The organism is Schleiferilactobacillus harbinensis, from assembly GCF_008694105.1.
GTDB lineage: Bacteria > Bacillota > Bacilli > Lactobacillales > Lactobacillaceae > Schleiferilactobacillus > Schleiferilactobacillus harbinensis.
The window spans coordinates 288,358-346,028 of sequence record NZ_CP041364.1 but is presented as its reverse complement, the minus strand read 5'-3'; the positions used below and the strand labels follow the sequence as shown (position 1 = coordinate 346,028).

Sequence of the window (57,671 nt, the reverse complement as noted above, 5' to 3'; positions counted from 1 at the left end):
GTTCCAAGTGGAACATCTCATTACAGTATTGCCGACCAATGGGTGCCAATCCGGTATCACCACCGGTAACCGCTTCGTCGAACTTCCGCCGGACGTGCGCCCAGCAATAAACATTGGTCAGATCCGGCAACCGGGGATACACAGCATAGCCATCGGTCTGCAGGTATTTCGTATATCCCTTAAGGAAGCGCTCAGCTTCGCCGTACCCGCGGGTGTCGCCGTGGTCATACAGGATAATTTGATGCTCCGCAAACTTGCCTGAGGTGTAAACCCAGTAATAGGTCTTGGCCTTCTTGATGGCGAGCACCCGGTAGGGCGTCTCATCGGCGTGAATGATATCCTGGGCCAGCAGTTCTTGATGCATCAAATTGTAGAGCGGCCGCAGATATTCTTCGGCTGCCTTGATAGGCCAACCAGACAGGGCTTGCCGGGTAAAATCTGCGCCACGATTATGCCAGAGCTTTTCTTGCCGGTAATCCGGCACTTTATAGATAAATTTGGTCAAGATTGATTCGGTCACGACCGCATTTGAAGCCATACTGTGGGAGATCACGGGCTTCGGTACGTCTGCTTTCTTGGTGATTACCTTACCGTGGTCTTGTAAACACTGCTCGTTAGTGCAGACGTAAGTGTGCTGGTAAACAGTGGTGGCCAACAACTTAACGGGGACAAAGTCGACCTCTTTACGTACGGCTGTCCGCCCAATATCGGCCATCATCTTCCCACATCCTGGGCAAATCTGATCTTCAGTGTCTAAAGTATAGTCGCGAGTGTTTTGTGGTAATTGACTCAGGTCCATCGATTTTCGGTGAACCACTTTCTTAGGGCGTTTCTTGACTGGCTCGTCTTCGCCACTCGCCTTGGCGACCGCTGCTTGTTCTTCCTGGGTGAGCACGTGTTCGTTGAAGAGGTTGGTTTGCCCATCTGGCAAATTTTGGCTGGATTCGCGGCGACGACCATAGAGAACACGTTTCAATACGGCCAGCTGCTCCTGCATCTGTTGGTTTTCGTGGAGTAAATTTTGGACGATAGTCCGTAATTGCTCGGGGGTGGCATCTGCGAGTGCAATGCTATTTTTTGGGTCGACCAATGTGTGGCCCTCCTGAATTATTGATTATTGGATTATATCATTTATAGATCATAAAAAGGAAGAGGTAATACCAAATTTCATTTGGCATCCTCTTCCACATTTAATTGGTATATCCGACCCTGCGGTCATGAATGGTACGCCTCTCAATAATACTTAGACCAGTGATCAATCGTTTTAACTGGTAATGGCTTAGTCGTTGTACGTCGGACCGGTTGCGGGGCCATTGCAGGTGGCCGTTCTCGAACCGCTTGTAATAGAGGACGAAGCCGCTGCGATCCCAGTAAAGGGCCTTGAACCGGTCCCGCTGACTGCCGCAAAATAGGAATAGTGAGTGGTCGTACGGGACTTCGTTCTCACCATAGAGTTCCCGCAGTGAGGCAGCTAAACCGTCAATTCCTTTGCGGAGGTCAGTCTTGCCACAGATGATGTAGATGTTAAGTTCTTGGATATTGGGGAACATTACCAGTCAACTCCTGTAAGACGATGTGCCGAGTGCTCCGATCAGCACCATTATAAAAAATCACTTCGGCATCTTTGAGCTTGATTCGAGCAGCTATCTGGGGCTTCCCACCAGTGCTGGGTGTCCGATCTGTCATTTGAACCGGCACAATATCTTTAATTTGAACCATAAAAAGCCTCCTTGTGCACTTGATGACTCAAGCATACAAGGAGGCTACGGCGCGAACCATATACCCGTTTAACGACCGCTTACAAATTAATATTACGTAGACAAACAAAAAAACCGCCAATGGCGGTTTTTTCAGTCTGAATTCAATTATTCACCCATAACATTGCGGACAACATCGGCGATTTGATCAACGTATTGGCTGACCTTTTCTTCAGTCGGCGCTTCCGCCATGATCCGTAAAAGACTTTCTGTTCCGGAGGGCCGTACCAGCACCCGGCCATCGCCGGCCATTTCTTTCTCTACCGTATCAATGGTCGCCATGATTTCCGGGTGTTCCCGCCATTTGTTCTTGGCACTGGCCTGGACTTTAATATTCACAAGCTTTTGCGGATAGGTCTTTACCGGGGCAGCAAGTTCAGACAACGGTTTACCAGTCTGTTTCATCACATTCAGCAATTGCAGGGCCGTCAGCATACCGTCACCAGTATTATGGAAATCAAAAATAATAATGTGGCCGGACTGTTCGCCGCCCAGGTTGTAACCCCCCTCGCGCATCTTTTCCACGACGTGGCGGTCGCCCACTGGGGTCTGCTCAGAATGCATACCGGCCTTGTCCAGGGCCTTGTAGAGCCCAATATTGCTCATGACCGTCGTGACCACGGTATCCTTCTTCAAGCGGCCGCGCTGATCATAGTAGTTGCCCAAAATATACATGATCTTATCGCCATCAACGATATTGCCTTTTTCATCCACGGCAATCGCCCGATCGCCATCGCCATCAAAGGCGACCCCCATCTTAGCGTGCCGTTCGACGACGGTCTTGGCTAATAACTCAGGGTGGGTGGAGCCGACGTGATCGTTAATGTTCAAGCCATTGGGCTTCGTGGCGATCGTTGTGAAATCGACATCCACATCCGCGAACAACCGGCTGATCAGGGCCGACGTGGACCCATTGGCCCCGTCAAATACAGCGGGAATGCCATCCAACGCTTCCGAAACGGATTGTTCTAAGAATTGCAGATATTTCAATGCACCCTCTGGATAATCGGCAACAGTACCCAAACCCTTTGCTTCAGGCCGAGGTAAGGTATCTTCCGGTGCGTCCAGCAAGGCTTCAATCTCCTCTTCCGTTTCGTCAGATAATTTATACCCGTCCGGGCCAAAGAACTTGATGCCATTATCCGCCACCGGGTTGTGGGAGGCAGAAATCATGATCCCCGCGTTAGCATTCTGTACTCGGGTCAAATAGGCCACCGCCGGAGTCGTGATTACGTCCAGGTTAAGTACTTCAATCCCCACTGACAGCAAACCAGCGATCAGTGCATGTTCCAGCATTTCCCCGGAGATTCGAGTATCCCGGGCCACTAAAACCCGGGCGTGCGGCGCACCCTCAGCATCCTTTTCAGTCGCGTGCTGGGTCAGCACATAGCCGCCTGCCCGGCCTAGTTTAAATGCCAGCTCCGGACTTAATTCCCGGTTAGCGATTCCCCGAACCCCATCTGTCCCAAAGTACTTCGTTGTCATAGCCAAAACTCCAATCCTAATTGTTATTGGACCGGTAACCGGTCACTCATTACTACTGCTGCTACTGCTGCTATCACTACTACTGCTACTGCTGGTACTGCTGCGGCTGCTGCTGGCGGTCGGCGTACTGTCGCTTTCATTTTCACTTTCACTCTCAGATCGGTCCGTGGCCGCTTTAATGGTCGCTTTCACCGAACTGGGATCGGCGCCATCCAGATCATTATCTTTCAACGGAATGGACACCTGTTGGTTATAACTGCCTGCCGAGGTGATGCTGCTGACATCAATGGGCACAGTCAGCTCTTTGATTTTATTCAGCACATCGCTGGGGGCGGTGATTTTCACAGTTTTCACGCTGGTCGTCACCGAATACGCCAGATTGCTCTGGCCTTTTTCAGTGGACAAGCTCAGCGGCACCGTCTTACTGGGCAGATGAATGCCCAAGGTGACGTGAATGGTCTGGGGATCCAAAACAGCATTCACAATATTACCGTTGCTATCCAAGGCTTGCAAGAGGACCTCTTGGTTCGAGGTGGTCTTCGTATCCCGCGACAGCGGCACATTGGCGACGACTCGAGCAATCTTGCGAATTTCGTCTGTTGCTCCGGTGACTTCCACTGTATTTTGACTCAGCTTGGGCTGATCTGTGATATAGCCGTCGGCAATCGCGTTTTTATTATAAGTGACCTGAATCGGGAACTTCTGCGTCCGCCGAGTTTGGATATTCACCGTGATTTCTTTCGGCGAAATCTCATAGGTCAGCTCCTTGTTCAAGCCGGAGGCCTTCAGTTTAACGACGTGTTTGCCCACCTTGAGCTTGCTCAGATCGGCCACGATCTCAAAATTCTGGGTATTGACGGTCATCGATACCAAGGAGGACGGGCCCTCCAGCGTCACGGATACCTTGGCCGGATAGCCGGTTACATAATATTTGTCAGTATCAGCATTCAGCTGCAGGGGCACTTTCAAGGTCTTCTTGGTCGTCGCGGCGATCGCTTGGCGTTCTGCCGTATTCCGGTTGGTGACCAAGCTGTTGTAGTTGACATACGTGAATAACAGCAGGGCAAAAGCCAGAGAAATGATCCGATAGAACCACTTGCTATTGGTGATTTTAGTCCACATGGTGGTCACCTCCATTACCATTACCGGTGAAGAAGTGGACGATGCGATCACGAATCCGATCCCATTGATTCGGTTCTTTATCAGCGACGATAAATTGGGAACGCAGATACTTGAGATACTCGGCCTGACTCATGTCCCGCATCAACTGGCTGTTTTTTGTTAAAGTGACACCGCCGGTTTCTTCCGAGACGACAATAGTCAAAGCATCAGTCACTTCACTGATTCCCACCGCCGCACGGTGCCGCGTCCCTAACTCTTTAGGGATCGTGTTGCTTTCAGAAAGCGGCAAATAGGCCGCCGCTACGGCAATACGGTTGTCGCGAATGATCACGGCCCCATCATGCAGCGGCGTATTGGGGATAAAAATATTGATCAATAAGCCGCTGGAAATGTCCGCATCCAAAGGAATCCCGGTTTCAATATAATCCTCCAACCCGGTTTTCATTTGAATTGAAATCAGCGCACCAATGCGCCGCTTAGCCATATACTGAATGGCTTTGTCCAATTCATTGATCATCCGCTCGGCGATCCGGTTCTGGTCCTGACTAGCCCGCTGCAATATCGAGCCACGGCCCAAGTGCTCCAAGCCGCGACGAATTTCGGGCTGGAAGACGATCACCAGTGCAATGACCCCCCAGGTCAGAATTTGATCCATCAAGAAAGAAATCGTCGTGAGATGCAGCAGCATGCTGGCTAGTTTGACCACGACAATAACCGCGATCCCTTTCACGAGCTGGACCGCTTTAGTCCCGCGAATGAGCATGATCAATTTGTAGATCACGTACCAGACCACTAAGATATCGATCAGATTGGCCAACGACTGCCAGCTGATCAGGTTGCTAAATGACAATTGCATCAGTTCACTCCCACTCGTTTACTCCATTTTCCACGCACATGCGCTAACTCAAACATTATAGCATAGGGCGCCGCTGGTTCCCTGGAGAATTCTGGCACAGACCGCGGCGGCATTGTATGATGGTTGTAAAGAAAAATTTGGAGGCAGGGAGAAAATGTCAGAACGTGCATGGCGCTGGGGTATCCGGCTATTTTTCTGGGTGTACATCGGGTTGACCGCATGGCTGATCCAAGACGCCTTCAGCTTCTTGGCCTTTAACACCCTCCTAGCCTATATTCCCATTGAAATCGGCTTCTGGTTGCAGTACCACCGGTTTCGCTGGCCTATTGTCTTTTGGCTGACAGCCCTAGTTTGGCTGCTGTTTTATCCCAACGCGCCGTATATCTTAACCGATTTTTTCCATTTGTCTCTATTGCGTCCCTATGGCTTCTCCGGACTGATCCGCAATTCATTACCGCTCTGGACCCATTTTCTCCTGTTGGTGGGTATCGGGCTGATCAGCGCCGGCGTCGCCCAAATCGGTAGTGAACGCATCCTGCAGCGGATGCTGGCCTATTGGCCCAACCGCCGGCACAATTGGCTCCCAGTCGTCCGGCTGGCCTTCTACATCCTGGTGGGCATCGGTATCTACATCGGCCGCTTCCTCCGCCTGCACACCTTTTACCTCCTCACCCCCGACCTCATCTGGCGCCCCATCATGCAAATGTGGTCCTGGCACATGGCCGGTTTCGTCGGCTTGATGGTGATCCTGCAGTACATCATCTGGGCCCTAATGGTCTACAGCAGACAAACGAAACGGTCTGACTAGGCACAAAAGCAGCCCCTGAAATCCGAGATACAGATTTCAGGGGCTGCTTTTGTATTCAAGTAATCTTCAGTCTATCAGTCTGCGTGTATCTAGTGCCAACGCGGAGCAACCGGAGGCGGAATGGGCTCAGTGGTGCAACCACACGGCGGCTTGCCGCCGATGTGGTTAGGCGACTTTGAGACCGCGTTTTTTGCGGGCTCAAAGCGCCGTCACCACTAGCTACGCCTTCGGCTTCGCACTTGCTGCGCTCCGCCAGCCCAATTCCGCCGGAGGTTGTGCAGCATTGGCACGGCAATCAAAGCCCCACCTAACTCATGACCGGTGCATCTTAAACTCCAAGAACAAGTCGTTATACATTCCCACGGTCTTCAACCCCAAGTCATCATAAACCTGCAGCTTGCCAATCGTCTTCGGCTCCGGATAAAACTGCTTGTCATTCCGAATTGCCTTCGGCAGCATCGCCTTCGCCTTGTCGTTCGGCGTCGCATAACCAACATACTCCGCATTCTGCTTGGCATTCTTCGGCTCCAGCATAAAATTCAAGAACGCGTAGATCGCCTTAAAATGCTTCGCCGTCTTCGGAATCACCAAGTTGTCAAACCACAGATTACTGCCTTCAGTCGGTACGACATAGTGCAGATGGCTGTTATTCGCCAGCATTTCACTGGCTTCCCCGGACCACGTAACGGCCAAGGGCGCTTCGTTTTGGATCATGTACATCTTGATTTCATCGGCCACGATGGCCTTCACGTTGGGCGCCAGATCATCCAGACTGTCCTTCGCCCGAGTCACCTGCGCAACGGACTTAGTATTCATCGAATCGCCGTTTTTCACCAGCGCCAGACCTAAAATATCTCGGGCACTGTCCACCAGCATGATACTGTGCCGCCACTTGGGATTCCATAAATCAGACCAATGCTGCATTTCATCAGCCTGCACATAACGGTCATTGTAAATGATGCCCAAGGTGCCCCAGAAATACGGAATCGAATAGCGATTGCCCGGATCAAAACTCTTATTCAAAAAGTCCTTGCCAATGTTGTTCATGCCCTTGATCTTGCTGCGATCCAAGGGCAGCAGGAGGTGCTCCTTCTTCATTTTCTCGATCGTATAATCACTGGGTACGGCCAAATCGTAACTGGTCCCGCCCTGCTGAATCTTCGTCAGCATCGCTTCGTTGCTGTCGAAGGTCTCGTAATTCACCTTATAGCCGGTTTCTTTCGAAAACTTCGTGAGCAGCGCCGGGTCGATATAGTCGCCCCAGTTGAACAGATTCAGCGTTTTGGCATTCGCGTCACCCTGGGCGTGTTCCAGCCGGTTGACCCCCAATGTTAAGAGCAGACACGCCGCCACGATAGCAATGAAGAAACTCATTAATTTTTTCATTTCGCCGCGCCTCCTGCCTTTTCTTTATTCCGCCGCTGACGATTCGTCTGATGCAGCTGAATGAAGAAGTACACCAGCACCAAGACCAGGGCGAATAGGAACATCAGCGCTGACAGGGCGTTGATCTCGAGTGAGATCCCCTGCCGCGCCCGGGAATATATTTCTACAGACAGGGTGGCAAAGCCGTTCCCTGTGACAAAGAAGGTCACGGCAAAGTCGTCCAGCGAATAGGTAAAGGCCATGAAATAGCCGGCCACGATTCCCGGAGTGATGAAGGGCAAAATGACCCGATTCAGCACCTGCGGCCCACTGGCCCCAAGATCATAGGCGGCATCGATCAAGGCATGGTCCATTTCCTGGATACGGGGCAAGACCATCAAGACCACAATGGGAATCGAAAAGGCAATGTGACTGGCCAATACGGAACCAAAGCCTAAACTAATCCCCAGCATGGTGAAGAGAATCAGGAATGACGCCCCGATAATGACATCTGGCGAGACCATCAGAATGTTATTCAGCGACAGCAGCAGATTTCGATTAGCCTGGCGTTTGGTTGCCGCGATACCCAAGGCGCCCATGGTCCCGACGATCGTCGCAATCAAGGACGACAGCAGCGCCAGCAGCAGTGTTTGCAGCACGATTTGAATCAACCGCGTGTCCGCAAACAGTGTCTGGTAGTTAGCCCAAGTGAACTGCTTGAACGTATTCATGGTCGAGCCGGTGCTGAATGAAAAGTAAATCAGGTAGGCAATCGGCAGATACAGGACCAGGAAGACAAAGACCAGATAGAGCCGGCCCAGCTTATTTTTCTTTTGCACCGGTACCAATCCCCTTTCGCTTATGCCGCCGTTCTGCGGTCAAAGCCATGCTCAGGAACATCATCACGATCAAGATGACCCCAATCGTGGACCCCATGCCCCAGTTCATGGTGGTCAAGAAATGCTCTTCGATCGCCGTGCCCAGGGTGATCACCCGATTCCCGCCAATCAAGCGGGTCAACATGAACAAGGAGAGCGACGGAATGAAAACCGCCTGCACGCCGGCCACGACCCCCTTACGGGTCAGGGGCAGCAGCACCCGGGTCAGCGTTTGCCAATTGGTCGCGCCCAGATCCCGGCTGGCATTAAGCAGCGCTGGATCGATCTCGGCGATCGCGTTATAGATCGGCAGGATCATGAACGGGATTTCAATATATGTCGCCACAAAAATGAAACTGAAATCGGTGAACAGGATCTGCTTGGGCCCGATGCCGATGAAGCCCAGAAACTGGTTCACCGACCCGTTTTGGCCAAAAATCCCGATGAAGGCGTAAGCTTTCAACAGCAAGTTGATCCAGGTCGGCAAAATGATCAGCAGCAGCCACAAGTCCTTGTGCTTCAACTGATTTAAGAAAAGTGCCGCCGGATAACTGATCAATACCGTCGCCACGGTGATGATCAGCGCATACCAGAATGAATTCAGGGTCATCCGCAGATAGGTGCCGGACGTGAAATAGGTGGCGTAATTTCCCAGCGTGAACTGATGATCCAAGTTGAAGAACGATTGATAAATGATCAACGCCACCGGCGCAATCACGAACAGGATGATCCATAGCATATAAGGAATGTAATAAAGGCGTTTAGCCGTATTGCTCACCCGGTTCACTCCCCTTCGTAAGTTTCCAGCCGCGCATCGAAGTCGGCTTCCTTTTCATTGAACCGCATGACATGGATATCTTCCGGTTCAAAGAACAACCCAATGTCCTTATCTTCCTCCACGGGGTTGGTGGAGTGAATCAGCCACTCGTTGTGGTCCGCATCATAAGCCACGACTTCGAAGTGATCACCGCGGAATAATTGGGAATCCACCTGGACCACCAATTTGCCTTTGTCGGGGGTCGTCACATCCAAATCCTCGGGCCGCAAGACAATTTCCACCGGCTCATTGGGCCGCATGCCGGCATCGGCACACTCAAAGCGCTTGCCGACAAATTCGACTTCGTAATCCTTGATCATCGTGCCTTTCACAATGTTGGATTCCCCGATGAAATCAGCGACAAAGTGGTTGATCGGCTCATCGTAAATATCCACGGGGGTCCCGCTTTGCAAAATTTCTCCGGCATCCATGACAAAAATCTCATCACTCATTGCCAGGGCTTCTTCCTGATCATGGGTCACAAAAACAAACGTGATGCCCAATCGCTGCTGCAGTTCCCGCAGTTCATACTGCATGTCTTGGCGGAGTTTCTTATCCAGCGCCGACAACGGTTCGTCCAGCAGCAGCAATTCAGGTTCGTTAATGATTGCCCGGGCAATTGCCACCCGCTGCTGCTGACCGCCGGAGAGCTCATTGATCTCCCGATTCGCCAGTTCCTGCAGCCGAACCATTTTCAAAGTATCCATCACCCGCGTCTCGATCTCCGCCTTGGCGACGTGGCGAATGGACAAGCCAAAGGCCACGTTGTCAAAGACGTTCAAGTGCGGAAACAATGCATAGTTTTGGAAAATCGTGTTCACGCGGCGTTTGTTGGCTGGCACATCGTTTTGCGGTTTGCCCTGAAACAAGACCTCCCCGCTGGTGACCGTGTTAAAGCCGGCAATCGTCCGGAGAATGGTCGTTTTACCCGATCCGGACGGGCCCAGCAGAGAATAGAACTTCCCCTGGTCCAGAGTAAAATTGATATTCTTCAGCGCCTGAAAGTCGCCGAAGAATTTATTAACATTGTGAAATTCGATAATTGGTGTCGCCATGATGGCATTTACTCCTCCCCCTGCATCAATTTGTTATAAATAGGAATCTGTCGCTGTGATCAGTACCTGGCAGGGGCCGGTACAGCGCAACTGATGGGGCGCATCCGCCCGAAAGTACATGGCTTCGCCCGCTTGGGCTTGATACTCCTGCTCGCCTAAGCGCAGAATGATCGTTCCGCGCAGACAATAGATAAAGGTTTCTGCCGGTGATGGCGGAAACGACTTAAACGCGCCAGCACTGCTGAAAGTCAAGAGCACCGGTTCCATCTGCTTTTCATTGGAATCCGGGACCAGCCAGTGCAGCGTGTAGTGCTCGTCCGCATCCTCGTACACCGTTTGTTCTGCAGGCTTGTACACGACCTTAGTCGGCTCCGCGGCCACGGCGAAGAAATGTTCCGGGGTGGTGCCTAACACCTCTAAGATGGCAAAAAAGGTATCCAATGACGGCGATGACTGATTGTTCTCCAGCTGTGAAATAAACCCCTTACTTAAATCCGTTCGTTCACCCAATTCTTCTTGGGTCAAGTTTTTCTGGACGCGCAGATTCCGAATACGGGAACCAATATCCATGGTGGGACCTACTTTCCTTTGTCACAGTTACGTAACACTAAACCAAAAGTTTAGTACACGGACCATTATACGGAACAGCAGTCTCAGTGCAAGCAAAAACCACAAAAAGTTCGAAACTGGCGTTAAATTCCGTTATAATGATAATGATTATTATCTACGAGAAAAAGGAGGCCCTGGCATGGCGACATACCAAGCCCTGCAATTCACTGGTGATTCCGCAAAGCCGCTGATTTGGGTGAACAAAGCGCTACCGGCAGCCCGGACGCTGCCGCCGGATCAAGTCTTGGTGGCGGTGCAATATAGCCGGATCAATCATAAAGACCGACTGGCTCTGAATCCGAAAAACCGAATAATTGCCGGTAATGACTATCCCTTAGTGGGCGGTATTGACTTGGCCGGGGTGATCACTGCCTCCAATCAGCCGGTGTGGCCCGTCGGTACGGCCGTTATTGCCACCGGTTTTGACCTGGGAACGGCCCGGGACGGCGGGTTCGCCGAATATGCCCAAGTACCGATCCAGTATTTGACCCAGCTGCCCACCGGATTGTCTGCCCAAGAAGCAATGGCTTTGGGAACGGCGGGCTTAACGGCTGCCGCGGCGTTGACTGAACTCTTTCGCGTCACGGCCTTGACCGACAAAACCGCCCCCATTCTGATTACCGGCGGCCATAGTGCGGTGGGCCAAATTGCTGCTGGAATCCTCCAGCGGCGGCGCTACACCAATGTCACGATCAGTTCGGCGCATGATTGGCCGGCCCCGGCCCAAGCTTTGGCCCACGCCAAATACGCCGCCGCCCTGGATACCGTAGGCGGCGACGCATTAAGTGTCATTTTGCCCCAAATCGCTCCCGGCGGAACGGTGGTGGCCGTGGGCAATCTGGGGCAGGCCCAGCTCACCACGTCGATCTATCCGTTTATTCTGCGCGGCATCCGGCTTCAAGGCATTAATTCCGTTCATCTGCTGCCGGCGGACCGGGCAGAACTTTGGCAGCTGCTGGCAACCAATTTACGGCCGACACCTTTCCCAGATTTTCCGACAATTTCCTTTGACCAGCTGCCGGCTGCTCTGCTTGCCGCCAATCAGCCTTCACCCGTCATCGCGGTTGCTTAGTGCCAGATTCTCGGCAAAATTGATTTGCTGGCGCAGTTGCGTTGCCTCTTCCGGGGTGATCCGGCCAGCTTCGAATAACTCTTGAACTGCACTCCGTTCAGCCGCTAAAGCGGTTTGGCGGAGTGTTTTAATTTGATCGGCTAATTGATTATTACGCGGCGCAGAAAGACTCTTCAACTGGGCGATTCGGCCCCGATAGGCAGTGATCACCTCATAAATACTTTGGGGTGAAATCGCCGTCTCGGCAAAGTCAGGTTCCTTGGTCACCCGAGAAATACCCTTGATCGCGCCCTTGGCTAATTCGCGTTCCACAAATAATTGTTCATTAAAAAACGGATGCGCACTGTTGCGATTATTGCTGGCACTGATCCGAGTCCGTACCTGTTGATAGCGCAGCTGAATTAACCGGCCCGCACTGCGCCAGATCCGATAATTATTGGTCAGCATGGCCGCATAATCAGCTTCCCGTTGATGCAGTAATGCGACGTTGCGCTGATATGTCGTCGCTTGAATTAAATTTTGCCGCCATAAGTGGTCTAACGCCTGCCGCTCCTGCTGTACGCCGATGATCCGCAAGCGCAGACTCTCACCGAGCAGCGGTGATACTTTATCACCGTTGGGCTGCCGCAATTGTTTCAATCGGCGCTCATAGTCGTTGATGATCGCCAATACTGCCCGCTGGTTATCCTGCCGTCGTTCACTTTCCAGTGCCGTAATCGCCACCCGATACGTGTAACTTTGGGCTTGGGCAAAACCGATCGTCTGACCACTGGCCGCCGCAGCATCAGCCTCTTCATCTGCCGTGTTCACAGAACTCCCCCGAGACCGGAACAAGCCGCTGCCAGGGGAAAGGATCGGCAATAAAATGGCGGCCATGACCAGACTCAAAATGACGACACCAGCCGCAATAAACAGCAGCAGGGCCCGTTCCGGAAAGGGCTTGCCCCCAGCCACCGTCATCGGCAAAGAAAAGACGGCGGCCATGGAAATGGCGCCGCGCACGCCGGATAAACCGCTGAGAATGGCCGTCCGCCAACTGGGCCGAGCGTTCTTAGCCGCCCGCCACGAATGGAGCAAAGCCGCCCCATACGTCCATAGGGCGCGAATGGCCACCAGCATCAGCCACATGGCAATGACGATTCCCACCGCATTCAATGTATTGATGCCCGGATCGGTGACCGCCTCGCCGAAAGCAACCGGCAATTCGATCCCCAAGATCAGGAAAACCATCCCGTTCAGCAAATACACCACCAACTGCCAGGTCCGCTGCGTCACGATACGCAATTCCGGCTGGGCGGAAAAGTTGACTGCCCGCTGGGAGGCAAAAATACCCGCCACCACGACCGCGATAACGCCGGACGCATGGAAGCCCTCCTCCGCCGTCAGGTACACGACAAAGGGGATCAGCAGCGATACGATCGTGTGCAGCAAAACGTCAGAAATCCCGTGATCCAGCAAGATTGTCTGCCCCGCCCGGAATAGGAATGCCAGCAGCAGCCCGACGATCGCCCCCACAATACTGATGTAGAAGAAGTCCAACACCGCTGCTTGGGGATGGAACACCCCGCTGACCGTGGCGTTGACCCCATACTTAAAACCAATCAGACCGCTGGCATCATTGATTAGACTTTCTCCAGCCACCAGATGCAGAATATAATCCGGCAGTTTGGCCCGCCGCGCGATGGATTCTACGGCAATCGGGTCCGTCGGCGACATGATTGCCGCGAAAGCCAAGGCTGTCGCCAACGGAATCGTGGGCAGCAGCCAGTGAAAAAACAAGCCGCCGACAAAGGTCGCGACAAAAACCAGCAGAATGGCGTTGGCAATGATCGGTCCTTTAAGTTCCCACAATTGGCGCTTGGGGAAGCTCACCCCGTCGTTGTAAAGCAGCGGCGCGATGAACAGCAGGGTGAACCAATCCGACTCCAGTGGTATCTTCACCGCAAAAAAGAGGGCCAGTACCAGGCCAACGGCGATCTGAATCAAGCTGATGGGTACATCCACTAAGTAGTGACTGATGATGTTCGACAACACCACCAGCCCCACCAAGAGGATAACCCCTTCGATCAGGGCGATCTGCATGCTGGTACCGCTCCTTTCGTCCTTTGCTTAAACTACTTCTGCTCTGGCGCTTCGCCGATGATCCGGACTTCCGGCTCTAAACGGACACCGAACTTAGTCCAGACTGTCTGCTCAATCAAAGCAATCAGGGCCAAATAGTCGGAGGCCGTGGCCTGACCAATGTTCACGATGAAGCCGGCATGTTTGTTAGATACTTGTGCCCCGCCAATCTGTTTGCCCTGCAGTCCGGCTTTGATAATCAGCGGGCCAGTGAAATGCCCCACCGGCCGCTTGAAGACACTGCCGCAAGATGGATACTCCAGCGGTTGTTTCGCTGCCCGCTGGGCATTGAAGTGATCCATCCGGGCCCGGATGGCGTCCTTATCCCCGCGCTGCAAATGGAAGCGCGCAGTCAAGACAATCCCATCATTCTCTTGGATCAAACTATGCCGGTAAGAAAAGTGCAGCGCTTCGCCGGCCGCGCGGTGCTGATGGCCGCTGCGGTCCAAGTAAGTCACCGCCGCGGCGACTTCATCGATTTGGCCGCCATAAGCACCAGCGTTCATAAAAATTGCCCCGCCGACACTGCCAGGAATACCGGCAGCAAACTCCAGACCGCTCAGCCCGGCCCGCCATGCGGCTTCGGCCACATCAATGATTCGGGCACCGGCCTCGGCGACGATGTCCGTTTCTTCAATCCGAATCTGCGCCATTTGCGTTAAAATTAAGACCAACCCCCGAATGCCGCCATCGCGCACGATCAGATTGGAGGCATTACCAATAATGGTGAGCGGGATCCCGTGATTTTCGGCCAGCTGCACCAGCTGCATCGTTTCTTCGTGGGTACGGGGAAATATCAGCCAATCGGCGCGGCCGCCGGTCTTGGTGAATGTGTACTTGGATAAAGGCTCATCCCGTAAAGGGGTAAAGCCGGCCTGGGTCAAAACATCAGTAAAATCAACATCAACTAACATGGGCGACCACCTATCTGCATAGACTGAACAGTGATACCTCTACTGCATCGGGCACAACTGTATACAGCAATAGTTTAGCACATCCGGCCAGCGGGCTTGGGGGCTTACGTTTCGGACTGGCATCATGTATTCTATTTGATGAGGTGGAAAAAATGAAATTAATCTCCTGGAACGTGAACGGGCTCCGCGCCGTCCTGAAGAAGGGCTTCTTAGCCACCTTCACAGCGCTGGATGCCGATATTTTTTGCATTCAAGAAACGAAAATGCACGAGGGTCAGGCCGAAGTGAACACACCGGGGTATTATCAATACTTCAATTACGCCGAACGCAAGGGTTACTCCGGTACGGCAGTGTTTACAAAATATAAGCCGTTAGCTGTTACCTATGGGATCGCCCCCTATTTCGATGACGATGAGGGCCGGGTGATCACCCTGGAATTTCCAAAATTTTTCTTGGTCACCTGCTACACCCCGAACTCTGGCGGTGAGTTGAAGCGATTAGACTATCGGACTGGGTGGGATGAGGCCTTCCGGGCGTATGTCAGTCACTTGGATGAAACCAAACCCGTCATTTTCTGCGGCGACTTGAACGTGGCCCATGAGGAAATCGATCTCAAGAACCCGACGAACAACCATCACAACGCCGGCTTCACTGATCAAGAACGCGCCGGGTTCAGCGTACTGCTCAAAGACCGGTTCTTGGACTCTTTCCGCCACTTCCACCCCACCAAGGTGATGTATTCCTGGTGGAGCTACCGTTTCGCGGCCCGCAGCCGCAACGCCGGCTGGCGGATCGATTATTTCTGCTACTCTCAACGACTGCAGCCGGAAATTACCGACGCGCAAATCCTGACCACGATTTTGGGCAGCGACCATTGTCCAGTGGAGCTGGACACCACGGATGCCCTGAAACCCGTCGAGACTGAAGAAAAGGCAGGTGCCCCGCAAGCGTGAATTTCACAGCCATGGACTTCGAAACAGCCAATGCGCGGCCCGATTCCGCGCTTTCTTTAGCGCTGGTCGTGGTGCGCGACAGCCAGATCGTCGATTCTTTTTATACCCTGATCAAGCCCCAAAGCAAGCTGGATTGGCGCAACACTAAGATCCACGGCATCCACACCGCCGACGTGGCCGATGCCCCGACCTTCGCGGAAGTGTGGCCGCACATCGACCATTTTTTTGCCCCGGATAAACTGGTAGCCGCGCACAACGCCGGGTTCGACAGCCGCGTACTGCGGGAGACCTTGGCCAGTTACGGAATCACACCGCCGCGGTACCTGCTCATCGATACAGTGCGCACGTCGCGCCGGTTTTATCCAGAGATGCCCAATCACAAATTAAACACCGTCGCCGCCGGCCTCGGCTTCGATTTGCGCCAGCACCACAACGCGTTGGCAGATAGCATTGCCTGCGCACAGATTCTGCTGCAGGAAGAGTATGCCTTTGGCGATGATGCGTTGAAGAAATTTGTGAAGATGGTCTGAGTAGTTCGTTGAACGCCGTGCCAATGCGTAAAAATGGAGTTTCGTCCTAGCTTGTGTCAATCAAAAATCCCCGTAAGATTGCAATTGCAGTCCACGGGGATTTTTGACATACTGCCAACTATTTAATTATCCTTGCGGCTATGCCACGCCACGTCTTCATACCGCTCATACTCATTACCCTGAGCAGAAATCTGAATCCGGCGAGCGTCGTCGCTTTGACCGGTGCGTTCAATTTGAATCCGCACATAGTCTAGCGGCAGCAGGTCTGTGATGAACGCCGACCACTCAACGACGCTGACGCCGTCGCCGTCAAAGTATTCATCCAGACCCAAATCTTCGGCGCCGCCATTTTCCAGCCGATACACATCCATGTGGTACAGCGGCAGACGGCCTTCCTGATACTCGCGAATGAGGGTAAACGTCGGGCTCTTCACCGGGCGCGAAATGCCAAGGCCCCGGGCAATGCCTTTGGTCAGCGTCGTTTTACCGGCGCCAAGATCACCGTCCAGCAGAATCACGTCGCCAGGTCCGGCAATTTCTCCCAGCGATTTGCCTAATTGAATTGTTTCCTGTGCCCCATTGGTGATAATTTCCCGCATCAACGTGCCCTCACTTTCATGTCCTTCTTAGTCTTGATCCAGTGTTTGGGCGGCCGTGATAATGGCCAGCTTATACACATCTTCTTCATTAGAGCCCCGGGACAAATCGGAGACCGGTTTGTTCAACCCTTGGAGGATCGGGCCGATGGCTTCGAAATGACCGAAGCGTTGGGCAATCTTATAACCAATGTTGCCAGATTGCAAATCTGGGAAGATAAAGACTGTCGCTTTACCAGCAACGGTAGAACCAGGCGCTTTTTGTTCGCCAACAGAGGGTACGAAGGCCGCATCGAATTGCAGCTCGCCGTCCAAATCCAGATCCGGCGCTAATTCATGGGCAATCTGAGTGGCTTCGGCGACTTTATCGACCTGCGGGGCCTTAGCAGAACCCTTGGTGGAAAAGCTGAGCATGGCCACGTGGGGCTCGATATCGAACAGTTTGGCTGTTTGGGCTGACGCCACCGCAATTTCGGCCAGCTCTTGGGCATTGGGATCAATATTAATGGCGCAATCGGCAAAGATATAGCGTTCGGCATCCCGCCCGCGCTGCATGATGAACGCACCGCTAGTCCGCGAAACGCCCGGCTTCGTTTTAATGATCTGCAGTGCTGGCCGCACCGTCTCGCCGGTGGAGTGCACTGCTCCGGAGACCATCCCGTCAGCTAAGCCGGTGTATACCAGCATCGTACCGAAGTAATTCGGGTCCCGCAGCATTGTTTCGGCCTGTTCCTTGGTATTCTTGCCCTTGCGGCGGTCCACAAAACTGGTCACCAAGGAATCGAAATCCGCGTAGTCGTTAGGATCTAGAATCTGGATATTGCCCAGCGTAAATCCAGCCTTCTCGGCGGCTGCTCGGATCGCCGCCGGTTCACCGAGCAGGATCGGCGTCACTGAGCGCTCCGCGTTCAAGCGAGCCGCCGCGCCAATGATCCGGGGTTCAGTTCCTTCGGGGAATACGATGCGAATGTCTTTGCCTTGAATTTTCTGTTGTAAACTTGCGAATAAATCCATCAATAGTTGACCTCCAACACCGGCAGTGCCGGCGACTTAGTTATGCCCTCAATGATACCTTGAAATCGCTCTCTTGCCTAGTATATTAGTCGTCAATATCCGGTTTTTCCGGTAATTGCCAATTGATTGGGCTCTCGCCCAGTTCTTTCAAGTCGGCATTGGCCCGGGAGAATGGATGGGAACCGAAAAACCCCCGGCTGGCCGATAATGGACTGGGATGGGCTGAGCTGATGATCCGATTGCGCTCTTGATCGATCAGCGGAATCTTCTTTTTCGCCGCGTTGCCCCACAGAATAAAGACTACCCCGCCCCGAGCAGACAGCGCCTTAATAGCGGCATCCGTCAGCGGTTCCCAGCCCTTGCCGGCGTGGGAAAAAGCGGCCCCGGCACGCACCGTCAGGACCGAGTTGAGCAACAGCACGCCCTGTTTGGCCCAGCTCTTCAAATAGCCATGATGGACCGGCGGATAACCCAGATCATCTTGCAGTTCTTTATAGATGTTTTGCAAAGACGGCGGGATCTGCACCCCGGGCAGGACGGAGAAGCTCAAACCGTGGGCCTGATGGGGATTATGATACGGATCCTGACCGAGAATCACCACTTTCACCTGACTGAACGGCGTCCACTCAAAAGCCTGAAAAATATGGTGCATCTCTGGATAGATCGTATGGTGGCTGTATTCTTCTTTCAAAAACTCATGTAACCGGCCATAATACGGGGCCGCAAACTGTTTGGCCAATACTTCCTGCCAATCGTTGTGGATCAAGACTTTCACTGACCTTCACCTCTATTGCAAACTATAGCAAAAAGCGCCGCCCGGGGAAAGACGCGGGTTGGTGCGAATGTGCTAAACTATGGATTGAGAACGTTTTAAGCTAAGCCTCAAAGAAAGGAATATCGCCATGCTCAAAATGATTGCCTCCGACATGGACGGCACGCTGTTGAATGACAAAATGACTGTTTCTCCCGGCAACATTGCGGCTATTGAAGAAGCCACCAAGGCTGGCGCCGAGTTTGTCGTAGCCACGGGCCGCGGGCTCACCGAAGCACAGCCCTTGGTGGCCGATCTCACGGTGAAACCAGCCTTCATTACCTTGAATGGCGCCCGCGTATTCAGTGAAACCGGTGAACTGCTAGTGGATTTGCCCATTCCTCAAGGGCTGGTGACTAAACTGCGCAGGGACATCGAGGCAGAGGGTTATTACTATGAATTAGTGACCAACCGCGGCATTTTTTCTGAGAGCAAAGTGCGGCGGATTCAAAATGTCGCCGATGTCTTGACCCGGCTGAATCCGGATACGTCCTTCAAAATCGCCGTTGTGCTGGCGAGTGCCCGGCTGGAGCTGATGAATATCCACTATGTCGACTCCTTCGACAGCCTGCTGGTGGATCCGACCGTGGAGGTACTCAAGATGCTGGTCTTTGACAGCCGCGGCCAAGCCGCATTCGCCCCGATTCGGGAGGCGTACGACGCCAACGCCGGACTGGTGATTACGTCATCGTCGCCAAACAATATCGAAATCAATAGTGTCGAAGCCCAAAAGGGACTGGCTCTGGCCCGCCTGGCGAAACTGCGCGGCTACGCCATGACCGACGTGATGGCCATCGGCGATAACTTGAATGATGAATCGATGATCGCCAGCGCCGGTATGGGGGTCGCCATGGGCAACGCGGTCCCGGCCATTAAAAAAATTGCTCAGTACGTGACAGCCACTAATATTCAAGACGGGGTTGCCCAGGCCATTCGGTGGGGATTGGCTGCCAAGCCGGCCGCCCAGGCCAAGGCCCGCGTCTGATGCGCTTCTATGTCCCCGCCGAGCATAATGCCCTGGTCCGGGTAACGGATGAGAAAAACACCCCCCACTATCTCATTCAATCCCTCCGGTCGTTTGAATTGAACGGCGTGCGGGTCCTGTCCTTGAGCGCGGAGACGCTGGGCGAAGCTCGCCAGTCTTCATTGGGGTTATTGCCGAATTACACGCTGACCAGCCATGAAGAGACTGTCGGCCAGATCAACCGGATCGTCGGGATCTGGCGGGAAGTCATCTTTGTCAGCGGTCTAAACTGGCTGCTGGTCGGCGACCTGACCCAGAATCGCTACACCGGCTTCCACGGCAACCGGAAAGTGATGGTCGTGGATACCCTATCCACCGTCACTGACGCCGACTACTATGTCGTCGACGTTTTCCACCCGGATAACGAAGTTCCTGCCCTGCTCGTCGCTGCGGTGCTCAACCGCTGGCGCAAAGTCCGCCTGCGCTCCGGCGTCCGCAACCTCTTGCGGCCAAAGAAACGCGGCTATGTCCTCGGGGACGACTTCACCCCGTACCACCATCACCGGCGGAAATAAAAGAGACTGAGACTAGAACCCTTTCAAGCGTACCGAGTATTAATGCTCTGCATTGACACTCGGTACGCTTGAAATATGGTCAGTCTCAGTCTCTTTTTCAACTTAAATATCCAGCACCATATGGTGATACTGATGATCCCCAATCGTCTGGTCGCCAATACTGCGATACCCGTTCTTCGTATACAGCCGCTCTGCTCCCGGATTGGTCAGATCCACATTCAGCGAAATCCGGTGCAGCCCGGTTGTCCGCAGCACATGCGCCGGCAGAGCCTGCAGCAGCGACGTCGCGATTCCATGATGCTGCGCCGCTGGCGCCACGGCTAGCGAATCCAAGTACCATTCGCCCGGCCGAGCCTCCTTATCGGTAAATAACCGATAATCTGCCGGTAAGCCGACCTTGGGCCACAGTGCCTGCAGTGCATCATCCACGTGAGCTTCATCGCTTTCCGGATACCCGACGGCGACGCCGACCACTTGATCATCGTCATCTGTCGCCACCAGGGTGCGCCGGTAGCTATACCGATAATTTTCTGTCTGGTAGGCAATGGCCAATTCTTTGAATAAGATATCCTGGGGAATTTTCGCCATTGTTTTTAATTCCATTTCTTCAAAAATCTGATTAACGATGGGCAGCACTGCTGGCCCGTCGCTTTTTTTAGCCATCCGAATCACATTGATCACTCCTATGTTTTCCAGTTTAATCGATTTAGCACGCCTTGCCAACGGCGGACGGTGCAAAAACCGCTTGATACCAGCGTCTCTTTGGTGGTCAAAACCGCTCAAATGCGGTAAAATCCTTAATGATTCGTTATGTTTCTGCACCAACATTCGCGGAACGATAAGCACTTGTTATCTGTTGATCCAGCACCAAGCATACTCAGCGAAGGGGAGAACACTTTTGCAAGTAACTTTTAAGGACGTGACGCTGTCTTATGACGGCAAGCGCGACATTTTGAAGCATCTGAACTTTGTCATCCAGGAGGGATCCCTAGTCTGTCTGCTAGGCCCCTCCGGCGGCGGCAAGTCCACGACGCTGATGCTGATTTCGGGGCTGCTCGCTCCGACTCACGGCCAGATTTATTTTGGCGATACTGACGTTACCAAGGAAGACGCCTTAGGCCGCAAGGTCGGGATGGTCTTTCAGAACTACGCCCTCTATCCCCATTTGACGGTTCAAAAGAATATCGAATTCCCGCTCAAGATGGCGGGCCTGTCCCGGGCTGACCGGGCCAAGAAGGCCCACGAACTCGCCGCCCTGGTCCACGTGGACGACCAACTGGACAAGAAGCCCGGCGAGCTGTCCGGCGGCCAGCAGCAGCGGGTCGCGATTGCCCGGGCCTTAGCCAAGGAGCCGAGCATCCTCCTGCTGGATGAACCTTTATCCAACCTGGATGCCCGCTTACGGATCGAGATGCGGGAAGAAATCCGCCGGATCCAACGAGAAACCGGCGTCACCACCGTCTTCGTTACCCACGATCAGGATGAAGCGATGCACATTTCCGACCAAATCATGGTCCTCCATGACGGCCATATTCAACAATTCAGCACGCCCAAAACACTGTACGCCAGTCCGGATAATCTGTTTGTCGCCCAATTTATTGGCGAACCAGTAATCAATTCTGTTCCGGCCAGTGCCCTGAGCCATGATTTAGCCGGCGTTGTTTCAGACGATATCTTAAGCCGCGCGCAAACGGCCGGCATTCGGCCGGAGGCTTTGACGCTGCCCCAGCGGGCCCTTGATCCGCTGACCACACTGCACGGCAAGGTTATCGAATTTGACCAATTTGGCCGGGAATCCACAGCCAAGCTGGATTATAACGATCTGCAATTGATCAGTACCGAAATGGGGCAATTGCCGCACAATACTCAGGAACTTGATTTCACTCTGGAAAAGAAAGGTTTCTTCCTCTTCGACGCGGACGGCAAACGCATCTTTGGCGGTGATGATCATGCTGAATGAAAAACCTACCGTTAAATCCACCATCAAGGGCTGGCTGTATTTGCTGCCGATGCTGGTCATTACGATCACGTTCAACATTTACCCGATCATCAAGTCGTTCTTGATGAGTTTCTACACGAAATACGATTTCTATAATGATATTGTTTCGGCTTATGGCTTCAGTAATTTCACTTACTTGTGGAACGATCCGGATTTCCATCTGGCCGTCCGCAACACCTTGGTCTTCGTCATTGGGGTGGTGCCGCTGAACATTATCATTTCCCTGGCCATTGCCCTGCTCTTGAACAAGATCAAATTCTTGGCTGGCGCGTTTCGGACGATCTACTTCCTGCCTTTTGTCACCAGTACCGTGGCTATCGCTCAAGTTTGGAACTGGATCTACCATTCCGATTACGGTCTGTTGAACTATCTGCTGGGCTTGGTCGGCGTCAGTCCGATCAACTGGCTGAATGATCCAAAATGGGCCATGCCGGCGCTGATCATTATGTCAATTTGGAAAGGTCTCGGGTTCAATATCGTCCTTTTCCTGGTGGGCCTGAACAACATCAACACCCGCTATTACCAGGCGGCTGAAATTGATGGGGCAAATGCTTGGCGCCAATTCACCAACGTTACGCTCCCACTGTTATCCCCGATCACCTTCCTGGTGACGGTCAACGGTGTCATCGGCTCCTTCAAAGTCTTCGATGAGATCTTCGCCTTGTTCCAAGGATCATCCGGTCCGTCGAAGTCGGCCTTGACCATCGTGTACTATTTATACGAGAAGTTTTACACCGAATGGAAGTACGGCATCGCCGCCGCCAGCGGCGTGGTCCTCTTCTTCCTAATCCTATTCGTCACCTTGATTCAGCTGTGGTATAGCCGCAAGCACGTCCACTATTAGGAGGGGAGAAAATCATGAAAAAAGCTGCATCAGTTTTACGCTACGTCATCTTGACATTAGGTGCCCTCATCATGATCCTGCCCTTCTTCTGGATGCTGTCAACTTCTCTGAAGACCCAGCCGGAAACGGTGCAAATTCCGCCGGTCTGGATCCCGAAGCAGCTGCAATGGGGCAACTACGTGGAAGCGTTTAAGGCCGCCCCCTTTGCCCGCTACTTCGTGAATTCAGTGATCGTGACCACCGTTACGACAGTGGGCCAATTGTTCACCAGCATTTTGGCCGCCTTTGCTTTTAGCAAGCTGCACTTCTGGGGCCGCAATCTCGTGTTCATGATCTTTCTGGGGACGATGATGATCCCCGGCGAAATGCTGATCATCCCGAACTTTGTCACCCTGTCGAACATGCACCTGGTCAACACTTACGGCGCTTTGATCCTGCCGTGGCTGGCTAGTTTCTTCACCGTCTTTACCCTGCGCCAAACGTTCAATTCGGTGCCGGATCAGACATACTACGCCGCTAAAATCGATGGTGCCTCGGATTGGCGCTTCCTCTGGCATATTCTGGTACCGATGTCCAAATCCACGATCACCGCGGTCACGGTGCTGCAGGTCATCGGCTCCTGGAACGCCTTCATGTGGCCGCTGATCGTCACCAATGATGAAAACATGCGCACCCTGCCCGTGGGGTTGCAAGCCTTCACCACGGATGCTGGGACAAATTATGCCCTGTTGATGGCGGCGTCTACATTTGTTATCATTCCAATGGTCATTGTTTACATTTTCCTGCAAAAATACATTATTGCAGGGATTTCGAATTCAGGATTGAAAGGATAGGTTTAAACTGATGAAAAAGCATACTTGGTTGAAAGTCATGGCCTCGACTGTCACCGTAGTATTAGCCGCCCTGGTCATGGCCGGGTGTGGAAACAGCAATTCCAGTTCATCCAGCAGCAAGGGAAGCAGCACCACTGATAATAAAAAAGTGGAGATCACCTTCTGGCATGGGATGAACGGCCCCTATCAAAAGGCAATCAACAGCATCATCGCCGACTTCAACAAGTCGCAATCGAAATATGTCGTGAAAGGTACCGCCCAAGGGAACTATACGGCGCTGCAGCAAAAGATTATGGCTGCCGCCAAGTCCCGCAACCTGCCGACTATTTCGCAGACCACTTACACCACCGTACCGGATTACAGCAAGAGCAATTTGATCGAACCCTTGGATAACTACATGCTGCAGGGCAGCGATAAGCTGAGCAGCAGCGACTTGAAGGATATTTACCCCGCCTTCTTGAAGAGTTCCAAGTACGAAGGCAAGTATTATTCGATCCCCTTCTCCAAGTCGACTCGGATCCTGTATTACAACCAAGCCATCCTGGACAAGTACGGCATTGCCAAGCCCAAGACTTGGGATGACATCGTCGCGGCTGGCAATAAGCTGAAGGCAGACGGCATCTACGGGATGGGCTTTGACCGGTCCTGGGACATGGAATTCGAGGGCTTAGCCCGCCAAGCCGGCAATCCGCTGATTGCCCCAGGTACACTGAAAGTTAACCTGAACACTGCGGATACGCTGGAAGCTGCCAACTTGATCCAGAACATGGTGAAGAACAAGATCGCCAAGACCGCCGGTGCAGATAACTACTTCACCCAAGGCTTCATCCAAGGCAAGGCCGCCTTCTACGCTGGCTCCTCTGCTGGGGTCACCCAGATGGTCGCTCAGGCGCCTAAGACCCTCAAGTGGGGTACAATGCCGCTGCCCAGTTACAAGGGCAAGAAGGCCACTGAAATCGCCGGGAACGATATCGTCATGTTCAAGAGTGCCAGCGCCGATCAGAAGAAAGGTGCTTGGCAGTTCATGAAGTTCCTGCTTTCTTCTAAGGAAACGGCAAAATGGGCCATGGCCACCGGCTATGTGCCGCTGCGCAAATCCGCAATGGATGACACCGACTTCAAACAGTATTTGAAGGACAAGCCTTACAACCAAGCCGCTGTTGATTCCTTGGATGATGGCTTCCAGTCCACTGCCTTCTTAGGCTTTTCTGAATATCGGAACGATTTGCTGGAAGCAGTCGATCAGATGATCACGAAGAATGCCGACCCGAAGGCAACGCTGACTAAGTTGCAAGCCACCACCGAAAACATCATCAAGACCAACAAGCAATAATCTGCTGCGCGCAGAAGAATTGAATAATGACCGCGGGCTGGGTAACGATTGCGTTGCCTGGCCCTTTTTAATCAGAAAGGATCCTGGCATTGACTACGTTACGGTTTTTAAACGGTTTAGACACCATCGGCGGAAATATTGTCGAAATCGCCCAGGGGGATTCCCGGGTAATCATGGATTTCGGCGTCACCACCATTGATCCGCAGTTATCCATTGACAATATGATTGCCCAGCATCAGCTGCCCCACCTGCCCGAGTTGTTCCATCCTGAGCTGCCGGACAAGTTTCAGCACGAGGCCATCTTTATTTCCCACCTGCACATCGATCACATGGAGGCTTTGCAGTATCTGCAACGGGACATCCCCATCTATCTGAGTCCCGACGCTTATCAGCTTTATCAAGTCTTGATTGCTCAGCACATGGAAGCACCCGTCGCTAATTTGCATATCTTGCCCTACGAACAGCCCTTAACAGTGGGCAGTTTACAGGTCACCGGCTTTGCCAGTGATCACGATACGGTCGGAGCGATGGCGCTGCTGGTGGATGATGGCCGCCAATGCTTTGCCCATAGCGGGGACGTCCGTTTGAATGGACCCCACGCCGACCGCGTGCTAAACTGGTCTAGAGTGCTGAAAACTCGGCGGGTCAAAGTATTCATGCTGGAAGGGACAACATTCAGCTTTTCTGCCCCGGTTCCTGTAGAAGATGCAGACCAGCCGGCGACACCCTTAACTGAAGCAACGCTTGCCGCTAAATTTCAAGATTTGCTGCACGATCAGCCGGCGACCCAATTTATTTTGAATGTTTATCCCCGCAACGTGGAACGGTTGCTGGCCCTAGACAAAATTGCGCGCCAGGCTGATCGGCCAATCATTTGGGAACCGGAATTTGCTGCCGTCTTGCATGCCTTTGCCCCGGACACGCCGCTCACGACGTTTGGTCCGGACACCATGGCAGCAATTCAAGCGAATCCCGGTCGGTTTGTTTTGCAAAACAGTTATGCCCATCTGGCCCGACTGACTGCCCTCCCCCGACCGGCTGTTTATCTGCACTCCAACGGCGAGCCGCTGGGTGATTACGATCCCCGTTTTGCGCAGTTGAAGGACTTCCTGGCAGCCGCTGATATTCCCTTCACTTTTTTATCAGCCACCGGTCATGCTCAGCGGGCAGATTTGATCACCCTGGCCGAGCGCGTTCACGCCATGTATGTGGTTCCCTGGCACACCTTTAAGCCCCAAGCAATGGCGGATGCGTTAGCCCCAACGTATAGTGACGTCTTACTCCCTGAACGGGATTTGTACTACGAATTTTAAATTTATCGAAAACACGGAAGAAGGAATTTTGCATGGCAACAAACGATACATTGCCTGAAAAATTGAAACAAGAATTATTACGGACAAAAGAGTCCACGAAAAATCTGGCGGTTGATATTGGTATTTCCTACGCCAGCCTCCAATCCTACTTGACCGGCCGGACTCAACCGGGCGCTAAGAACCGCAGCATTTTGGAAGCTTATTTTGAAAAAGTTGCCGAGGAATTAGCCGCCCAACCGGCCCCCAGTGAAGAAAAGGCAGCGGCCCCCGCGGCCAAGGCGCCCACCGTGGAAGAACCCGCGCCGGTGCTGACAGACTATTCCATCTACATGGATGAATCTTTTGATCCTGAACAACAGGGCCGCGGCAACAATCTGATCGTCGTCAGCGGTATTCTGGTGCCCCAATTGGAAGAAGCGAGCTCTTTGAAGAAATTCCAAGATGCCCTTTATCCGTTTGGCTGGGACAAAGGCGACGAAGTAAAAGCCCATTTCAAGACGAACGAAAATATCGTTAAAATCTTGCAGATGAGCCACGATAAATACATCGATTACGCCGGTTTGAAGACCGAAAAGGTTCCGGTCCTGCTAACCCGGAACAATGCTAACGAACGTTTCTCCCAAACCTTCCCGTATATCCGGCTGCTGAGCGAATTGATTGGCCACACTTTGGCCGGCAAACATCTGCCGCAACTGAACCTGACCATCACCATGGATTACTCGCCAATCATTGACGAGAATCAATTGCGGATGGTCCGGGAAAGCTTGCAAAAGCACTTACTGCTGAAATACCAGCAACGGTCCAGCATCTACATTACCAGTGCGGACTCCAAGGATCGGCTGGGCTTGCAGCTGGCTGATTTCTTAGCCAACTACCTCAATCGGGTCGCTACGAAGTCCATTGATCCGGTGATCGACTTGATCCCGTTCAACCACGATAATTCCGAGATGGCCCAACAATTCGTGTACTTCTATGGCTTGCAGGATCAGCGGATCAACTACAGCGCCCTGCCGAGCACTGCGACGGACGAACAGCCAACGGCCGTTGCGGCAACAACGACCACGGCCGCTCCGGCCGCCGCTGTCTCCACTAGCAGCCCGTCCACCCAAGCCGCTTCTGCCGCACCGCAATCGGCTCCGACACCGCAAGTACAGATTCAGGCGCCCGCAGCGCAGATGCCTGCTTCGACCGCAGACACCAATAGCAACCATGGTAATGGTAATAATACTGCCGGCAGCACTGCCCCGCAGCCAACACCTAGCCGTAAGCAGCCGGTTATCCACAAGCTGGACGCCCACTTGAGCCGGCCGGTACCCACTTCGACCCAATACTTCACCAATAATCAGCATGGGACAACAGCGAATAACCGAGAAACAACATCTGCTGCACCGGCAACTGAAGCGAAGGCCGAAGCTAAGTCAACGGATGACAGCGCCCATGCCCCTCGGGTGCGCGTCGCTGAAATGGAGAAGGTCAATGACTTTGTTCACGACCTTCTGCCGTTAAATCTTGCCGTCCTAGCCAACACAACCAGTGCCCAACAGGATGAATACCGGGACACAGTAAAGGGAATCACCACGATCATCTTCAGTGTTCTGCCCAGCAAGATGAAGGGCCAGCTGATCACCGGCAAACCCCGCAAGACCTTGAAAAATATTACTGATCTGCTCGAAGCGGTGCACAATGCCGAGAAGAGTATTCCAACATTGAAGATCAAGGACAAGCATGGTCAACTGACCGCTGCCCGGACAATGCTGGAGAAGACGTTACAGTGGGCCGACAAGAACAATATCACCCCGGCGGCCATCGACTAATTCGAACCGCACAGAAAAAGCCAAACCTCTCAGCAACGAGGTTTGGCTTTTTTACCGTCCATGCAACCATGCTGTTTAATCATAACGCTGGCTCAGGGCACGCTGGACATCCCGGGCCTGTTCCTTGCGTTTCAGGGTCTCACGTTTGTCATACTCGTGCTTCCCCTTGCCCACGCCAATCAAAATCTTGGCGTAGCCGTGTTTCAGGTAAGCTTTCAAGGGCACAATGGCGATCCCTTTTTCCTGGACGACGCCCGCCAGTTTGGCAATCTCACGCTTCTTTAACAACAGCTTGCGATTGCGTAACGGGTCGACATTGAACTGATTTCCCTGCTTATAGGGCGAAATATGCACGTTTTCCAACCATACTTCACCGTTGCGGACCCGGGCATATCCGTCCCGCAGGTTCATTTTACCCTCACGGACGGACTTGATCTCTGTCCCGGTCAAAGCAATGCCCGCCTCGTAGGTTTCCAGAATCTCGTAATTGTGACCGGCCTTTTTGTTTTGGGCGAGCTGGTTGGCCGGGTTTTTTTGCTCTTTACGTTTGGCCATGCCGACGCACCTTTCTTTCTGTTACTTATGGTTCTGATTGCGACGATGATTATTACTATTGTTGCTGCGCACGACCCGCGGCCGGTTGAAGCCGTCGTCGCTCTTGCCGCTGTTGTTATTATTGGTGTTCCGATTGCCGCGGTTGTTGTTATTGTTGCCGCGGAAATTCGGCTTGCCGCCAGTGGTCTTGCGAGGACCGCTGTAGTTGCCGGAATTGCCGTATTGCGCCATCCGCTTCTGCCGCTGATCCGCACGCTGCTGATCCTCTGGGCTCAGGACTAATTCAAAGGTCAACTGGCGCAGCGTCACATTAGCTGTGACCAATTTAACTTTGACGTCTTGGCCGATCCGGTACATTTTATGGGTCGATCGGCCAATCAAGGCTAACTGCTTCTCATCGAATGAGTAGAAGTCGTCGCCAATCGTCGAAATGTGGACCAGACCCTCAACGGTGTTCGGCAGCGCAATGAACATTCCGAAGCTGGTGACCGAAGCGACGACGGCATCGAATTCTTGATCGACTTGGTCCGCCATATATTCGGTCTTCAGCAGATCATCCACGTCCCGCTCCGTGTCAACTGCTTTGCGCTCTTGGGTCGAACATTGCAACGCAACATCTGGCAGGATCTCGTGGAACTTATCCTTTTCCTTCTGGGTCGTGCCATTAGCCGCGTACTCATGGATCATCCGGTGCACGAACAAGTCCGGATACCGGCGAATGGGCGAGGTGAAGTGGGTATAATACTCGGCCGCCAAACCAAAGTGGCCCAGCAGTTCATCGGAATAATGGGCCTGTTTCAAGCTGCGCAGCATCATGATATTGACCACTGCCTCTTGCGGCGTACCTTCCACCTGGGCCAGCAGATCCTGCAAGGCCTTGGGCTTTACGTTCTCTGTGCCGCCTTTAGGATGAATCCCAAAAGCCGACACAAATTCGTAGAAGGATTGGATCCGATCTTCATCAGGCGTTTCGTGCACCCGGTACAAGAACGGCACATGCTTCTTGTAATAGGCCTCTGCGACGGTCTCATTGGCCGCCAGCATGAAGCTTTCGATCATTCGCTCTGCCGTCCCCCGCTCACGCAAGACGATATCCACTGGCTTAGAGTTTTCATCCACAATGATTTTTGCTTCAGTGTCTTCAAAGTCGATAGCCCCGCGGCGATGACGCATGGCAAAGAGAATCTTATGCAATTCGCCCATGGTGTCGAACATGTCGTCCAGCTTGGCGTATTGTTCCCGCAGTGCTGAATCGCGATCTTCGATGATTTTGTTCACGTTGTTGTATGTCATTCGGGCGGCTGACTTCATCACACTGGGATAAATATCATACTTCACGACGTGACCTTCACCATCAATTTCCATGTCGCAGGTCAAGGTCAGGCGCTCTACTCCGGGATTCAAGGAACAAATGCCGTTGGATAGGCGGAACGGCAGCATCGGGATCACCCGATCGGCCAAATAGGTACTGGTCCCGCGATCATAGGCTTCCTTATCCAAAGGCGATCCCTCAGTGACATAGTGGGACACATCGGCGATAGAGACGCCTAAATGATAATGGCCGTTATCCATTTTCCAAACCGCCACGGCATCGTCGAAGTCCTTCGAATCATCACCGTCGATGGTGACCATCGGCTGATCCGTAATATCCCGCCGGCCGATTTTTTCTTCCGGCTGCACGGTATCGGGAATACTATTGGCCTGATCCAGGACTTCCTGGGGGAATTCATCATGCAATCCATGATCGTAAACGATGGACAGAATGTCGACCCCGGGCTCGTTCTTATTCCCAATGGTCTTCAAAACGACCCCTTCCATCTGGGTCGGTGTCTTCGCTGTGGGATACTTAGTGATCTCCACTAAGACCATATCACCCATTTGGGGATGGATACCTTCATTAGACAGGAAAATCACATATTGGGCCAATTTCTTTTCGTGACTGGATGCATAACCGATCTGGCCCGTCTTCTTAGCTTCTGCGTCGGAATACTGGACAAACTCACCGACTAGACGAGTGATTTTGCGTTCGACGACACCGGAAATATAGCCTTCCGGGCCCTTTTTCTTCCAAGGATTGCCCGGACCGACCATCGTGACAACGACCGTATCGCCGTCAATGGCCGTATCAGTCTTGCCTTTGGGGATAAAGATATCCGGTTGTTCATCATCATAAGAGACAAAGCCGAAACCCTTCTCGTGGCCATGGAAAACACCCGTAACGACTTCGTCGATCGGGGTCAGCTGATAACGGTCGTTACCCTGAGGTGTGATGCGCTTGTCGTTTTCCAGTTCGGTCAGGACCTTCACAATATTTTTGAAGGCTGCCGCGCCGCCTAAGTGCATGATCTTGGCTAATGTCTCGACCGTATATTGGGTCTCTGGATGACTGCCAAAGATGTCGTAGACATTCGCAATTAATTCATCGTGTTCATTCATTAAACTGTTTACCGTCCTTCTTACTTGGTGGCACCCCACCAGAATTCATTTGTGCAAAGAAAAATGAGGCCGAAAAATGTGCGTTCACGACAACAAGGGGCAAAAGCCGTACCTTGGCTTTGCCCCTTGTTGCGTTAAGCAGAAATTGCTGGCTTGTGTTCCGCGACTAGGAAAAGCATGCGAGTCTGTCATCGCCGACAACGTTGTGTTCCAGCCTCTGTATCCATTAGATTATTTTGATCCGAGGTAGACCAGAATCAACGCAAATACGAAGAATAGAAAGCCTAAAACGGCCGTCACTTTCTCCATAAATGCTTCAAAGCCCCGCTTCTTTTGTTGACCAAAAAGCTCGCCGCCGCCACCAGAAAGGGCGTTCAGCGCATCCTGCTGTTTGGTCGGCTGCATCATGACCGCGATCACGATGGCAATGGAATCAATAATGAGTAACGTCATAACGAGATTATACACGTATAGAACCTGCTTTCACTCCGGATTGCTAAATTTACTTGTTTATCGTACCACACTACGCGGGCCGCCGTCTAGCATGAGCGATTCGGCTAGCACCCCCGGCGGGCCAAAATAGGGTATGATGGGGACAACTTAGAATAGAAGGAGCGGACGAATAATGACCAGTACAATGCTCGCCATTTTATTAACGACATTTCTCACGGTGATGACCCTATTCTTTGCGTGGCTGGCGGTCCGGGTCAGATTGCAGACCCTGGCCACGATTCGCCGCCGGATTCTTGCCTTAAAGGACAAATTACGCCGTCCGGGTGATCATTTTGAGCTCAGCGGCCCGGTGGTCAGTCATCGGTTCTGGAAAGATTATGTGCTCCGTGATGGCCGCGGAATCTTGCGCCGGGTGGGTAAAATTGTTACCTTTTTGCTGCTGATTCATATTGCTGGGATTTTTTTGCCATTGCGGCTGGTGATGCTGGTTCTTTTTCTGCCCTTTGCTGACGCGGTATATTTCTATATTCAGCTCCACCGGTACGACGATCTGGTCGCTAACTGGGATAGCCAAGTGCAGCAGCATTACATCGCCGCCGATCCCAGCGACAATCACTAGTGCCGTTGCTGAACCAGCGCTGTGAGCTCTTCTTTGACTTTTGCGCGCATGCTGGCGTCCACTGCCACTAACAGCGTATCCCCGGCATGAATCAAGGTATCGCCGCTGGGGACCAATTCCTGTTCCCCTCGCCGAATTGCCACCAGCAAAGTGCCTTTCGGCCAACGGAAATCACGCACCGAGATGTCTTCCAACCGCGAACCAACCGTCACCGGAATTTCAATATGCGCCCGTTTGCCCGTTGGTCCCCGCGTGCCAGCGGGCAATTTGAGCCGGTCGCGCAAACTGGCATAGATTGGTGCCCCGTGCAGCACGTCCACTACCAGATAAGCCACGAGGGATACCACAGCCAAGGGCATCAGGTGCACGAGTGATCCCACCATTTCAGTGATCAATAGAATAGCCGTAAACGGCGCCTTGCCAATACCGGCGAAATAGCCAGCCATGGCAAAAATGACAAAATTAATGAAGTATTGCCGCGGCAGCCAGCCGAGCATGATCATCACGGTGGCGTAAATACCGCCCAATACGGCGCCTAGACTAAGAATCGGCAGAAAAATCCCGCCGGGCAGACCGGACCCATAGGCGACCATGGACAATGCAAAGCGGACCGCGAATAAGACCAGCAACAATCCGAGAGTGGGCACCACTTGCCCCATGTGCAGGATAATGGCGTTTCCCCCGCCTAACCACAGCGGTTGCCAAAAGCCAACTAGAATGGTGACTGCAAACGGTACGAGACCGTCCAGCCAGCGCGGCAGCGGGACAAATCGCCGGTACCAGCCGGGCATGGCCAGCAATGTCTTCTGATAAACCACGCCCAGCAGCCCCAGCAAGACGCCTAATCCCAGCAAATGGCCGTATTCATTCAACGGCAGACTATTGGCATAGGTGAGGTGCAGGACCGGCGTCAAGCCGAAGACCACACTGGCGACAAAATTAGCCGCCACGGCGCTGGCCAGCGATGCCAGCCAAACCAGCAGGGAAAAGTTGTGGTATATTTCCTCCAGCACAAATAACGTACCGGCAATGGGCGCATTAAACGCGGCGGATAATCCGCCAGCTGCCCCGCAGGCAATGGCAATGCGGCGCGCGGTACCGGCCTGACCGGTAGTTTCCGCGAAACCCTGGCCGACAGCGGCGCCAAGCTGAATTGAGGGCCCTTCCCGACCCAGAAATAGACCCGGACCGATACTTAAGACGCCGCCGATAAATTTGCGCCAGAGGATCGACCACCAGTGCAGCTGCAAGGCGTCATCCAGTTGGGCCTCAACTTGAGGAATACCCGAGCCGCTGATCTGCGGCTGCTGCTTAACCAAGATGCCGGCCCCTAACGGCAGCAGGACACTGCCGCCGATGATCACCAGCCACCACCAGCCGTGGCCAGTCTGGACCTGCTGATAGACCCAGATGGTGGCGGCCAGCATTTTACCGATACTCCAGCGAAAGGCGCTCACGACCGCGCCGGTACAAAGACCAATCAGCAGCCCGCGCCCCACCAGAATCAAACGGGTCCAATCGATTGGCTGAGTCTGTTTGGACGTTTCCACACCCTGTCACTCCCTTCAAAAGTTCAGACAAAAACACCGCAGACTGGTGGCGCCGGTCCGCGGTGTTTGTCGACCCCTGATCGTCACCAGAGGGTTAAGCGATTATTACTTCTTGATGTTGTAGAAGCTCTTGATGCCCTTGTATTCAGCAGCATCGCCGAGTTGATCTTCGATCCGCATCAATTGGTTATACTTAGCGATCCGATCAGTCCGGCTCATGGAACCAGTCTTGATCTGGCCAGCATTGGTGGCAACAACCAAGTCAGCGATCGTTGTATCTTCAGTTTCACCAGAACGGTGAGAAACAATAGCTGTGTAACCAGCTTCCTTAGCCATTTCGATGGCTTCCATTGTTTCAGTCAACGTACCGATTTGGTTCAACTTGATCAGGATGGAGTTAGCAACGCCCATTTCAATACCCTTTTCCAGATATTGCGTGTTCGTTACGAACAGATCATCACCAACGATTTGGACCTTCTTGCCCAAACGAGCAGTCAGAGTCTTCCAGTCATCCCATTCGTTCTCGTCCAAAGGATCTTCAACGGAAACGATCGGATACTTGTCGATCAAGCCTTCCAGCAAGCTGGTGAATTCATCGGCAGTATAGTTCTTGCCGTCACCCTTCAATTCATATTGATGAGTGTCGGTGTTGTAGAATTCAGAAGAAGCGCAGTCGAAGGCGATGGAAATATCTTCCCCAGGCTTGTAGCCAGCACGTTGGATGGCTTCAACCAGGATTTCGAAAGGCTCTTCGTTGTTCTTCAAGTCCGGTGCGAAGCCGCCTTCGTCACCAACAGCGGTCATGTAACCCCGCTCCTCGAGCAGTTTCTTCAAGGTGTGGAAAGTTTCAGAACCCATCCGAACAGCTTCGTGGATCGACTTAGCCCCAACCGGCATGATCATGAATTCCTGGAAGTCAACGTTGTTGTCTGCGTGTGCACCACCGTTGATAACGTTCATCATCGGTGTGGGCAGAACATGACCATTGGTCCCGCCAAGATAAGAGTACAGCGGCAGGCCCAGTTCGTCAGCAGCTGCGCGAGCAGCAGCCAAGGAAACACTGAGGATGGCGTTAGCGCCCAACTTACCCTTATTCGGGGTGCCGTCCAAGTCGATCATCGCTTGGTCCAAAGCACGTTGGTCGGTAACGTCCATGCCGATGACTTCTTTAGCGATCTTGTCGTTAACGTTGGCAACAGCCTTCAGGACACCCTTGCCGCCGAAGCGCTTGGGATCGCCGTCACGCAATTCAACAGCTTCGTGTTCACCAGTAGACGCACCAGAAGGAACGATTGCCCGGCCAAAGCCGCCCAGTTCAGTGTAAACTTCGGCTTCGACAGTGGGGTTGCCCCGAGAATCCAACACTTCGCGGGCCAATACATCAGTAATAACAGACATGTGGTTATCTCTCCTTTTTAAACAATGTAGAAACAATGACTCAAGTTCATTCTACCGTATTTAACGGTGGGACAAAAGGAATTCCTGGATTTCCCAACCAATCATTCCCCTTGCCGCAACCAATTAGTCTTGGTAGTGAACGAGTTGCAGGAAGGAATCAGGTTGCAGGGAAGCCCCGCCAACCAGCCCGCCGTCAATATCCGGCTGAGCCATTAATTCCTTAACGTTGTTCGGCTTCATGGAACCGCCGTATTGGATCCGAGTGGCATCCGCAACCGTTTGATCATAAAGCTTCGCGATCGTCTCCCGGATGTGCCGGCAAACTTCCTCAGCTTGGTCGGAGGTCGCCGTCTTACCGGTCCCAATAGCCCAGATTGGTTCATAGGCAATGACCAATGCCTTGGCCTGGTCAGCAGATAAACCGTTCAAAGCGGCTTCAACCTGAGTCGCGACCCAGTCTTCCGTTTCGCCGGCTTCGCGTTGTTCTAAGGACTCGCCAACACAGATGATTGGCTTCATACCGTTGGCAAAAACGGCCTTAGCCTTCTTGTTGACGTCCTCATTCGTTTCATGGTAATAACCGCGCCGTTCGGAGTGGCCGACGATGACGTACTTGACGCCTAAGTCAGCTAAAACCTTAGGACTGGTCTCGCCAGTAAAGGCCCCTGATTCGTGATCATTGGCATTTTGAGCAGCGGGCACCAAGACAGAATCTTTGGCTGCATCCACTAAGGCCGTGATGTCGATTGCCGGTGCGGCAATGACAGACTCCACCTTGCTGGGATCCGGTAATTCATTCTTGACAGCAGCCACGAATGCCCGGGTCTCATCAGGGTTCATGTTCATTTTCCAGTTGCCTGCAATAATAGGTTTACGCAAAATTACTCCGTCCTTCCGTGATTACTTGTCAGAAATGGAGGCGATACCCGGCAATGTCTTACCTTCCAGGTATTCCAGAGAAGCGCCGCCGCCAGTGGAAATGTGGGTAATCTTGTCTGCAATGCCCAATTGCTCAGCAGCCGCTGCGGAATCGCCGCCGCCGATGATCGTGGTGGCCCCTTGCAGGTCGCCCAGTGCTTGGCCGACTTCCAAAGTACCCTTGGCGAAGTGGCTCATTTCAAACGCACCCATCGGGCCGTTCCAAACAACCGTCTTAGCGCCTTGCAGCTTCTCCTTGAACAGAGCAACTGTCTTCGGGCCGATATCCAAGGCTAATTCATCGTCAGGAACATCCACGCCGACAGTCTCGTAAGGCACGTCGTTGGAGAATTCCTTAGCGACCACGTTGTCGACCGGCAAAACGATCTTGTCACCAGCTTTAGCCAGTAATTGCTTAGCCAAGTCTTCCTTGTCCGGTTCGTACAGAGACTTGCCGATCTTGTGGCCCTGGGCCGCCAAGAAGGTGTAAGCCATGCCGCCGCCGATCAGGATGTGATCAGACTTAGGAATCAAGTTGTCAATGACGCCGATCTTGTCGGAAACCTTAGCCCCGCCAAGAATGGTAACGAACGGGTGAACCGGATTGTCGACCGCTTCGCCCAAGAACTTGATTTCCTTTTCCATCAAGAAGCCAGCCGCAACGGGCTTGCCAGCAGCCTTCATAGCGGTGGCGATACCAACGTTAGAAGCGTGCTCCCGGTGTGCTGTCCCAAAGGCGTCGTTGATAAATACGTCGCCCAAGGAAGCCCAGTATTGACCCAGCTTCGGATCGTTCTTGGATTCCCGCTTGCCAAAATCGTTGTCGATATCTTGGAACCGAGTGTTCTCCATTAACAATACCTGACCGTCTTGCAGCTTGTTGATGGCGTCTTCTAATTCCTTGCCTTCGTTAACCGGTACAAATTCAACCGGCTTGTTCAACAATTCGGAAAGACGAGCAGCAACGGGCTTCAAGCTCAGCTTAGCCTTGTCTTCGTCACTCTTGATCCGGCCTAAGTGAGACAGCAGAATTGCCTTGCCGCCATGCTCGATGATGTATTTAATCGTCGGTAAAGCAGCGCGGATCCGGTTGTCGTCGCCAATCTTGCCGTCCTTGATGGGCACGTTGAAGTCCACCCGCATCAAGACTTTTTTGTCTTTGACATCGACGTCAGAAACAATCAATTTTGCCATTGTGTAGTAACCTCCTAGTTAAACTTTCCAAAAATAAAAGGCGAAGGGAGTGAACCTCCCTCCGCCTCAACGTTATTGCCGTATTAAAGCTGGACGCTCAGATTAGAGAGTGGCAAACTTCAACAGCGTACGAATCATCTGGCAAGTGAAACCATATTCGTTGTCGTACCAAGCAACAGTCTTAACCAATTGGTTGTCGCCAGCAGTAACAACTTCAGTTTGGGTCGGGTCGAAGATGGAGCCGTATGTTGTACCGATAACATCGGAAGATACGATTTCATCAGCGTTGTAGCCGAAGCTTTCGTTGCCTTCAGTGTGCTTCTTGATTGCTTCGTTAACTTCGTCGGCAGTAACCTTCTTGTCAAGGATAGTAACCAATTCAGTCAAGGAACCATCAACAACAGACACACGTTGTGCATGGCCGTTCAGGACACCCTTCAATTCAGGAATTACCAAGCCAATGGCCTTAGCAGCACCTGTGGAGTGGGGAATCGTGTTAACAGCGGCAGAACGAGCAGCACGCAAGTTGCCACCACGTACAGGGCCGTCAAGCAGCATCTGAGTGGAAGTGTAGGCGTGAACCGTCGTCATGGTACCAACCTTGATACCAAATTCGTTGTTGACGAAGTAAGCCAGAGGAGCCAAGCAGTTAGTTGTGCAGGAACCAGCAGAAACGATACGATCGTCACTGTTCAAAGTGTCATCGTTAACGTTGTAAACGATGGTCTTTGTGTCGCTGCCAGCCGGTGCTGAGATCAGTACCCGCTTTGCGCCAGCGTCCAAGTGTGCTTGGGACTTAGCCTTGGAAGTATAGAAGCCGGTGCATTCCAGAACGTATTCAACGCCGTCGTTCTTAACCCAAGGAATGTTTTGTGCTTGGGGTTCAGCGTATACACGGTACTTCTTGCCGTCAACGACGATGGAGTCGTCAGTCGCGCTCACTTCACCAGGGAAGGTGCCATGAGTGGAGTCATACTTCAACAGATGAGCCAGCATTGCCGGGCTGGTTAAATCGTTGATAGCGACAACTTGAATATCGTTGGACTTAGCACCTAATTCATAAATCCGACGGAAAGCCAAACGACCGATACGACCGAAGCCGTTGATACCAATTTTGACAGTCATACAAAACTTCCTCCTTTAGGAAATTGAACAATAATATTTTAAAGGGTTGCCCCATTTAAAATCACTTTAGCTGCACCTTCATCCGTGATCAACCACGTATGTTCCGGTGCACTATGCATGTACGCCTTAATTGCTTTGCCTTTGGAAGCTCCGCCAGCAATGCAGACGACGTACGGGATTTTCTGCAAATCAGAAACTTGCAGGCCAATGCGCGGTACCTTGTAAACCACCTGGCCGGCTTCATTGAAGAAATAGCCGAAGGCTTCGCCGACTGCTTGATCCTTTTGCAACAGCTGAATCGTGGCCGCGTCCATTTCACGACGCTTGGCCATGACCAAGGCATCACCCACGCTGTGGACTACCGCAGTCGCATGACCGATCAGATCAAGGACCCGGCGTACACTCGGTTCTTTCAAAAGCGGCTCGTAAACATCGGCACTCACATTATCCGGAAGATAAAGGGCACGATGCTCGCCGCCAGTGGAACGGGCCATCTCGGCACAAATCGTGTTGGCCTGAATGTCGACCCGTTCGCCGATACCGCCGCGGGCGGGAACGAACATGAGCTGGCGGTTCTGCCCCAGCCTACGGCTAAGAGCGGTCGCCACATGGCCCATCGTGTTGCCGCCCATGACGGCAACGACGTTCCTGCCATCCGGCAGCAATGCGTTCAGCGTTTGATTCACCAGCGCACCCATCTCATCAAGAATCTTCGGCTGCGTATCGCAGTTACCCGATACAATCATGACGTGATCCACACCCAACACATGGGCTAATTGATTCTCCACATCATGAATGCCAACCAATTGATTCATGAAGTTCTCCAAGCCTTGAAGAACTTCTCGACCATGGGTGGTGATGACCATCCCGGCGGATGTTGAGTCGATCAGCCGCTGGCGACGGAGGAAATCTGTCTCCGTGCGCAGCACCCGCTCGCTTACATCCAATTCAGCCGCCAGTGTGCGGCGGCCGATCGGGGACGCCCAACTGATCATGCGCAGGACCTGATACCGTTGGCGAAGCACAGATAGGAAATCCGGCGCGAGCGCCTCGATCCACCCCAGTTCTTCGTGCACGATATCTGACCCCTCTCTGGGACGCATTATGTCCAAGGGTGTCACAGAGTGACCCGGTGAGGGGAAAATTTTAAGGGATCCACTCACTTCGGTTCTCCCTCTGACACTTATCAATATAGCACTCGCCGTAGGGGTTTGCAAGTTCAGCGCTTCTTCCTGCAAACCCCATTGGGCCTGGTTTTGGGCCACTTTTCAGCCCTTTTTTGCGCAAAAATATCAATAATTGTTCGGAATTTGCACATATTTTCAGCAGGTTGGACAAAAAACGCCCCAGTCGGCCGGGGCAGGCTGGCCGAAGCCACCAAAAAAACCGCCCACCGACAGCAATCGGTGGGCGGAACATTCTGAATCACTATGCGCTGTGGGGGAATCGAACCCTCATCTAAAGAACCGGAATCTTTCGTGCGATCCATTACACTAACAGCGCATCACTTGAAATATAATACCTGAAACCCCGAGGAATTACAAGGGGGTCGCAGAAGTTTTTCGCCAGAATCGACAGAACTTTGCTATGATGGAGTCAGTTACTGAATTAAGAAAGGAGCCTTCCCCAATGGATAAACACACTGCCGCCGAAGTGTTACATATCGTGAACGGCGTCTTGCTGATCACCACCGGTACGATCGCCATCGTCGCTGCCGGTCTAAGCTTGGCCGCCCCCAAGGACAAACATGAGCGTCGCCGTTGACGCCTGGATTCTTTCGTGGTAAATTAGCAGAGTAACTTGATGAGTGCTAATTGTGGGCATGTTGATGCCCTACCACAGTACCCAATTGCCTGTCACCATGCATCGCACCGCTGCTCGCCGCATTTTGGCTGAACCGGTCGCGGTGCGCTCTTTGAAGGAGGTTTTCTGAACCTATGTTAGTCCCTACAGTTATTGAACAAACTTCTCGGGGCGAGCGCGCCTATGACATTTACTCCCGGTTACTGAAGGACCGCATCATCATGCTGTCTGGCGAAGTAAATGACCAAATGGCCAACTCGATTATCGCCCAACTGCTGTTCCTGGATGCCCAGGATTCCGATAAAGATATCTACCTGTACATCAACTCTCCGGGCGGTGTCATTACGTCCGGCTTGGCAATCATGGATACCATGAATTTCGTCAAGGCTGACGTGCAGACGATTGCCATCGGGATGGCGGCTTCCATGGCCTCCATTCTGCTGACTGCCGGCACAAAGGGCAAGCGCTTTGCTCTGCCAAACGCCACCGTCTTGATTCATCAACCCTTAGGCGGTGCCCAGGGTCAGCAAACGGATATCCAGATCGCTGCTGAAGAGATCTTGAAGACCCGGAACAAGATCAACCAGATCTTGGCGGACACGACTGGCCAGCCGCTGAAGAAGATCCAAGCCGATACCGAACGGGATAACTACATGTCTGCTGAACAAGCCAAGGATTACGGTTTGATCGACCAGATCATGGACCGGACGCAACCGGCAGCAAAGAAGTAATTTAATCTTGGGCTTCGGCCCGACTAAAAAATAATAGCGGCGGCACATGCCAGATTCTGGTATGTGCCGCCGCTATTTTTGTTGGCGCTAGTTGCTCATCGTCGGCAGATCTTCAAAATTGCCGTCAGGAATCGCCGCCAAATGATCCCGGACAGAGGACACTGCATCCCGGACATGATTGTATTGGTCTGGGGTCAGCCCGATCCACTCCATGCACGTACCGACGCGCTCGTCGACTTTATCCTGCATGTCGCGGCCATAGGCGGTCAGCTGGACGTCCAAGCGCCGTTCGTCCCGCTTAGAGCGCTGCCGGCTTAACCAGCCGTCCTTTTCTAACCGCTTCAAGAGCGGCGTCAGGGTGCCGCTATCCAGCCCAACTCGTTCGCCCAGAGCCTTCACTGACAGCGTGCCATACTGCCACAAGGCGAGCAGCACGATGTATTGGGAATAGGTGAGGTGGAATGGCGCCAGTGCCTTCGCATAGAAGCGATTGAATACTTTATGTGCCTGATAAATGGAAAAACAGAGTTGTTCATCCAGAATAATAGGGGTTGCCATAGGCTTATGCTTCCTTTCTGTTACTGTAATTGCCTTGCCGCAAGGTATCCGCGAAGGCATTGATTTTGCGCAGCCGGTGATTGACCCCGGATTTCGACACCGGGCCGCCGGGGAGCAATTCACCAAGCTCTTTCAACGACACCTCAGGATGAGCCAGCCGGATGGTCGCAATTTCTCGGAGCGATGGGGATAACGCGCTCAGGCCGACTGTTGCTTGAATCAATTCAATGTTCTCGATCTGGCGGGCGGCAGCGTTCACCGTCTTGTTCATATTTGCGGTCTCGCAATTGACCAGCCGATTAACTGAATTGCGCATGTCCCGGACGATGCGGACATCCTCAAATTGCAGCATCGCATTGGTCGCACCGATCAATTGGAGAAAATCGGCGACTTGTTCCGCCTCTTTGAGGTAGACAATATAGCCGCTGCGCCGGGCTGTTTCCTTGGCATTCAAGTGAAACGACCGCAGGGCTGCCAACAGATCCCGGGAATGATCGGCATATGTGGAGTAAATCTCTAAGTGATAGCGGCTGGTTTCAGGATCATTCACCGACCCGCCGGCAAGGAAGGCCCCCCGCAAGTAGGAGCGCAGCAACGGTTCTTTGCTGCTGATATCCGACGAGATCCGGTGACTGATATGCAGGGCATCATCTTGCAGGATCGACAGGTCGGTGAGCACCCGATGGCTGCCCCCCTGCAGGCGCACCGCGTAATTATAATTCTTGCGTAAATTCATTTTCCGACTGACCAGCAGCTCCGCCTCAACGGCATACACCTGCTTCAGTAAGGCATAAATACGCCGGGCAATGGCTGGATTCTCTGTCGCCACGGAAAGGACAAATTGATGATCCACTAACCGCAGTGTACCGTTCATCCGAATCAAAGCAGCCAGCTCAGCCCGGGCGTGCTGCCGATGGACCGGCAATAGCGTTAATTCCTTTTTCACCTGACTGGCGAAAGACGCCATTGACTCACCCCCTGCCCTTTCTGCCGCGCTTATCCAGTTTGGCTTGGAACGCCAGATTCAGCAACTCCTTGGCCACCTTGCGGCCGTTATGGAAAACACCGCGATCGTGCAGGTCCAAGAAATTGTCGGAGATCACATTGCAGCCAAAGGCCCGTAAGCCATCGAAGTCATGGCGCACTTGGTATAAGTATTCATCATACTTTTGGCGGTCCATGTAATTCTCCGGTACCGGCGCCGTATTGACCAGGACAGTATCGATGTAGTTGCCGCCGAGATGGCGGTTCAATACCGCCACATGGTCGGCGTCAGAAAAGTTCTCGGTCTCACCCTTCTGAGTCATGATATTGCAAATATAGGTAATGTTGGCCGCGGTATGGCGCAGCGCGTGATGCACATTGTCGATCATCAGATTCGGCAGAATACTGGTGAACAGCGAGCCCGGACCCAGCACCACGACTTGGGCGTCCATGATCGCGTCAATCACCTGATCGGCCGCTTCCGGCGGTTCAGCGGGGTTGTCCTTCTGGGTTACCCACACGCGCTGGATGCGTTTGCCGGCACCGGAGATCTCAGTCTCCCCCTGGCGGGTGGAGCCGTCGGTGAACTCAGCGTTCAGAGTCAGCGGGACATCCGCCACGGGATAGACGTGCCCGTCCACTTTCATCATCGCCGACAATTCCTGAACAGCAGTGAAAATATCGCCATCCATTTCCGCCAGCGCAGTAATGATCAGATTGCCAATGGCATGACCAGAGAGAAAGGCGTCGGAACTGTTAAAGCGGTATTGGAAAATCCGCAACTCTGAATCGGATAATTCCGATAATGCCACCAGGACATTGCGGATATCCCCGGGCGGCACAACATTGATGTAGTTGCGCAAAACGCCGGAGGAGCCGCCATCATCGGCCACAGTCACGACCGCAGTGATGTCAGCGTTCTCCTGGCGCAGGCTGGATAAAATAACTGGCAGGCCGGTGCCGCCGCCAATAACGACGACTTTGGGTCGGCGGCCGCGGATGACGCGAATAATGCGGTTGTCTCCATTCATGAGCGGTTCACCGTCTCCTTTCGCCGATGCATATCCCGATGAGTCACATCCACGGAATACTTCTTGCCTAAGTCCTGAGCCAGCCGCTGGGCAATCGCCACACTGCGATGCTGACCGCCAGTACAGCCGATGGCAATGGTCATACTAGTCTTGCCCTCTCGCTGGTAACCCGGCATCGTCAGCCACAACAGATCAATGAATTGCTGGTAGAATTTCTCAGTCTCCGGCTGGTTCATCACATAATCATAAACGGGCTTATCCAAACCCGTGAGCGGCTTGTACGCTGGAATGTAGTACGGATTCGGTAAAAACCGGACGTCCATGACGATATCGGCATCAATGGGAATGCCATATTTATAACCGAAGGACATCACTTCAATGTGAAACGGCGTATCACCGGATTCCTTGAAGTGGCCGAAAATCTCTTCCCGTAATTGCCGAGGCGACATGTTCGAGGTGTCGATCACAATTTGTGCCCGATTCTTCATCTCGGTGAGCAGCTCGCGTTCCAGCTTAATGCCCTCCAGCAGCCGACCGTCCATTGCTAACGGATGGGAGCGGCGGGTCTCCTTATAGCGGGCGACCAGCTCAGAATTCGAGGCATCCAGGAAGAGGATCCGGGTGCGTACGGTATTGGCGTTGTCCAGATCGGCCAGCATGGAAATAATCTGGTCATAGAATGCCCGGGAGCGCAGGTCGATGACCAGCGCGACCTTTTGAATCGATCCGGATTCACGGACCAGTTCCCAGAACTTGGGTAATAGAGACGGCGGCATGTTATCAATGACGAAATAGCCTAAATCTTCGAAGGCTTGGGCGGCAATGGTTTTGCCGGCGCCGCTCATACCGGTGATAATGACCACATCTAATGGATTATTTGAGGCCATACGCACACTCCTTTTCTTTTGCATGGACATTATAACACAGCCGGGCGTGTCCTTCATGGGGCAAATTAATTGTTGGCAATTAAAAAGAGGATTAAGGCAAGGTGATGTCCGGTGTACTGCCGTGCCAATGCTCCGCAAGCTCCGGCAAAATGGGCTGGAACGCTGTGACGGCGGTTTGAGCCTGCTGCGCAGTCTCAAACACGCCTAACCACATCGGCGGCAAGCCGCCGTGTGGTTGCACGGCTGAGCCCATTTTGCCTCCGCTTGCTGCGCATTGGCACTAGATCGACCAGAACAAATTACCTTGCCTTAATCCAGATTAGAACTATTTCTTCGCCTTTACCGGCGTTTTCTTTTTCTTAGCTGCTACTGCGTTTTCCGTCCGGGCTTTATCCCGGTCAAGAATAGGACCGAGGTATTGGCCGGTGTAGCTTGCCGCTACAGTAGCGACGTGTTCGGGGGTGCCGGTGGCGATCACGGTGCCGCCGCCATCGCCGCCTTCTGGACCGAGATCGATCAGCCAGTCGGCGCTCTTGACCACATCCAGATTATGCTCAATGATCAGCACGGTGTTGCCCTCATCTACCAGTCGCTGCAAGACCGTCAGCAAGCGCTTGATATCATCGGTGTGCAGACCGGTGGTGGGTTCATCGAGGATGTAGAAATTGCTGCCGGTGGACTTCTTGTACAGTTCAGAGGCCAGCTTCATCCGCTGGGCTTCGCCGCCGGACAGGGTCGTGGCCGGTTGACCCATTTTCACGTAACCCAAGCCCACGTCAACAATAGTCTGCAGCTTACGGGTGATCTTCGGAATGGCTTTAAAGAAATCCAGCGCCTCAGCCACGGTCATGTCCAAAACTTGGGCAATGTTCTTCCCGTGATAGGTGACTTCCAACGTCTCGGAATTATACCGGGTGCCGTGGCAGACTTCGCAGGGCACATAAATATCCGGCAGGAAGTTCATTTCGATTCGAATGATCCCGTCACCCTTACAGGTCTCGCAACGGCCGCCCTTGACGTTGAAACTGAAGCGGCCCTTGGAATACCCGCGAATCTTCGCTTCATTAGTCTTGGCAAACAGGTCGCGAATATCATCAAAGACACTGGTATAGGTAGCCGGGTTGCTCCGGGGGGTCCGGCCGATCGGGCTTTGGTCGATATCCACCAATTTATCAATATTCTTGTAGCCGGTGATGTTCTTGTACTTCCCCGCTTTGTGGGAATTATGGTTCAGCTTCTGCGCCAGCGCCCGCTTCAAGATCTGGTTGACCAGCGTCGACTTGCCGGAACCAGAGACTCCGGTAACCACAATGAACTTGCCCAGGGGGAAGTCCACATCAATATCCTTCAGATTGTTTTCTGCGGCCCCGGTGATGCGGATCTTTTTGCCATTGCCGCTGCGCCGTTCGAGCGGTACCGGCACAAACTTTTTCCCTGCCAGATACTGCCCCGTCAACGATTTCGGATTTTTCGCAACCTGGGCTGGGGTACCGGCGGCCATCACTTCGCCGCCCTTTTCACCCGCGCCGGGTCCAATATCGATCAAGTAATCCGCCGCCCGCATGGTGTCTTCATCGTGCTCAACAACGATTAAGGTGTTCCCCAAATCCCGCATTTTTTTCAACGACGAAATCAACCGGTCATTGTCCCGCTGGTGCAAACCAATGGAGGGTTCATCCAGAATATACAGCACCCCGGACAGATTGGAACCGATCTGGGTAGCTAATCGAATCCGCTGGGCCTCCCCACCGGACAACGTACCAGCCGCCCGGGACAGGGTTAAATAATCCAGGCCCACATTACGCAGGAAAGTGAGCCGATCCCGCACTTCCTTCAAAATCGGCTTGGCAATGACGGCTTCTTGTTCAGACAATTCGACCTGCTTAAAGAACGGGAGTGCATCCTTGATTGACAGGTCAGAAACTTCGGCAATATCCTCGCCGCTGACCTTAACGCTCAGGGCTTGACGGTTCAGCCGCTTGCCGTGGCAGGTCGGGCAGGTCAGTTCGGTCATGTACAACCGCATTTGATCTCGGGTAAAGTCACTGTTGGTATCCCGATAACGCCGGGCAATGTTCGTAAGGACGCCCTCGAAGGCCACATCAACATCCCGTACGCCGCCAAAGTCGTTTTCATAATGGAAGTGGAATTCTTTGCCGCCGGAACCGTTCATGACCAGGTCCCTATCTTTCTTCGGCAAGTCCTTAAACGGCGTATCCAAATCAATATGGAAGGCGGCGGCCGCCTGGGCCAGCAATTCCGGATAATACTGAGAACTGATTGGGTTCCAGGGTGCAATGGCCCCTTCCCGCAGTGTCTTCGTATCATCAGGGACGACCAGATCCGGGTCCACCGACAGCTTCATGCCCAGTCCATCACAGTCGGGACAGGCACCAAACGGCGCATTGAACGAAAACAGCCGCGGTTCAAGCTCACCCACGGTAAATCCGCAGATGGGGCACGCATAGTGTTCAGAAAAGACCAGCGGCTCTCCGCCGATCACATCCACATTAGCGTACCCATCAGATAGCCGCAGGGCAGCCTCTAGGGAATCGAAAAGCCGTGACCGCACATTATCCCGAACCACGATCCGGTCAACCACGATGTCCACATCGTGTTTCTTGTTCTTATCCAGTTCCGGCGCTTCGCTCACATCGTAGGTCTCCCCGTCGACCCGCAGGCGGACATAGCCCTCCCGCTTCACCCGGGCAAATTCTTTTTTCTGGGTACCCTTCTTTTGGCGGACGATCGGGGACATAATTTGAATCCGGGACCCCTCCGGCAGAGCCAGCGTGCGGGCGACCATTTGGTCCACCGACTGGCTTTGGATCGGTGTGCCGTCGTTAGGGCAGATGGGATGACCCACCCGGGCCCACAATAGCCGTAAGTAGTCATTGATCTCGGTCACTGTGCCGACCGTGGACCGCGGGTTCTTAGAGGTCGTTTTCTGATCGATCGAAATTGCCGGCGATAATCCGTCAATGCTGTCCACATCAGGCTTCTGCATCTGCCCGAGGAACTGCCGGGCATAGGCTGACAGACTTTCGACATAGCGCCGCTGACCTTCGGCGTACAGCGTGTCGAAGGCCAGCGAACTCTTTCCTGACCCGGACAGGCCAGTGATGACCACCAGCTTATCCCGGGGGATCGTCACGTCAATGTTCTTCAGATTGTGGGCCCGGGCACCATGAATAATGATTTTGTCGTTGGCCATATGTTTAATCCACTTCCGCTTTCAATTCTAAGATAGTATCGCGCAGCGTGGCCGCCGTTTCGAAGTCCAGCTTCTTGGCGGCATTCTGCATTTGTTCCGTCAAATTATTGATCAATTCAGTACGTTCCTTCTTCGTCATTGTACTCAGATCCACACTGGCCGTCTTCTCTTTGGTCGCTTCATCAGCGTCATCCGCCGGCCGCATGACTGAAATGGCATCCCGAATCGGCTTGACAATCGTCGTCGGGGTGACGTCGTGCGCCTCGTTGAAGGCCTCTTGTACCTTGCGCCGGCCACGGGTCTTAGCAATGGCCTCTTGCATCGAATCCGTCACCTTGTCGGCGTACATAATCACTTTACCGTTGACGTTCCGCGACGCTCGGCCAATGATCTGGGTCAGCGACTGGGCAGACCGGAGGAAGCCTTCCTTGTCGGCATCAAGAATACAAATCAGTGAAACTTCCGGAACATCGATCCCTTCCCGCAGCAGGTTGATCCCGATCAAGACATCAAATACACCGAGCCGCAGGTCGCGAATGATCTGAGTCCGTTCCAAAGTCTTGATATCTGAGTGGAGGTAGCGCACCTTCATACCCATTTCTTTGAGATAATCGGTTAAGTCTTCGGCCATTTTCTTCGTCATCGTCGTGATGAAAACCCGCTCGTGTTTCTCCACGCGCTGATTGATCTCACCGACCATATCATCGATCTGACCCATAATTGGCCGGACTTCAATGATGGGGTCAAGTAACCCGGTCGGCCGAATGATCTGGGGGACATGGTCCTGGGTCCGGTCCATTTCATAGGGTCCCGGCGTAGCGGAAACATACAGAATCCGTTTGACGTGTTCCTCAAACTCATTCAGCTTCAACGGCCGGTTATCCCGGGCACTGGGCAAGCGGAAGCCGTAGTCCACCAGCATCTGCTTCCGCGCCCGGTCGCCATTATACATGCCGCGAATCTGAGGCATCGTGACGTGGGATTCATCAATCATAATATTGAAATCATCTGGGAAGAAATCCAGCAGCGTATGGGGCGGCACGCCCGGCGCGCGGCCTTCCAAGGGGGCCGAGTAGTTCTCGATCCCGTTGGTGTAGCCCATTTCCCGCATCATATCGATGTCGTAATTGGTTCGCTGTTCCAGCCGCTGGGCCTCCAATAGTTTGCCGTGCTCCCGGAAATTCTTCAGTTGGCCCTGCAGTTCAGTCTGGATGCGCTTGATGGCGCCCTCCATCTGTTCGTCGTTGGTCATAAAGTGGGTCGCCGGAAAGATCGATACCTGATCCCGGGTCCCGATAATCTCGCCGGTCAGCGCATCTACTTCGACGATGCGATCAATTTCATCCCCAAAAAACTCGACCCGAATCGCATTTTCGTCGTTGGAGGCGGGGAAGATTTCCACCACGTCCCCCCGGACTCGGAAGCGGCCCCGTTGAAAGTCGATATCATTGCGTTCGAATTGAATCCCGACCAGTTCCCGGAGCAATGTATTCCGGTCGATCTGCATCCCTTGGCGCAAAGAGATTACGCTCTTGGCATATTCCTTAGGATCCCCCAACCCGAAAATACAGGACACACTGGCCACCACAATGACGTCATTACGCTCCAACAGTGCACTGGTCGCGGAGTGGCGCAATTTATCGATCTCATCATTAATGCTGGCATCTTTTTCAATATACGTATCACTGGAGGGCACATAGGCTTCAGGCTGATAGTAATCATAATAACTGACAAAGTACTCCACCCGGTTGTGGGGGAAGAATTCCTTGAACTCGCCATATAATTGACCAGCCAGCGTTTTGTTGTGGGAAATGACCAATGTCGGCTTGTTCAGCCTCGCAATCACGTTCGCCATCGTGAACGTCTTACCAGTCCCCGTCGCCCCTTCCAGGACAACCTCTTTATCCCCTTGCTGGAAGTCCTTCGTGATCCGGGCAATCGCTTTACCCTGATCCCCGGCCGGCTTGTATTTCGAAACCAAATCAAATGGTCTGTCAGGTTGACGTGTAATCATAGTTAGGCAAAATCCTCCTCCACAAAAGCTGATAAGCGAACGAAGCGCAAAAGCCAAAAAATGACTCTTGCGCCGCATATTACGTACTACTAATTCAACAGAAATATTGTACCACAGAGAACATACTTTCGCCAGAGAGGGCGAAGGCGACCGGTCAGAAGCGTAGGGATAAGGACGGCCAGGCACAAACCCCGGTTTTGGGTTTTTGCCTGGCCGTCCTTATCCCCTAGCTTCTGGTCGCCTGAGCCCGTTTAGGGGCGGCAGTCACCTAGCTTCTGGTCGGCGGAGCCCGTTTAAGCAGAGACCAGCCAACTTCTGGTCGCCTGAGCCCGGTTAGAAGAAGCCAGCCTACCGCGCCACATGATACGCCGGCACGATCTGCTTCGTAATCGCGGCCAGCTTATCCCGATCCGAAAAGTCCTCATTCAACAGATCCGGCATGATGTTCTCCAAGAAATACTGCACCGACGGCATCGCTTTAAATGATACGATCGTTGTCAAGCTCTCCTTGAAAATATCCATATACACTGTCTCCGGATTGCCCTTTTGGATTTCCCCAAAGGACTCATACAGCAGATCCACCTTATCGGCCACCGACAAGATTTTACCTTCCAGCGAATCATCTTTGCCCTCTGACAACCGCCGACGGTAAATGTCCTGCAGTTCTTCCGGAACTTCATTCTGAATGAAGTTCTCAGTCATATGATCCTCCACCCGGGCCAGCATATGCCGCAGCTCCGGAGTGGCGTACTTCACCGGGGTCTTAATGTCCCCGATGAACCGTTCCGTATAATCATGGTTCAATGATTTTTCGTACAGCATCTTCCAGTCGATGGTGTTTCCGGCCTGTTCCTCAATGTCGCCCAGCATTTGGGCGATCGCTGCCACCTTAAATGAATGGGCAGCAACGGAATGCTGCTGATACTTGAAGAACCCCGGCGCCCGATCCAACCATTCCAAATTTGTTAACCCCGTGATGTACTGATGCAGACCCATCCAGACCACTCTCCATTTCTGATTTTGAATTGTCCGTATGTTACCACGTCCGGACACCCAGTACAAGCATGACAGATTCTCTGCCAATAGACAATTCAGCCCCACCGGCAGCAACGTGTCAATGGGGCTGAAAGTTATTTCATTACATTTTCAAAAGATAGACCAACCATTACGCTTTAGTGAAGGCAGTCAGCGCCTGTTCAAAGTCATCCAAACGCTTGTGGGCCGCGTCTTGGGAATCAGACTGAGTGCCCACATAATACTTGATCTTCGGCTCCGTCCCAGACGGCCGAATGGCGATCCAGGTGCCATCGCTCAAGATGAACTTCAAAACATCGGACTTCGGCAGCGTCAGCTTCTCCGTGCTGCCATCCGCCAACTTGGCTTGGCCGGCCTTGTAGTCTTCGGTCCGGGCAACCTTAACGCCGGCAAACTCGCTGGGCTCTTCTTTCCGGAACTTGGCCATCAAGGCACTCATTTCTTCAGCGCCCTTGATACCCGGGAAGTCTTGGGAAACGGTCTTCTCCGCGAAGTAGCCGTATTCCTTGTACAGCTCTTGCAAGCCGTCATATAGCGTCTTGCCTTGGTGCTTATAGTAGGCCGCCACTTCCGCCAGCAGCAGTGTCGCCTGCATGGCATCCTTATCCCGCACGAACGGCTTGATCAGGTAACCATAACTCTCTTCGAAGCCGAAGAGGAATTCGTGCTCGCCGGTTTCTTCAAAGTGTTCGATCTGCTCGGCGATAAACTTGAAGCCGGTCTCCACATTGATCATCTGCATGCCGAAACTTTCGGCAATCTTAGTGGCCAATTCAGTAGATACAAAGGACTTCACGACGGCCCCATTCTTAGGCAATGTGCCGGCATTCTTCCGGGCCGTCAAAATGTAATGCAGCATGATGCTGGCGATCTGGTTCCCCGTCAGCAGCTGATACTCGCCGTTGGGCAGCCGCACTGCCGTGCCTAATCGGTCGGCATCCGGGTCCGTGGCGATCAGTACATCCGCGGATTCTTCCTTGCCCAATTGAATTGCCAAGTCAAAGGCTTGGGGGAATTCAGGGTTCGGGAACGGTGTCGTCGGAAATTCAGGATCCAAAATGGCCTGCTTCGGCACGATGCGGACGGCCTGGAAGCCAGCGCCCTGCAGTACCCGTTGGGCCAAGACCTTGCCGGTCCCGTGCAGCGGACTGTAAATCAGCTTCATGTCCTTGCCGTCACTGGCAATCAAATCCGGATTGATGGTGACAGACTTCAACGCCGCCAAGTAAGCTTCGTCCACATCTTCACCGATCAAGCTCATGATTTTGGCTTCCCGCAGCTTCTGTTCTTGAACGACGGGAATATTGAAGATATCCGTCACTTCGCGGATGTACTTGGTGATCGTATCGGCCTCTTCCGGCGGCATCTGACCGCCATCCGGCCCATAGATCTTATAGCCGTTGTATTGCTTCGGGTTGTGACTCGCGGTGATCATGATCCCAGCATAAGTGTGCAGGTGCCGAATCGTGAAGGACAGTTCCGGAGTCGGCCGCAGGGAGTCAAAGACAAACGATGGAATCTTGTGGGCCCCTAAGACCCGCGCGGATTCATGCGCAAACTCTTGGGAATGATAGCGGGAATCGAAACTAATCGCGACCCCCTGCTGCTTTTGCTCTGCGGGTAACTTGTCCATAAACCGGGCCAAGCCCTCAGTGGCTTGGCGCACGGTGTAAATATTCATCCGATTGATGCCCGGACCCATCACGCCGCGCATGCCGGCGGTACCAAACTCCATCGGAGCAGTAAAGGCGTCTTCCAGATCGTCTTCATGCCCTTTCATCTGAGTCAGTTCCTCGGCTAAATCGGGTACGAGGGTAGCTTGTTGCCATTGCTGATAATTATCTTGCCAGCTCATCGATAACAGCCTCCTAAAACCAATTTTTGATTCCACTTTCATTATACATGGTTGTTGGGAAAAGCGATGATGTAAGCCCTCAAAAAAATTACTAAATCAATGGTAAACGTTTCTTTATATTTACTAAACATTTTACCTGAGCGTTGTAAAAAAGCGCCTGTCCACAGGACAAGCGCTTCTCAATTCACAATAGACTGTTTGGTCAGGGTAATTAAGCGTGCGCCTGCGTGGCGGATACTTTGTCGCCCAATTCTTGGATATAGTGGTAAACCTGCTGACCGGCGAGGCCGCCTTCACCAACGGCAGTGGTGATTTGGCGCAGATCCTTTTGCCGGGCATCGCCGACAGCAAAAACGCCAGGCACCTTGGTCCGCATATGATCGTCGGTGATGATCCAGCCTTGATCGTCTAAAATCGGCAGATTCTTAAAAGCAGCGGTCATCGGCGTAATGCCCACATAAATGAAGACACCGCCGACCGCGATCTGTTTCTCTTCACCGGTCACTTTATCTTTATAAGTGACACCGGTGACCTTCTTCCCGTCGCCATCAATGGATTGCAACTGGGTGTTCCAAACAAAATGCATGTGGTCATTGGCAAACGCCCGGTCCTGCAAGACCTTCTGGGCGCGCAATTGATCCCGGCGATGCAGTACGTGTACATCCGGTGATAATTGGGCCAGGTACAGGCCTTCCTCAACGGCTGAATCGCCGCCGCCGATGACGGCTAACGGCTGACCTTTGAAGAAAGCGCCGTCGCAGACTGCACAGTACGATACGCCTCGGCCCGAATACTCTTCTTCGCCAGGCACGCCAACCTTGCGGTGTTCCGCCCCGGTGGCTAATACGACCGCCTTAGCTTCGTAATCGTCTTCGTCCGTGTGAATCAGCTTGGTGGCGCCGTGGTCTTCGATGCTGCTTACTTCACCGTAAGCATATTCCACGCCGGCTTGTTCTGCTGTCGCGTACATCTTCTCCCCCAACTCGGGGCCAAGCACATCGGTAAACCCAGGATAATTTTCAATCGCTGCGGTGTTGTTCATCTGGCCGCCATAAATCCCGCGGTCCAGCATGACCACCCGCAGATTGGAACGGGCAGCATACAACGCGGCAGTCATGCCGCCCGGTCCTGCACCGATCACGACGACATCATATTCTTTGGCCATCAGCAACACTCCTTACTAAAAATAAGTACATGTCATACTATACATGAATTCTACTAATAAATCTACCACTTGGCTCAGTCGCTGACCAGCCTGCGCAAATAGGCGCGCAGCGGTGCGGCAGTATCCGGATCAGTCAGTGCCAGGTCAATATTGGCTTCCAACAGACTGAGGCGGCCGTCGATGTTTTCCCGAGGACCACCATAGGGCAGCCCGGTCAGATTTCCTTCAGCCGCCAAAGCATTCAGCGCTTGGGCAAATTGTTGTTGATCTGCGGGATATTGGGCCAGTTGATCAAAAATGGCGGCCGAAAACACATACCGGCCGAAGACTGCATCCTGGCTAGGCGCCGTGGCCGGCGTCGGCTTTTCAGCAATCCGCTTGATCTGGCCGGCCGCTTTGTCCGCCCACTCCACGATCCCATATTGCTCGCTTTGCTTGGCCGCAATCGGCACCGTCGCCAGCATTTGCTGGCCGCTGGCCGTGTGGGCCTGCCACAACTGCTGCAGCAACGTGGTTGGCAGCGGCAGCACATCATCCGACAGGACGAAACAGAAGTCTTCCCCATCAATGAAATCCTCGGCCAAAGCCAGGGCACTGCCGATGCCATCCGCGGCTTGCTGGCGGATAAAGTGCAAATTCACCGCTGTAGAAGCAGCAATATCGGCAAGCTGGGCCGTATCGCCCTTCGCCCGCAGGAGATGCTCCAATTCCGGCGCCGAATCGAAATAATCCTCGATGGCCTGTTTGCTCTTGTTGGCCACCAAGAGAATATCGGTGATGCCATTGGCCTGCAGTTCCCGCACAATGTAATCAATGACTGGGCGGCCGCCCAAGGGCATGATCTCTTTGGCCACGGCCTTGGTCAGCGGCATGAGGGAACCCCCCAGACCGCCGGCAGCGATGACGGCTTTCACCATAAACGAATGCTCCTTTACTGTCTGTTAAAAATCAATCTCCGGCTTAGCGATTCGGCCCATCAAGGCATCGATACTGTCTTGCAGCGGCCGCTGGCGATACAGCACTTCATAAATAGCTTCGCAAATCGGCATATCCACTTGTGCTTGACTGCTCAAGTCATGGGCCGCCTTCGCGGTAGGCACGCCTTCGACCACCATGCCCATGGTATCCAAAATGTGCTGCAAGGGTTCGCCTTGCCCCAATCGATTGCCGCAGCGCCAATTCCGGGAATTCGTACTGGTGCAGGTCACGATCAAATCGCCGAGACCAGAGAGGCCGCTGAACGTCAGGGGATCTGCACCGAAGGCCACCCCCAGCCGAGCCATTTCGGCTAAGCCCCGGGTCATCAAAGCGGCTTTCGTATTATCCCCATAACCCAGCCCATGGATGGCGCCGGCACCGATGGCGATCACGTTCTTGATTGCGCCGCCCAGCTCCACCCCGACAACATCTGGGCTGGTATAGATCCGCATGAAATCATTCATCACGATCCACTGGACCCACGCCGCGGCATCATCGTTAGCAGACGCTGCGGTAAGGGTCGTAATATCCCGCTTGGCCACATCTTCCGCGTGGCTGGGCCCGGACAGGATCACAATATCGCCGCGGACAGCCGCCGGGATTGATTGACTCAAGACTTGAGAAATACGATCCAGTGAGCCTTCTTCCAGCCCCTTTGCGGCCGAGATCAGGAACGGCCGGTTGCCCTCTTCATTTAAGATAGCACCAACCTTTTCCGCCACCGAGCGAATGGCTTGAGTAGGAATTACAAAGAAAATGGCTGCTGCGCCGGTGACCGCTTGGCGCAAGTCCGTCGTCGCTGCAATACTCTCGTCCATGTGCAAATTGGCAATGTAGTGCGTGTTCGTATGGTGTTCGTTGATTTCAGCAATTTCTTGGGGATTGCGGCCATAAATCGTGACGGCATGGCCGTTTTTTGCCAAGACATCCGCCAATACACTGCCCCAGGAACCAGACCCGAGCACGGTGAGATGCAATTGTCGCTTAGCGTTCATAAGGATATTTCAACCCACTTCCATCAAGATACCAAGGATTATTTGGCTTGCGTACGCGCCGGTAGATAATCAAAAACACTGCACCGACGAAGAGGATCGCAGACAATAACTGAGACACCCGAACGGGGCCGAACAGATACAGACTGTCCGTCCGCGTGCCCTCGATCCAGAACCGCGCGAAGGAGTACCAGGCCACGTAGCTCAATACCACTTCGCCGCGTTTAAATAAGTGCTCCCGATGACGCAGGGCCAGCAGCAGAATGACGCCCAGCAGGCTCCACATCGACTCATATAAGAAGTCCGGCTGATGATATACCCCGTTGATATTCATCTGGTTAATGATAAAAGTCGGCAAATGAATGCTCTCTAGAAACGCCCTGGTCGTTTTCGCGCCAAATGCTTCCTGGTTCATAAAGTTGCCCCAGCGGCCAATGGCCTGGGCCAGCAGCACGGTCGGCGCCACAATATCCAGCACCAGCCAGGCCGGCAGCATCCGGTAATAACAATACACGACCAGCACAATCAGCCCAGCGATGATTCCGCCGTAAATGGCCAAACCGCCCTCCCAAATGGCAAAAATCTCGCCGGGATTGGCGGCGTAGTATGACCAGCGGAAAATCACGTAGTACGTCCTGGCCCCGATCACACCGATCGGCAGCATCCATAATAACAAATCGACGATATCGTCAGGGCTGATCTGACGCCGATTCGCCTCCCGCATGGAAAGAATAACGGCAATCACCACACCGGTGGCGATCAGTACGCCGTACCATTTGATTTGCAGTGATCCCAGGCGCAGCGCCACGGGATTCAGGGCAGCAAGTGACAACATAGATCCATCTCCTAAATATCCGAGTTTTTACTTTTCTTCGTCTTCCGCAGAATGTTCCTTAATCAAAGAATTCAGATTCCGTTCGAAGACCTTGGTGGCATCGTAACCCATTGATTGGGCTCGGAAATTCATCGCCGCCGATTCAATAATAATGGCCAAGTTCCGGCCGACTTTCACCGGAATGATGATCTTGGGCAGGGCCACATCAAAAATCTGCTGGAACTGTTCATGAGCCCCGATGCGATCGTAATTCTTATCCGGTGACCAATTTTCCAAATGGACGATCAGCGAAATTTCAGCCGAATCCCGCACCGCGCCGGCACCAAACAGATTCATCACATCAATGATGCCAATCCCGCGAATTTCCAATAAATGGCGCAGGATCTTTGGGGCTTCGCCCACAATGGTTTTTTCATCCCGTTGATAGACATCCACCCGATCATCGGCGATCAGTCGGTGGCCCCGCTTGATCAGGTCTAGGGCCGTTTCTGATTTACCAACGCCAGAATCCCCGGTGATCAGCACGCCCAAGCCATAGATATCCACCAGAACACCGTGCATTGACCGGCGCTCTGCCAATTCTTCTTCCAGAAACTCGGTCACGACACTGGATAACCGGGACGTCGGCAACGGTGATCCCAGTACCGGCAGTTTCGCCCGGTTGGCTTCAGTGATCATTTCCGCCGGTGGTTCGTAGCCCCGGGACACCAGAAATGCTGGTGTCTCGGCGGTGGCCATCCGGCCCAAGACAACACTCAGCTCGTCAGGGGTCATCCCCTTAGAGAACGAAATTTCGGTCTTGCCAAATAATTGAATCCGATTGCTGGGATAATAGCGAAAATAACCGGTCAATTCCAGGCCCGGCCGGGAAATATCACTCACGGTCACGGTGCGGTCTGCCAT

At 53.1% G+C, this 57,671-nt stretch carries 55 protein-coding genes and 1 tRNA gene (2 of these 56 only partly in view); 15 read left to right on the top strand and 41 right to left on the bottom strand.

Annotated elements, in window-relative coordinates; all coding sequences use genetic code 11:
• The 6 genes from tnpC to cdaA form a co-directional block, all read right to left on the bottom strand.
• Positions 1–1,090, bottom strand: the 5' portion of a protein-coding gene (gene tnpC, locus FMM01_RS01745) for an IS66 family transposase (RefSeq protein WP_150391513.1). Its footprint begins 467 nt before the window's first position; the window shows 1,090 of its 1,557 coding nt (coding positions 1–1,090); its start codon is at positions 1,088–1,090; the stop codon falls past the left edge of the window.
• A gap of 100 nt (positions 1,091–1,190) precedes the next feature.
• Positions 1,191–1,550 (bottom strand): IS66 family insertion sequence element accessory protein TnpB, encoded by a 360-nt coding sequence (gene tnpB, locus FMM01_RS01740; protein WP_057824131.1) that lies wholly within the window; start codon positions 1,548–1,550, stop codon positions 1,191–1,193.
• Complete coding sequence (locus FMM01_RS01735) at positions 1,525–1,719, bottom strand: hypothetical protein (RefSeq protein WP_150391512.1); 195 nt, start codon at positions 1,717–1,719, stop codon at positions 1,525–1,527. Before FMM01_RS01735 ends, tnpB begins: the two co-directional genes overlap by 26 nt.
• Before the next feature lie 146 nt (positions 1,720–1,865).
• The gene (gene glmM, locus FMM01_RS01730; RefSeq protein ID WP_150391511.1) at positions 1,866–3,242 is read right to left on the bottom strand and encodes a phosphoglucosamine mutase; all 1,377 of its coding nucleotides are present in this window, start codon (positions 3,240–3,242) and stop codon (positions 1,866–1,868) included.
• Between the two features lie 42 nt (positions 3,243–3,284).
• Entirely contained in the window at positions 3,285–4,364 is a 1,080-nt protein-coding gene (locus FMM01_RS01725) for a CdaR family protein (protein ID WP_150391510.1), read from the bottom strand.
• Positions 4,354–5,220, bottom strand: coding sequence for a diadenylate cyclase CdaA (cdaA, locus tag FMM01_RS01720; RefSeq protein ID WP_027827478.1), 867 nt, complete (start codon positions 5,218–5,220; stop codon positions 4,354–4,356). Before cdaA ends, FMM01_RS01725 begins: the two co-directional genes overlap by 11 nt.
• Before the next feature lie 154 nt (positions 5,221–5,374).
• Here cdaA and FMM01_RS01715 point away from each other — a divergent pair, with 154 nt between their 5' ends.
• Positions 5,375–6,028, top strand: coding sequence for a DUF1361 domain-containing protein (locus FMM01_RS01715; protein WP_027827479.1), 654 nt, complete (start codon positions 5,375–5,377; stop codon positions 6,026–6,028).
• Between the two features lie 312 nt (positions 6,029–6,340).
• On the opposite strand, the gene FMM01_RS01710 is transcribed toward FMM01_RS01715, so the two are convergent.
• The 5 genes from FMM01_RS01710 to FMM01_RS01690 are packed head-to-tail and all read right to left on the bottom strand — an operon-like array spanning position 6,341 to position 10,713.
• Positions 6,341–7,414: an ABC transporter substrate-binding protein gene (locus FMM01_RS01710; RefSeq protein ID WP_027827480.1), complete on the bottom strand. Its 1,074-nt coding sequence runs from the start codon at positions 7,412–7,414 to the stop codon at positions 6,341–6,343.
• Positions 7,411–8,232, bottom strand: a complete 822-nt coding sequence (locus tag FMM01_RS01705; RefSeq protein ID WP_150391509.1) for an ABC transporter permease — start codon at positions 8,230–8,232, stop codon at positions 7,411–7,413. Before FMM01_RS01705 ends, FMM01_RS01710 begins: the two co-directional genes overlap by 4 nt.
• Positions 8,216–9,010 carry an ABC transporter permease gene (locus tag FMM01_RS01700; RefSeq protein ID WP_063515292.1) on the bottom strand — a complete coding sequence of 265 codons (795 nt, stop codon included), beginning with the start codon at positions 9,008–9,010 and terminating at the stop codon, positions 8,216–8,218. Before FMM01_RS01700 ends, FMM01_RS01705 begins: the two co-directional genes overlap by 17 nt.
• A gap of 44 nt (positions 9,011–9,054) precedes the next feature.
• Positions 9,055–10,143, bottom strand: a complete 1,089-nt coding sequence (locus tag FMM01_RS01695) for an ABC transporter ATP-binding protein (protein WP_027827483.1) — start codon at positions 10,141–10,143, stop codon at positions 9,055–9,057.
• Positions 10,144–10,176: 33 nt separating this feature from the next.
• Positions 10,177–10,713: a helix-turn-helix domain-containing protein gene (locus FMM01_RS01690; RefSeq protein WP_027827484.1), complete on the bottom strand. Its 537-nt coding sequence runs from the start codon at positions 10,711–10,713 to the stop codon at positions 10,177–10,179.
• Between the two features lie 178 nt (positions 10,714–10,891).
• Here FMM01_RS01690 and FMM01_RS01685 point away from each other — a divergent pair, with 178 nt between their 5' ends.
• Positions 10,892–11,824, top strand: coding sequence for an alcohol dehydrogenase catalytic domain-containing protein (locus FMM01_RS01685; RefSeq protein ID WP_190973427.1), 933 nt, complete (start codon positions 10,892–10,894; stop codon positions 11,822–11,824).
• Here FMM01_RS01685 and FMM01_RS01680 read toward each other — a convergent pair.
• A complete protein-coding gene (locus FMM01_RS01680; protein WP_223849988.1) occupies positions 11,801–13,906 on the bottom strand; it encodes a Na+/H+ antiporter in 2,106 nt (701 codons plus the stop codon). The two genes, FMM01_RS01685 and FMM01_RS01680, sit on opposite strands and share 24 nt — an antisense overlap.
• A gap of 32 nt (positions 13,907–13,938) precedes the next feature.
• Positions 13,939–14,859, bottom strand: coding sequence for a UDP-N-acetylmuramate dehydrogenase (gene murB / locus FMM01_RS01675; RefSeq protein ID WP_051225081.1), 921 nt, complete (start codon positions 14,857–14,859; stop codon positions 13,939–13,941).
• A 152-nt stretch (positions 14,860–15,011) separates the two neighbouring features.
• On the opposite strand from murB, the gene FMM01_RS01670 reads away from it, so the two are divergent.
• On the top strand, positions 15,012–15,812 hold the full coding sequence (locus FMM01_RS01670; protein WP_150391507.1) for an exodeoxyribonuclease III: 801 nt from the start codon (positions 15,012–15,014) through the stop codon (positions 15,810–15,812).
• On the top strand, positions 15,809–16,342 hold the full coding sequence (locus tag FMM01_RS01665) for a 3'-5' exonuclease (protein WP_150391506.1): 534 nt from the start codon (positions 15,809–15,811) through the stop codon (positions 16,340–16,342). Before FMM01_RS01670 ends, FMM01_RS01665 begins: the two co-directional genes overlap by 4 nt.
• Before the next feature lie 122 nt (positions 16,343–16,464).
• Here FMM01_RS01665 and tsaE read toward each other — a convergent pair whose 3' ends face one another.
• The 3 genes from tsaE to FMM01_RS01650 form a co-directional block, all read right to left on the bottom strand.
• On the bottom strand, positions 16,465–16,941 hold the full coding sequence (gene tsaE, locus FMM01_RS01660) for a tRNA (adenosine(37)-N6)-threonylcarbamoyltransferase complex ATPase subunit type 1 TsaE (RefSeq protein ID WP_082230917.1): 477 nt from the start codon (positions 16,939–16,941) through the stop codon (positions 16,465–16,467).
• Between the two features lie 27 nt (positions 16,942–16,968).
• Positions 16,969–17,952 carry a phosphate acetyltransferase gene (gene pta / locus FMM01_RS01655; protein ID WP_027827489.1) on the bottom strand — a complete coding sequence of 328 codons (984 nt, stop codon included), beginning with the start codon at positions 17,950–17,952 and terminating at the stop codon, positions 16,969–16,971.
• An 85-nt stretch (positions 17,953–18,037) separates the two neighbouring features.
• Positions 18,038–18,727, bottom strand: a complete 690-nt coding sequence (locus FMM01_RS01650; protein ID WP_027827490.1) for a uracil-DNA glycosylase — start codon at positions 18,725–18,727, stop codon at positions 18,038–18,040.
• Positions 18,728–18,854: 127 nt separating this feature from the next.
• Here FMM01_RS01650 and FMM01_RS01645 point away from each other — a divergent pair, with 127 nt between their 5' ends.
• Positions 18,855–19,748, top strand: a complete 894-nt coding sequence (locus FMM01_RS01645; RefSeq protein ID WP_027827491.1) for a Cof-type HAD-IIB family hydrolase — start codon at positions 18,855–18,857, stop codon at positions 19,746–19,748.
• Positions 19,748–20,302: an LURP-one-related/scramblase family protein gene (locus FMM01_RS01640; RefSeq protein ID WP_027827492.1), complete on the top strand. Its 555-nt coding sequence runs from the start codon at positions 19,748–19,750 to the stop codon at positions 20,300–20,302. The genes FMM01_RS01645 and FMM01_RS01640 overlap by 1 nt, the downstream gene beginning before the upstream one ends.
• A gap of 102 nt (positions 20,303–20,404) precedes the next feature.
• Here FMM01_RS01640 and FMM01_RS01635 read toward each other — a convergent pair whose 3' ends face one another.
• Positions 20,405–20,965, bottom strand: a complete 561-nt coding sequence (locus tag FMM01_RS01635; protein WP_223850031.1) for a GNAT family N-acetyltransferase — start codon at positions 20,963–20,965, stop codon at positions 20,405–20,407.
• A 235-nt stretch (positions 20,966–21,200) separates the two neighbouring features.
• Between FMM01_RS01635 and FMM01_RS01630 the strand changes: the two genes are divergently transcribed.
• From FMM01_RS01630 to FMM01_RS01605, 6 genes are all read left to right on the top strand, one after another.
• Positions 21,201–22,262, top strand: a complete 1,062-nt coding sequence (locus FMM01_RS01630; protein WP_027827494.1) for an ABC transporter ATP-binding protein — start codon at positions 21,201–21,203, stop codon at positions 22,260–22,262.
• On the top strand, positions 22,252–23,145 hold the full coding sequence (locus FMM01_RS01625; RefSeq protein ID WP_150391504.1) for a carbohydrate ABC transporter permease: 894 nt from the start codon (positions 22,252–22,254) through the stop codon (positions 23,143–23,145). Before FMM01_RS01630 ends, FMM01_RS01625 begins: the two co-directional genes overlap by 11 nt.
• A gap of 14 nt (positions 23,146–23,159) precedes the next feature.
• The gene (locus FMM01_RS01620) at positions 23,160–23,978 is read left to right on the top strand and encodes a carbohydrate ABC transporter permease (protein WP_035439725.1); all 819 of its coding nucleotides are present in this window, start codon (positions 23,160–23,162) and stop codon (positions 23,976–23,978) included.
• Between the two features lie 10 nt (positions 23,979–23,988).
• Positions 23,989–25,311 (top strand): ABC transporter substrate-binding protein, encoded by a 1,323-nt coding sequence (locus FMM01_RS01615; RefSeq protein ID WP_150391503.1) that lies wholly within the window; start codon positions 23,989–23,991, stop codon positions 25,309–25,311.
• 89 nt (positions 25,312–25,400) lie between these two features.
• A complete protein-coding gene (locus FMM01_RS01610; RefSeq protein ID WP_150391502.1) occupies positions 25,401–26,624 on the top strand; it encodes an MBL fold metallo-hydrolase in 1,224 nt (407 codons plus the stop codon).
• A gap of 32 nt (positions 26,625–26,656) precedes the next feature.
• The gene (locus FMM01_RS01605) at positions 26,657–28,438 is read left to right on the top strand and encodes a helix-turn-helix domain-containing protein (protein WP_150391501.1); all 1,782 of its coding nucleotides are present in this window, start codon (positions 26,657–26,659) and stop codon (positions 28,436–28,438) included.
• 75 nt (positions 28,439–28,513) lie between these two features.
• Here the strand turns inward: FMM01_RS01605 and smpB are convergent, their stop codons facing one another.
• The 3 genes from smpB to secG form a co-directional block, all read right to left on the bottom strand.
• Entirely contained in the window at positions 28,514–28,993 is a 480-nt protein-coding gene (gene smpB / locus FMM01_RS01600; RefSeq protein ID WP_150391500.1) for an SsrA-binding protein SmpB, read from the bottom strand.
• Positions 28,994–29,014: 21 nt separating this feature from the next.
• On the bottom strand, positions 29,015–31,429 hold the full coding sequence (gene rnr, locus FMM01_RS01595) for a ribonuclease R (RefSeq protein WP_150391499.1): 2,415 nt from the start codon (positions 31,427–31,429) through the stop codon (positions 29,015–29,017).
• Between the two features lie 231 nt (positions 31,430–31,660).
• Positions 31,661–31,897, bottom strand: coding sequence for a preprotein translocase subunit SecG (gene secG, locus FMM01_RS01590; RefSeq protein WP_027827501.1), 237 nt, complete (start codon positions 31,895–31,897; stop codon positions 31,661–31,663).
• A gap of 157 nt (positions 31,898–32,054) precedes the next feature.
• On the opposite strand from secG, the gene FMM01_RS01585 reads away from it, so the two are divergent.
• Positions 32,055–32,501 carry a hypothetical protein gene (locus FMM01_RS01585; RefSeq protein WP_027827502.1) on the top strand — a complete coding sequence of 149 codons (447 nt, stop codon included), beginning with the start codon at positions 32,055–32,057 and terminating at the stop codon, positions 32,499–32,501.
• Here FMM01_RS01585 and FMM01_RS01580 read toward each other — a convergent pair.
• From FMM01_RS01580 to FMM01_RS01550, 7 genes are all read right to left on the bottom strand, one after another.
• Positions 32,498–34,051 (bottom strand): ClC family H(+)/Cl(-) exchange transporter, encoded by a 1,554-nt coding sequence (locus FMM01_RS01580; RefSeq protein WP_150391498.1) that lies wholly within the window; start codon positions 34,049–34,051, stop codon positions 32,498–32,500. The genes FMM01_RS01585 and FMM01_RS01580 overlap by 4 nt on opposite strands.
• 105 nt (positions 34,052–34,156) lie before the next feature.
• Positions 34,157–35,449, bottom strand: a complete 1,293-nt coding sequence (gene eno / locus FMM01_RS01575; protein WP_027827504.1) for a phosphopyruvate hydratase — start codon at positions 35,447–35,449, stop codon at positions 34,157–34,159.
• A 123-nt stretch (positions 35,450–35,572) separates the two neighbouring features.
• Positions 35,573–36,328, bottom strand: a complete 756-nt coding sequence (gene tpiA, locus FMM01_RS01570) for a triose-phosphate isomerase (protein WP_027827505.1) — start codon at positions 36,326–36,328, stop codon at positions 35,573–35,575.
• Positions 36,329–36,349: 21 nt separating this feature from the next.
• Positions 36,350–37,561 (bottom strand): phosphoglycerate kinase, encoded by a 1,212-nt coding sequence (locus FMM01_RS01565; RefSeq protein ID WP_027827506.1) that lies wholly within the window; start codon positions 37,559–37,561, stop codon positions 36,350–36,352.
• A 102-nt stretch (positions 37,562–37,663) separates the two neighbouring features.
• Positions 37,664–38,686 carry a type I glyceraldehyde-3-phosphate dehydrogenase gene (gene gap, locus FMM01_RS01560; RefSeq protein ID WP_027827507.1) on the bottom strand — a complete coding sequence of 341 codons (1,023 nt, stop codon included), beginning with the start codon at positions 38,684–38,686 and terminating at the stop codon, positions 37,664–37,666.
• A 38-nt stretch (positions 38,687–38,724) separates the two neighbouring features.
• Positions 38,725–39,762 (bottom strand): sugar-binding transcriptional regulator, encoded by a 1,038-nt coding sequence (locus tag FMM01_RS01555; protein ID WP_063515297.1) that lies wholly within the window; start codon positions 39,760–39,762, stop codon positions 38,725–38,727.
• A gap of 355 nt (positions 39,763–40,117) precedes the next feature.
• A tRNA-Arg gene (locus FMM01_RS01550) sits at positions 40,118–40,189 on the bottom strand.
• A 126-nt stretch (positions 40,190–40,315) separates the two neighbouring features.
• Here FMM01_RS01550 and FMM01_RS16610 point away from each other — a divergent pair.
• Positions 40,316–40,450 (top strand): hypothetical protein, encoded by a 135-nt coding sequence (locus tag FMM01_RS16610; protein WP_258456733.1) that lies wholly within the window; start codon positions 40,316–40,318, stop codon positions 40,448–40,450.
• Between the two features lie 173 nt (positions 40,451–40,623).
• On the top strand, positions 40,624–41,220 hold the full coding sequence (gene clpP, locus FMM01_RS01545) for an ATP-dependent Clp endopeptidase proteolytic subunit ClpP (RefSeq protein WP_027827509.1): 597 nt from the start codon (positions 40,624–40,626) through the stop codon (positions 41,218–41,220).
• An 87-nt stretch (positions 41,221–41,307) separates the two neighbouring features.
• On the opposite strand, the gene FMM01_RS01540 is transcribed toward clpP, so the two are convergent.
• From FMM01_RS01540 to hprK, 14 genes are all read right to left on the bottom strand, one after another.
• A complete protein-coding gene (locus FMM01_RS01540) occupies positions 41,308–41,778 on the bottom strand; it encodes a MarR family winged helix-turn-helix transcriptional regulator (protein ID WP_027827510.1) in 471 nt (156 codons plus the stop codon).
• Between the two features lie 4 nt (positions 41,779–41,782).
• A complete protein-coding gene (whiA, locus tag FMM01_RS01535) occupies positions 41,783–42,745 on the bottom strand; it encodes a DNA-binding protein WhiA (RefSeq protein ID WP_027827511.1) in 963 nt (320 codons plus the stop codon).
• A gap of 4 nt (positions 42,746–42,749) precedes the next feature.
• Entirely contained in the window at positions 42,750–43,793 is a 1,044-nt protein-coding gene (locus FMM01_RS01530) for a gluconeogenesis factor YvcK family protein (RefSeq protein WP_027827512.1), read from the bottom strand.
• Positions 43,790–44,680: an RNase adapter RapZ gene (rapZ, locus tag FMM01_RS01525; RefSeq protein WP_063515298.1), complete on the bottom strand. Its 891-nt coding sequence runs from the start codon at positions 44,678–44,680 to the stop codon at positions 43,790–43,792. The genes FMM01_RS01530 and rapZ overlap by 4 nt, the downstream gene beginning before the upstream one ends.
• Before the next feature lie 91 nt (positions 44,681–44,771).
• Positions 44,772–44,933, bottom strand: coding sequence for a hypothetical protein (locus FMM01_RS16145; RefSeq protein ID WP_190973426.1), 162 nt, complete (start codon positions 44,931–44,933; stop codon positions 44,772–44,774).
• 72 nt (positions 44,934–45,005) lie between these two features.
• Positions 45,006–47,894 carry an excinuclease ABC subunit UvrA gene (gene uvrA, locus FMM01_RS01520; RefSeq protein ID WP_063515299.1) on the bottom strand — a complete coding sequence of 963 codons (2,889 nt, stop codon included), beginning with the start codon at positions 47,892–47,894 and terminating at the stop codon, positions 45,006–45,008.
• 4 nt (positions 47,895–47,898) lie between these two features.
• The gene (gene uvrB, locus FMM01_RS01515; protein ID WP_150391497.1) at positions 47,899–49,908 is read right to left on the bottom strand and encodes an excinuclease ABC subunit UvrB; all 2,010 of its coding nucleotides are present in this window, start codon (positions 49,906–49,908) and stop codon (positions 47,899–47,901) included.
• Positions 49,909–50,256: 348 nt separating this feature from the next.
• Positions 50,257–50,904 carry an HD domain-containing protein gene (locus tag FMM01_RS01510; protein ID WP_150391496.1) on the bottom strand — a complete coding sequence of 216 codons (648 nt, stop codon included), beginning with the start codon at positions 50,902–50,904 and terminating at the stop codon, positions 50,257–50,259.
• A 169-nt stretch (positions 50,905–51,073) separates the two neighbouring features.
• Complete coding sequence (locus FMM01_RS01505; RefSeq protein ID WP_150391495.1) at positions 51,074–52,798, bottom strand: phospho-sugar mutase; 1,725 nt, start codon at positions 52,796–52,798, stop codon at positions 51,074–51,076.
• 211 nt (positions 52,799–53,009) lie between these two features.
• Positions 53,010–53,963, bottom strand: a complete 954-nt coding sequence (trxB, locus tag FMM01_RS01500) for a thioredoxin-disulfide reductase (RefSeq protein WP_027827518.1) — start codon at positions 53,961–53,963, stop codon at positions 53,010–53,012.
• A gap of 74 nt (positions 53,964–54,037) precedes the next feature.
• Positions 54,038–54,880, bottom strand: a complete 843-nt coding sequence (locus FMM01_RS01495; RefSeq protein ID WP_027827519.1) for a UTP--glucose-1-phosphate uridylyltransferase — start codon at positions 54,878–54,880, stop codon at positions 54,038–54,040.
• Between the two features lie 24 nt (positions 54,881–54,904).
• Entirely contained in the window at positions 54,905–55,936 is a 1,032-nt protein-coding gene (locus tag FMM01_RS01490; protein ID WP_035439731.1) for an NAD(P)H-dependent glycerol-3-phosphate dehydrogenase, read from the bottom strand.
• Positions 55,926–56,768 (bottom strand): prolipoprotein diacylglyceryl transferase, encoded by an 843-nt coding sequence (gene lgt, locus FMM01_RS01485; RefSeq protein ID WP_150391494.1) that lies wholly within the window; start codon positions 56,766–56,768, stop codon positions 55,926–55,928. The genes FMM01_RS01490 and lgt overlap by 11 nt, the downstream gene beginning before the upstream one ends.
• Before the next feature lie 27 nt (positions 56,769–56,795).
• Positions 56,796–57,671, bottom strand: partial view of an HPr(Ser) kinase/phosphatase gene (gene hprK, locus FMM01_RS01480; RefSeq protein ID WP_027827522.1) — the 3' portion only. Its footprint extends 72 nt past the window's final position; 876 of the gene's 948 nt are visible here — the last part of the coding sequence; the start codon falls outside the window, past its right edge; its stop codon occupies positions 56,796–56,798.

Coding starts and splice junctions, on each gene's coding strand:
- tnpB (WP_057824131.1), bottom strand. CDS start 1,550: ATGTTCCCCAATATCCAAGAACTTAACATCTACATCATCTGTGGCAAG.
- FMM01_RS01735 (WP_150391512.1), bottom strand. CDS start 1,719: ATGGTTCAAATTAAAGATATTGTGCCGGTTCAAATGACAGATCGGACA.
- glmM (WP_150391511.1), bottom strand. CDS start 3,242: ATGACAACGAAGTACTTTGGGACAGATGGGGTTCGGGGAATCGCTAAC.
- FMM01_RS01725 (WP_150391510.1), bottom strand. CDS start 4,364: ATGTGGACTAAAATCACCAATAGCAAGTGGTTCTATCGGATCATTTCT.
- cdaA (WP_027827478.1), bottom strand. CDS start 5,220: ATGCAATTGTCATTTAGCAACCTGATCAGCTGGCAGTCGTTGGCCAAT.
- FMM01_RS01715 (WP_027827479.1), top strand. CDS start 5,375: ATGTCAGAACGTGCATGGCGCTGGGGTATCCGGCTATTTTTCTGGGTG.
- FMM01_RS01710 (WP_027827480.1), bottom strand. CDS start 7,414: ATGAAAAAATTAATGAGTTTCTTCATTGCTATCGTGGCGGCGTGTCTG.
- FMM01_RS01700 (WP_063515292.1), bottom strand. CDS start 9,010: ATGCTATGGATCATCCTGTTCGTGATTGCGCCGGTGGCGTTGATCATT.
- FMM01_RS01695 (WP_027827483.1), bottom strand. CDS start 10,143: ATGGCGACACCAATTATCGAATTTCACAATGTTAATAAATTCTTCGGC.
- FMM01_RS01690 (WP_027827484.1), bottom strand. CDS start 10,713: ATGGATATTGGTTCCCGTATTCGGAATCTGCGCGTCCAGAAAAACTTG.
- FMM01_RS01685 (WP_190973427.1), top strand. CDS start 10,892: ATGGCGACATACCAAGCCCTGCAATTCACTGGTGATTCCGCAAAGCCG.
- FMM01_RS01680 (WP_223849988.1), bottom strand. CDS start 13,906: ATGCAGATCGCCCTGATCGAAGGGGTTATCCTCTTGGTGGGGCTGGTG.
- murB (WP_051225081.1), bottom strand. CDS start 14,859: ATGTTAGTTGATGTTGATTTTACTGATGTTTTGACCCAGGCCGGCTTT.
- FMM01_RS01670 (WP_150391507.1), top strand. CDS start 15,012: ATGAAATTAATCTCCTGGAACGTGAACGGGCTCCGCGCCGTCCTGAAG.
- tsaE (WP_082230917.1), bottom strand. CDS start 16,941: ATGCGGGAAATTATCACCAATGGGGCACAGGAAACAATTCAATTAGGC.
- pta (WP_027827489.1), bottom strand. CDS start 17,952: ATGGATTTATTCGCAAGTTTACAACAGAAAATTCAAGGCAAAGACATT.
- FMM01_RS01645 (WP_027827491.1), top strand. CDS start 18,855: ATGCTCAAAATGATTGCCTCCGACATGGACGGCACGCTGTTGAATGAC.
- FMM01_RS01640 (WP_027827492.1), top strand. CDS start 19,748: ATGCGCTTCTATGTCCCCGCCGAGCATAATGCCCTGGTCCGGGTAACG.
- FMM01_RS01635 (WP_223850031.1), bottom strand. CDS start 20,965: ATGGCTAAAAAAAGCGACGGGCCAGCAGTGCTGCCCATCGTTAATCAG.
- FMM01_RS01625 (WP_150391504.1), top strand. CDS start 22,252: ATGCTGAATGAAAAACCTACCGTTAAATCCACCATCAAGGGCTGGCTG.
- FMM01_RS01620 (WP_035439725.1), top strand. CDS start 23,160: ATGAAAAAAGCTGCATCAGTTTTACGCTACGTCATCTTGACATTAGGT.
- FMM01_RS01615 (WP_150391503.1), top strand. CDS start 23,989: ATGAAAAAGCATACTTGGTTGAAAGTCATGGCCTCGACTGTCACCGTA.
- FMM01_RS01605 (WP_150391501.1), top strand. CDS start 26,657: ATGGCAACAAACGATACATTGCCTGAAAAATTGAAACAAGAATTATTA.
- smpB (WP_150391500.1), bottom strand. CDS start 28,993: ATGGCCAAACGTAAAGAGCAAAAAAACCCGGCCAACCAGCTCGCCCAA.
- rnr (WP_150391499.1), bottom strand. CDS start 31,429: ATGAATGAACACGATGAATTAATTGCGAATGTCTACGACATCTTTGGC.
- FMM01_RS01585 (WP_027827502.1), top strand. CDS start 32,055: ATGACCAGTACAATGCTCGCCATTTTATTAACGACATTTCTCACGGTG.
- eno (WP_027827504.1), bottom strand. CDS start 35,449: ATGTCTGTTATTACTGATGTATTGGCCCGCGAAGTGTTGGATTCTCGG.
- FMM01_RS01565 (WP_027827506.1), bottom strand. CDS start 37,561: ATGGCAAAATTGATTGTTTCTGACGTCGATGTCAAAGACAAAAAAGTC.
- gap (WP_027827507.1), bottom strand. CDS start 38,686: ATGACTGTCAAAATTGGTATCAACGGCTTCGGTCGTATCGGTCGTTTG.
- FMM01_RS16610 (WP_258456733.1), top strand. CDS start 40,316: ATGGATAAACACACTGCCGCCGAAGTGTTACATATCGTGAACGGCGTC.
- clpP (WP_027827509.1), top strand. CDS start 40,624: ATGTTAGTCCCTACAGTTATTGAACAAACTTCTCGGGGCGAGCGCGCC.
- FMM01_RS01540 (WP_027827510.1), bottom strand. CDS start 41,778: ATGGCAACCCCTATTATTCTGGATGAACAACTCTGTTTTTCCATTTAT.
- whiA (WP_027827511.1), bottom strand. CDS start 42,745: ATGGCGTCTTTCGCCAGTCAGGTGAAAAAGGAATTAACGCTATTGCCG.
- FMM01_RS01530 (WP_027827512.1), bottom strand. CDS start 43,793: ATGAATGGAGACAACCGCATTATTCGCGTCATCCGCGGCCGCCGACCC.
- rapZ (WP_063515298.1), bottom strand. CDS start 44,680: ATGGCCTCAAATAATCCATTAGATGTGGTCATTATCACCGGTATGAGC.
- FMM01_RS16145 (WP_190973426.1), bottom strand. CDS start 44,933: ATGGGCTCAGCCGTGCAACCACACGGCGGCTTGCCGCCGATGTGGTTA.
- uvrA (WP_063515299.1), bottom strand. CDS start 47,894: ATGGCCAACGACAAAATCATTATTCATGGTGCCCGGGCCCACAATCTG.
- uvrB (WP_150391497.1), bottom strand. CDS start 49,908: ATGATTACACGTCAACCTGACAGACCATTTGATTTGGTTTCGAAATAC.
- FMM01_RS01510 (WP_150391496.1), bottom strand. CDS start 50,904: ATGGGTCTGCATCAGTACATCACGGGGTTAACAAATTTGGAATGGTTG.
- FMM01_RS01505 (WP_150391495.1), bottom strand. CDS start 52,798: ATGAGCTGGCAAGATAATTATCAGCAATGGCAACAAGCTACCCTCGTA.
- trxB (WP_027827518.1), bottom strand. CDS start 53,963: ATGGCCAAAGAATATGATGTCGTCGTGATCGGTGCAGGACCGGGCGGC.
- FMM01_RS01495 (WP_027827519.1), bottom strand. CDS start 54,880: ATGGTGAAAGCCGTCATCGCTGCCGGCGGTCTGGGGGGTTCCCTCATG.
- FMM01_RS01490 (WP_035439731.1), bottom strand. CDS start 55,936: ATGAACGCTAAGCGACAATTGCATCTCACCGTGCTCGGGTCTGGTTCC.
- lgt (WP_150391494.1), bottom strand. CDS start 56,768: ATGTTGTCACTTGCTGCCCTGAATCCCGTGGCGCTGCGCCTGGGATCA.